Below are 56,284 nucleotides of genomic sequence, written 5' to 3' on the forward strand. Positions count from 1 at the left end.
CCGTAACACCATCCATGTGAGGGACGACCGCCCGCCTTCCAAGCAAGCCGCGCGAAGCGCGCATTCAACAGCGCCGTAGCAAGCGCGGCTTGCTTGGAGGGCAGACCGGGCCCGTTACCCCATCTACACATGGAGCCAATGGTGCCATCACTGCCGACACTCACGGACTACGAGGCATTCCGCCCCTGGCGCGCCGATCCGGCGCAATGGCTGCCGATCGCGCGCGATATTGCCCGCGGCCACGGCCTGACATGCCCGGCGCCGCACATTTTCTCCACCGGCACCAATCTCGTCCTTGCCCTTGACAAAAAGCTCATCCTGAAGATCTTCCCGCCATTTCTTCGCGGCCAATTCGTCTCAGAACGAAGCGCACTCGCGCAGCTCCACGGAAGGCTTCGTGTCGCGATCCCCGAAATCGTCGTCGAAGGCGAGCGCGACGGATGGCCCTATCTCGTCATCACGCGGCTGCCGGGTGTGCTCGGCGCGGACGCATGGCCATCCTTGCCGGAACAGGACAAGGAGCGCGTCCTCGCAGAAATAGGCGAGACCATTGCGCAGGTGCAGCGCTTCCCCGTCGGCGCGCTGGCGCAGATCGAGCCGGGCTGGGACGTCTTCATGCGCGGACAGATCGAGGGATGCCGCGCCCGGCACGAGCGTCTCGGTTTGCCGCAGAAATTTCTGGATGGCATGGACGAACTCCTTCGCGATACGGCTGACACGCTGATCGCTGTAGAGGGGCCGCCGGTGATCCTGACCGGCGAATACATTCCGGAGAATTTTCCGCTGAGCCGCGGCCGTTCGGGTTGGCGGCTCGCCGGATTGATCGATTTCGGTGACGTGATGACGGGCAGGGGCGAGTACGACCTGCTGGGCCCGAGCGCCTTCATGACCGGCGGAATGCTGCGCCGCGTGCGGAGCCTGTTCGAGGGCTTCGGATATTCAAGCGCCGATATCAATCGCGACCTCAAACGGCGGCTAATGGCGTTGATGCTGCTTCATCGGGCGAGCGATCCAGTCAGGCATATCTGCATCGAGCGTTGGCAGGCGCGGGCCGGCGACCTGTTCGAGCTGCAGGATTTGCTTTGGCCGGTTTGAAGGAAGTCCGGAGGCCGCACAGCAAAGGAGCGAGCCAAATATCTGCATTAAAAATAGGCAAGTATGCATCTTTGTATGCAATGCTGATTTGCCGCTGCTGTCGATAATTCGCCGTCGGATTCCTATCGCCCCGATAGATCAGCGCCTTAGCGCCGCAGTAGCTTTCCCTTAAGGGTTGGCACGAACCTTGCGATTCCCGTTCCAAAGCCGTTTCCCCTCAAGGCGTTTGGAGCATCACCCATGAAGCGTCGCGATTTCCTCAAATCCGTGTCGGGGCTGGCGGCTGCCGGCGCGGTTACGCCGGCGCCGGCGATCTGGTCCGCCGCCAAGGCTGATGCGCGGTCGGAAACGCTGCTGATCGTTTCCGAAAGCGGCCCCAACAATCTCGACATTCACGGCGTCGGCACCAACGTGCCCGGCTACGAGGTGTCGTGGAATTGCTACGACCGGCTGATCAGCCACGAGATGAAGAGCGGTCCCGGCGGCGTGCCGTATTACGACCGCGACAAGTTCAAGCCCGAACTCGCCGAAGACATGAATGTCGGCGAGATGTCGGTCACCTTCAAACTGAAGAAGAACGCAAAATTCCACGACGGCGCGCCGGTCACGGCCAGGGACGTCAAGTGGTCGCTCGATCGCGCCGTCAGCGTCGGCGGTTTTCCGACGTTCCAGATGGGCGCGGGCTCCTTGACCAAGACCGAGCAGTTCGTCGTCGTCGACGACAACACGGTGCGGATCGATTTCGCCAAGAAGGACCGCCTCACCATTCCGGATCTCGCGGTCATCGTGCCCTGCATCGTCAATTCGGAGCTGGTGAAGAAGAGCGCCACCGAGAAGGATCCGTGGGGCCTCGAATACACCAAGCAGCAGACCGCGGGCTCCGGCGCCTACAAGGTCACAAAGTGGACGGCCGGCACCGAAGTCGTCATGGAGCGCAACGACGCGTGGGTCGGCGGTCCCTTGCCGAAGGTCAAGCGCATAGTCTGGCGCATGGTGCCGCAGGCCGGCAACCGGCGCGCATTGCTGGAACGCGGCGATGCCGACATCTCCTACGATCTGCCGAACAAGGATTTCGTCGAGCTGAAGGACAACGGCAAGCTCAACATCGTCTCGGTGCCGTATTCCAACGGCGTCCAGTATATCGGCATGAACGTCAAGATCGCGCCGTTCGACAACCCCAAGGTTCGCGAGGCCGTCGCTTGCGCGATCCCCTACCAGAAGATCATGGACGCGGTGCTGTTCGGCCTGGCCAAGCCGATGTTCGGCGCCGCTGCCGACAAGGCGACCGAAGTGGCGTGGCCGCAGCCGACCAAATACGTCACCGACATCGCGAAGGCCAAGGCATTGCTGGCGGAAGCCGGGCATCCCAACGGTTTCGAGACCACGCTGTCGTTCGACCTCGGCTTTGCCGGCGTCAACGAACCGCTCTGCGTGCTGGTGCAGGAGTCGCTCGCGCAAATCGGCATCAAGACCACCATCGACAAGATTCCCGGCGCCAACTGGCGCACCGAACTCAACAAGAAGGTGCTGCCGCTCTACACCAACGTGTTCTCCGGCTGGCTCGACTATCCCGAATACTTTTTCATCTGGTGCTACGACGGCAAGAATTCGATCTTCAACACCATGAGCTACCAGTCGAAGGCGATGGACGAGTTCATCCACGGCGCCGTCGACGCCGCAGCGGTCGGCAACGCTGCCAAGTACGATACCGACGTAAAGGGCTTCGTCGATCTCGCCTTCAAGGACATCCCGCGCATTCCGCTGTATCAGCCCTACGTCAACGTCGCGATGCAGAAGAACGTGTCGGGCTATCAGTACTGGTTCCACCGCCGGCTCGATTACCGCACGCTGGTGAAGGCGTGATGTGATGATCGCTGAGTGCGGCGCATCGGCGTGTATTGGTTTGCTCCGCATTGGTGGGGCGGGCGCCGCTCTCTCTTCGCTCAGTGAGGGGCGCGCTGCTCTGTCACTCCCTCCCCCCTTGCGGGGGAGGGGCGGGGAGAGGGGTAGCGACAACGGCGGTGCGCGTGGCTTACCCCTCTCCCCAGCCCTCCCCCGCAAGGGGGGAGGGAGCCGAGCTGCGCATGTGGCAGCAGCTTCTTTCATCACGGGGAGAGCGCCATGCTGACCATGATCAGCAAGCGGCTGATGTTTGCGATCCCGTCGCTGATCGGGGTCGTCATCGTCACATTCCTGCTGACGCGCGCGCTGCCCGGTGACCCCGCCGCCTATTTCGCCGGGCCCGCGGCGAGCAAGGAAGCCATCGAGCAGATCCGCAAGAAGCTCGGCCTCGACAAGCCGCTGATCGAGCAGTTCTTCCGCTACACCAGCGATCTCGCACATGGCGATTTCGGCAACTCGCTGACGACAGGCCAGCCGGTCGCCACCGAAATCCGCAACCGCCTGCCGGCGTCCGCCGAACTAACGCTGCTTGGCCTCGTCGTTTCGGTCATGATCGCGATCCCGCTCGGTGTGCTGGCGGCAACGCGCCCGGGCTCGTGGATCGACCATCTCTGCCGCGTCACCACGACGGCCGGCGTATCGCTGCCGGTGTTCTTTACTGGCCTGGTGCTGGTTTACGTCTTCTATTTCAGGCTCGGCTGGTCGCCGGCGCCGCTCGGGCGGCTCGACGTGTTCTACAGCGCGCCGCCGCACGTGACCGGCTTTTACCTGATCGACGCCCTGATCGCGCGTGACTTCGAGACGTTTCGTTCCGCGCTGAGCCAGTTGATCCTGCCGGCGTCGACGCTGGCGGTATTCTCGCTCGCGCCGATCGCGCGCATGACGCGGGCCTCGATGCTGGCGGTGTTGGCTTCCGACTTCGTGCGCACTGCGCGCGCCAGCGGCCTTTCACCTTCGACCGTGATCGTGACCTACGCGTTTCGCAATGCGATGCTGCCGGTCATCACGACACTCAGCATGGTGTTCTCGTTCCTGCTGGGCGCCAATGTACTGGTCGAAAAAGTGTTCGCCTGGCCCGGCATCGGTTCCTACGCGGTGGAAGCGCTGATCTCGTCGGACTTCGCGCCGGTGCAAGGCTTCGTGCTGACCATGGCGGTCATGTACGTGCTGCTCAATCTGATCATCGATATTCTCTACGGCGTGATCGATCCGCGAGTCCGGCTGGAAGGGTGAGGTTGGAAAATGAGTAGCGTTGCGCCTGCCGTTGAACCCACTGCGCCCGCGCGGACCTCGGGACTGGCTGCGATCCTTGAACATATCAGCTACGTGCTCGGCGAGAACAGAGTCACGGCCTTCGCCTTCGGGCTTTTGGTCGTCATCCTGTTCGCCGCGATCTTCGGCCCCTATATCGTGCCCTACGATCCGCTTGCCAGCGATACCGCCGCGGCGCTGAAGCCGCCATCGGCGGCGCACTGGTTCGGCACCGATCAGTTGGGCCGCGATATTTTCAGCCGCGTCATCGTCGCCACCCGGCTCGATACCTTCATCGCGGTCGCCTCGGTGGTGCTGGTATTCCTGATGGGCGGGCTCGCCGGCATCGCCGCCGGCTATTTCGGCGGCTGGACCGACCGCATCGTCGGGCGCATCGCCGACACCATCATGGCGTTTCCGCTGTTCGTGCTGGCAATGGGCATCGTCGCGGCGCTCGGCAATACCGTGCAGAACATCATCATCGCGACCGCGATCGTGAATTTTCCGCTCTATGCGCGCGTCGCCCGTGCCGAGGCCAATGTCCGCCGCAACGCCGGTTTCGTGCAGGCGGCGCGGCTGTCGGGCAACGGCGAAATGCGGATTCTGCTCGTGCATATCCTGCCCAACATCATGCCGATCATGATCGTGCAGATGTCGCTGACCATGGGTTACGCCATTCTCAACGCCGCCGGTCTCTCCTTCATCGGGCTCGGCGTGCGGCCGCCCACGGCGGAATGGGGCATCATGGTCGCGGAAGGCGCAGGCTTCATGGTGTCGGGCGAATGGTGGATCGCGCTGTTCCCGGGGCTCGCGCTGATGATCGCGGTGTTCTGCTTCAATCTGCTCGGCGACGGCCTGCGCGACATCGTCGATCCGCAGCGGAGGACGTGATGGCTGATTCAAGCTTTGCTCGGCTCGGTCCCCGCAGGGGGAATGCGACAGGGGGGTTGACCGTTCTACTTTGCATGGGGTTGTTTTCGAGATTTTTGCGGAGGTCGTCATGACGGCCCAGCCTCTTCTCGACGTCCACGACCTCACCGTCGAATTCACCACCCGGCGCGGCATCGTCAAGGCGGTACAGCACGTCAATATCTCCGTCGCCAAGGGCGAGACGCTCGGCATCGTCGGCGAATCCGGCTCCGGCAAGTCGGTGACATCCTATGCCGTGATGCGGATCCTCGACCGCGCCGGCAGGATCGCCGAGGGCTCGGTGATGTTTTCCGGCATCGACGTCAAGGCCGCGACCGAAAACGAGATGCGCGATTTGCGCGGCCGGGAAATCTCGATGGTCTTCCAGAACCCGCGCGCCGCGCTCAATCCGATCCGCAAGGTCGGCGACCAGATCGAGGACGTGCTGCGCCAGCACGTCCAGAGCGCAGCCAGCGACCGCGGCGAGAAGGCGATCGAGGCGCTGGAGCAGGTCAAGATCGCGCGTCCCCGCGAGCGCTATCACGCCTATCCGTTCGAACTGTCCGGCGGCATGTGCCAGCGTGTCGTGATCGCGCTGGCGCTGGCCTGCAATCCGCAGCTCCTGATCGCGGACGAGCCGACCACCGGCCTCGACGTCACCACGCAGAAGGCGGTGATGGATTTGATCGTGGAGCTGACGAAGCGCCGGCACATGTCGACGATCCTGATCACGCACGATCTAGGCCTCGCCGCCGCCTATTGTGATCGCGTGGTGGTGATGGAGAAGGGCCGAGTGGTGGAGACCGCGAAGTCGGCGGATATTTTTGCGAAGCCCGAACACGCCTATACCAAGAGGCTGATGCGTGCCACGCCGCGGCTTGGTGTTTCGTTGCGGGATTTGCTGCCGGAGGAGGAGGCGGTCTTCGCCTCTCCCCGCACGCGGGGAGAGGCCGACGCGCGCAGCGCGGCGGGTGAGGGGCTGTCTCCGCAGACCGCGCTCGCGGAGAGAGCCCCTCACCCCGACCCTCTCCCCGTGAAGGACGGGGAGAGGGAGCAGAGGCCCCTCCTCCTCGTCGAGAAGCTCGTCAAGGAATATCCGCGCCAGGGCGCGAGCGCGGTGCTGTCAAAACTGTTCTCCCGCAAGCCGCCGGTCGAAGCGGAAGTGTTCCGCGCGGTGGACGGCATCAGCTTCACGGTCGGCCATGGCGAGAGCGTTGGCCTGGTCGGTGAATCCGGCTGCGGCAAGTCCACGACGTCGATGATGGTGATGCGGCTATTGGATCAGACCTCCGGGCGCATCCTGTTCGACGGCGAGGAGATCGGCGCCATCATGCCGCAGGCGTTTGCGCGACTACCCCTGCGCAAGAGCATCCAGATGGTATTCCAGGACCCGACCGACAGCCTAAACCCGCGCTTCACCGCCGCACGCGCCATTGCCGATCCGCTTATGCAGCTCGGCGACATCAAGGGGCGCGACGCGCTGCGCGCCCGATGCGAGAAACTCGCTGGCCTGGTTGGCCTTCCCGTCGACCTGCTCGATCGTTTCCCGCACCAATTATCCGGCGGCCAGAAGGCCCGCGTCGGCATCGCGCGCGCGATTGCGCTGCATCCGAAGCTTGTGATTCTTGACGAGCCGACCGCGGCGCTCGACGTCTCCGTGCAGGCTGTCGTGCTCAATCTCTTGGAGGATCTCAAGCAATCGATGGGCATGAGCTATTTGTTCGTGTCGCATGATCTGAATGTGGTGCGTTTGCTGTGCGATCGTGTCATCGTGATGCGCAGTGGGCGAATCGTCGAGCAAGGCTCCTCCGAACGCGTGCTCGGCGATCCGCAGGATGCCTACACAAAGGAATTGCTGACGGCGATCCCGCATCCGCCGTTGCCGATCTAGCTGTCATGCCCCGCGAAGGCGGGGCATCCAGTACCCACTGATGCTGGTGTTTACTGGATCGCCCGCCTGCGCGGGCGACGACAAGAAGGGAGAGTACAGTGACTGTTGAAAAATCACTGGATAGTTACATCGACGCCGTCGCCACGGCATTGTCGCTGCCGGTCGAGGAAGCCTGGCGCCCTGCGGTGCGCGCGAACCTCGAAGTATCGCTAAGGCTGGCGCGGCTGATCGATGAATTCCCGCTGCCGGATGAAACCGAGCCTGCCAGCATCTACACCGCCTGATAGCGCCATGACCGTGAACACTGACGGACTGTCTGCCCAACAGATCGCGCAAGCGGTAATCGACCGCAAGCTTTCCGCCCTCGATGCAACCGAGGCCGCGCTGGCGCGGATCGTTGCGCGCGATAGCGTGCTGAATTCCTTTACCGACATCACCGCGGATCGTGCTCGTGCCACGGCCAAAGCGATCGATGCCAAGATCGACGCCGGCCAGAACGCCGGCCCGCTCGCCGGCGTTCCGTTCGCGGTGAAGAACCTGTTCGACGTGAAAGGCCTCGCCACCCGCGCCGGATCTAAGATCAACCGCGACCTCGCGCTGTCGTCGCGCGACGCCACGCTGATCGAGCGGATGGAGGCGGCCGGCGCCGTGCTGATCGGCGCGCTCAACATGGGCGAATACGCCTATGATTTCACCGGCGAGAATGTCCATGACGGCCCGTCGCGTAATCCGCACGATCCGACACGGATGAGCGGCGGCTCCTCCGGCGGCTCGGGCAGCGCGGTCGGCGGTGCGCTGGTTCCGATCGCGCTCGGATCCGACACCAACGGATCGATCCGGGTGCCGTCGTCGTTCTGCGGCGTCTTTGGCCTCAAGCCGACCTATGGGCGGCTGTCGCGGGCTCGCTCGTTTCCCTTTGTCGCAAGCCTCGATCATCTCGGTCCGTTCGCGCGCCATGTCAGCGATCTCGCGCTGGCCTATGACGCCATGCAGGGGGCTGACGCCGATGACGCGGCCTGCTCAACACGCCCGGTCGAACCGGTCACGTCGGTGCTGGCCGAGGGCATCGACGGCCTGCGGGTCGCGGTCGCCGGTGGATACTTCCAGCAGAACGTCTTCCCGGAAGCGGTCGAAGCCGTTTCGCGCGTCGCCAAGGCGCTTGATGCGAAGACGACGGTCGAGATTCCCGAGGCCGCGCGCGCCCGCGCCGCGGCTTACGTGATCACGACGACCGAGGGCGCTTCGCTGCATCTCGATCGCCTGCGCAAGCGCCCGAACGATTTCGATCCGGCGGTGCGTGACCGCCTGATTGCCGGCGCCATGGTCCCGGCGCCCTTGGTCGACCGCGCGCAAAAATTCCGCCGCTGGTATCGGGCGAAAGTGCTGGAACTGTTCAAGTCGGTGGACGTCATCATCGCGCCTGCCACGCCCTGCGTCGCGCCGAAACTGGGGCAGGTAAACTTTGTGCTCGACGGCGTCGAACTGCCGGTGCGCGCCAATATCGGCATCCACACCCAGCCGATTTCGTTCATCGGCCTGCCGGTGGTTGCAGTGCCGGTGCCGCTGGAGCCGATGCCGATCGGCGTGCAGATCATTGCTGCACCGTGGCGGGAGGATATTGCGCTGCGCGTCGCGCACGCGCTGGAGCAGATGGGCGTTGCTGCAGCGCCGCCGCCAAGGGGCCTATCAAGGGGACTATGACGATGCAGATAGATCTTCCCGATGTACTGGCCGAAGTGACTGCGCAGTTCGCGCGGTACGAAAAGGCGCTGGTGTCGAACGACGTGGCGGTGCTCGATGAATTGTTCCGCAACGATCCCCGAACGCTGCGCTACGGTATCGCTGAAAATCTCTACGGCTATGACGCAATCATGGCGTTCCGCGCCGCGCGCTCGCCGGCCGGGCTGATGCGGCGGACCGACAAGACCGTGATCACGACCTATGGCCGGGATACCGCAGTCGCCTCGACGCTGTTCTATCGTGAGGGCGCACCGGGCAGGGTGGGGCGGCAGATGCAGACCTGGATCCGATTCCCCGAAGGTTGGCGGATTGTCGCCGCGCATGTCAGCATCATCGACGAGCCCAAATCTTCCCAGCACATGGATCAAACGACATGAGCCTGGATGATCCTGCCGCCCGCGCACCGCAGCCCGGCGCCGAATCCGGGACGGTGGTTCGCCGTGTCGATCGCCCGTCGACATCGCGCGACAAGGTCACGCGCGCGGAGGAACTGCGGCTGCAGCTTGCCGACGAGATCGTGCGCGGCGTACTGCCGCCCGGCTCGGCGCTCGATGAGACCGACATCGCGCGGCGCTTTTCCGTCTCGCGCACGCCAGTCCGTGAGGCGTTGCGTCAGCTCGTGGCGAGCGGCCTGGTCGAGGCCCGCGCCCATCGCGGCGCCGTGGTGGCGCAGCCTTCGCTGGACCGTTTGACTGAAATGTTCGAGGCGATGGCCGAGCTGGAAGCGTTGTGCGCGGGGCTCGCCGCCGAGCGGATGCCGCCAGCGGACCGCCAGAAGCTCGAAGCAATCCACGAGGAATTGCGGGTGCTCAGCCATGCCGGCAATCCCGAGCGCTTTCACGAGGTCAACGAACGTTTCCACAACGCGATCTATGCCGGCTCGCAGAATGGCTACATCGCCGAAATGACGCTGGCGACGCGGGTCCGGGTGCAGCCGTTCCGCCGCGCCCAGTTCCGCAATTTGGGACGTCTCGCAAAATCGCATGCCGAGCATGACCGCGTCGTGGTCGCGATCATGCGCGGCGACAAGGCCGGCGCGGCCGCCGCCATGCGCGCCCATATCGAACTGGTGCGCGGGGAGTATGAAATTTACGCGGTGTCGGTGTAGGCCTCCGTCATTGCGAGGAGCGAAGCGACGAAGCAATCCATCTTTCCGCGCGTGCGGAGAGATGGATTGCTTCGCTTCGCTCGCAATGACGGCTTACACCCCCACCTTCTCCGCCATGAACGCGCGCCAGCCGCCGTAAACCGAAATATCGCGCGCGCCGTTGATCGCAGCGGGTTCGACGACAAAGCCCTTCACGCCTCTGCCGTCGGCGAGCCGGATCGTGCCGATGCCGAGCGGCGGCGGGATTGCGGCGACGAACTTGCCGAAGGCTGCCGCCGACAGCGTCCATAGCTCCAGCTTGATCGCGCTTCCCGCGCCGGCGTCCACGCGCAGCATGCCGGGCTTCGGCGGCGTGGTGTCGAGCGCGTAGAGCTTGTAATCAGGCGCGGTCGTCGTCGCCTCGAGCAGGCGTGCGCCGAGCGCCTGCAGTTCGCCGTTGAGCGCCATGCCGGAGAGATGCGCGCCGACCACGGCGACGGTGATTTCGTCGGCGCCGGCTGCCGCCGGCAGCGAAGCGAGCGGTGGCTGCGTCAGGCCCTTGGCTCCCATTTTCAGTTTGGTGTCGGCATGAAACACCCGTCCGATACTGGCAAGCTGCGCGTCGCGTCCGGCGGGCGCCAGCAGCGTGATGCCGAACGGGATGCCGTCGGCGCGCATGGCGGCCGGCAGCGCGAGGCCGCAGAGGTCGAGCAGGTTGACGAAATTGGTGTAGGTGCCGAGCCGGCTGTTGAGCTCGATCGGATTGGCCAGCACCTGCGCGGTCGAATAGGCGGTCGGCGCCGTCGGCAGCACCATCGCATCGAAATTGGCAAAGCTGCGCTCGGCGACGCGCCGCAGCGCCTGCAGCCGATAAAGCGAGGCAAAGGTGTCGGCGGCGGTCAGCCGCGCGCCGGCAGCTGTAATCTCGCGTGTCACCGGATGAATCGAATCCGGCGAGGACGCCAGCAGATCGCGGATGACAAGATATCGCTCTGCGACCCACGGGCCCTCGTAGAGCAGCCGCGCGGTCTCATAAAACGGTTCGAGATCGAATTCGATCAGCGTGGCGCCGAGCTGTGTCCAGCGCTCAAGCGCCTCGCCATAGGCGTTCTCCGAGGCGCGGTCGCCGAAGAAGATCAATTGGCCGTTGCGCGGCACACCCAGCCGGAGCTTTTCGGGAAACGCGGACACTGCTCCTAGCGGCCGGTCGCGCGAATACGGATCGGCGCCGTCGGGGCCGGCCATCGCCGTCAGCGCGGTCATCGCATCGTCGACGGTGAATGAGAACACCGAAATGCAGTCCAGCGTCCGGCAGGCCGGGACGAGCCCGGCATTGGAGATCAGCCCGAGGCTCGGCTTCAGCCCGACGATGTTGTTGAGCATCGCCGGCACGCGGCCGCTTCCTGCGGTGTCCGTGCCGAGTGCGAGCGGCACCAGGCCCGCGGAAACCGCGACCGCCGAGCCCGAACTCGATCCGCCCGGAACGAGATCGCTGCGGACCGGATTGACGGGAATGCCATAGGGCGAGCGGACGCCAACCAGGCCGGTCGCGAACTGGTCGAGATTGGTCTTGCCGATGATGATGGCGCCGGCCGCGCGCAGTTTTGCTGCCGCCGTCGAATCCTGAGCCGGGTCGTAGGAAAAGGCCGGACAGGCCGCCGTGGTCGCCATGCCCTTCACGTCGATGTTGTCCTTGACGGCAACGGGGACGCCGAGAAGCGGAAGCGCGTTCGCATCCTTCGCGGCCAGCGCTTCGGCCTCAGCCAGCGCATCGTTTTCATCGCGCAGGCTGATGAACACGGCGGGATCGTTATGGGCGCGGATGCGCTGATAGCAGCGGGCTACGGTTTGCGCCGGGGTCATGGTCGCGGCGCGGTGCGCGGCGACAATGGCGGCAACGGTTTCAGGCGCGTCAGACCCCATGGCGGACAAAACTCCAGCGAGCGTAGGTTAGCCGGACTAAAGCAAGCGATGTGCCATTGTGTACAATGGCTCGGTCGGGTCGACCCTTGAGGATAGATACTTACTTTCAGATGCTTATGACGAAAGTGCGGATGCTTTGCGAGCCCGTCACGGCTGAGTTATGCACAAAATTTAGGCGACGAGACCTCGGGCGAGGCGGGACCTCAATCACGTGAACGCAGACAGGATCTGCAGCAGCTTCTCCCGGTTCTCCTTGCCGATCTTCTCTGCCACATGGCGCTCATGTTCGGCGGCGAGCCGCCTGAACTGCGCCAGTGCTGTCCTGCCGCGCGCGGTCAGATGCAACGCGTGCGAACGCCGGTCGGTGGCCGATCTGACGCGGCTGACGAGATCGCGCTGTTCGAGACTGTCCAACAGATGCACCAGCCGGGCGCGCTCGATCCCGAGCCGTTTGGCCACCGCCATCTGGCTCAGCCCCGGGTTCGCGCCGATCACCGTCATGACGGAGTACTGCGTCGGGCGGATATCGACGGCGCCGAGCGTGCGAATAAAATCTTGAAAAATCCAGATCTGGAAGCGCCGCACCGCATACCCGGCGTGGCCGGCCAGCGCGTCGAGGCCGATGTCGAGATCGCCGGCATCGGGGCGTGAACCGCCATTGCCGGCCCGCTTCCGGCCACGAGGCGCCGGCGTCTCTGCTCGCGATTTGGCCGCCCGGTTCGACACGTGGATACTCTCCGTCATCATGTTCCTTCTAACGCGTCGCGGCTCTAAGGGGAAGATTGTTGTTGACGACAACAATTGTTGTGCTCAACATTAGCGCAAGCAGCCCTTTGAACTGCAGGCCGGCATGACGCACGGCGATCCCGAACGGTTCGGGTGAGGAGGAAACCCATGACCATCGCCGCCACCAGCGGTGACCTGTTCGCGACACCCGCGATCGTCGCCGACCGCCGCGCCGACGGCAGCATCCTTGTGAAATCGACCGTGCCGCTGCAGCAGAGCGCGCGTTGCATCGGCGACTGGCTGGAGCATTGGGCGCGGCAGGCGCCGGACCGGATCTTTCTCGCCGACCGCGCCAGCACCGATTCGCCATGGACAACCGTCACCTACAGGGACGCCCTGCAGCAGGTGCGCTCGGCAGCCACCTGGATACTCGCGCAAGGGTTAAGCGCCGAGCGTCCGTTGGTGATCCTGTCCGACAACAGCGTCGAGCATGCGTTGTTCGCGCTCGCCGCCCAGCATGTCGGCGTGCCGTCGGCCGCGATCTCGCCGGCCTATTCGCTGATGTCGAAGGACTTCGACAAGCTCAAGAGCATGGTTGAGCTGCTCGGGCCCGGTGCGATCTATGTGTCCGCCGCCAAGCCGTTTGCCGCGGCACTGGCTGCGATCAAGCCGCTGCATTCGGCTACGATCGTCAGCGGCAGCGCGGACGACAGTGAGGCGATCTCTTTCCGCGCCATCGCGGCAACGCCCGAAACGCCCGACGTCGAAAAGGCATTTGCCGCGATCACACCTGACACGATCGCAAAATTTCTCTTCACCTCGGGCTCGACAGGCACGCCGAAGGCCGTCATCAACACCCAGCGCATGCTGACCTCGAGCCAGCAGGCCAAGGCGCAGACCTGGACGTTCCTCGAGAATATCGGCGGGGGCCTTGTGATCCTCGACTGGCTGCCGTGGAGCCATACCTTCGGCGCCAACCACAATTTCAATCTGGTGCTGCGCAACGGCGGCACGCTCTATGTCGACGGCGGCAAGCCGGCGCCCGGGCTGTTCGCGACTTCGCTGGCGAATCTCCGCAGCGTGATGCCGACGGTCTATTTCAACGTGCCGCGCGGCTTCGACATGTTGATTGCGGCGCTACGTGGCGACGAAGAGTTGCGGCGCAAATTCTTCAGCGAAGTCAAATTCGCCTTCTATGCCGGCGCTGCGCTACCGCAAAATCTCTGGGATGCTCTGGAAGAGCTCTCGGTCAAGACCGTCGGCCGCGCGATGCCGATGGTGTCGGCCTGGGGCTCGACCGAGACATCGCCGCTCGCGACCGACTGCCATTTCCAGGCCAGACGCTCCGGCAATATCGGCGTGCCGATTCCGGGGACCGAATTGAAGCTGGTGCCCTCGGGCGACAAGCTGGAGGTCCGCGTGCGCGGTCCGAACGTCACGCCCGGCTACTGGAAGGCGCCCGAATTGACCGCGCAGGCGTTCGATGCCGAAGGGTTCTATCTGATCGGCGATGCCGTGACCTTTGCCGATCCGGCGCGCCCCGAACTTGGATTGTTCTTCGACGGACGTGTCGCCGAAGACTTCAAGCTCAATTCCGGCACCTGGGTCAGCGTCGGAACCTTGCGCGTCGCCGGCATCGCCGCGCTGGCGCCGCTGGCACAGGATATCGTGGTCACCGGCCACGGCAGCGACGAGGTTCGCTTCCTGGTATTTCCGAATATTGCGGCCTGCCGTGCACATGCCGGCTTGCCCGACAGCGCCGACGTGAAAGATGTGATTGGCCACGACAAGGTTCGCACAGCGATCGCGCAGGGGCTTGCGAACCTAAAGGCGCAAAGCGGCAACTCGTCCGGTCACGCAACGCGCGCGCTGCTGCTGGCCGAACCCGCGTCCGTCGACGGCGGCGAGATCACCGACAAGGGCTATATCAACCAGCGTGCGGTGCTGACGCAGCGCGCGAGCGCAGTGGCAACGCTGGATGACGACGCCTCGGCCAAATGGATCGGCTGCGCCGGCTGAAATACTAGGCGCGTCGGGATGCCGTGTGCTTGTGCGCCTCGACCAGCCGCACCAGCATCTGGAGAAATGCCGTCTGCTCGCTCTTGCTGAGCACGGAAAGCGTCTGGGCATTAAAGCTCTCACCAAGCCGGCTGGCCTCGTCAGCGCGCCTCTCGCCCGCCACGCTGAGGCTGAGCTCGACCGCGCGCTTGTCCCGCGCGGATCGCTTCCGCTTCAAGACGCCGGTCTCCTCCATCCGTGACAGGATTTTCACGAGGTTGGGGAGCTGCATCTTCAACACACCGGCGAGTTCGCTCTGCGTCACCGTCTTGTTGTCCCGCACCGTAACCAGGATGGCGTATTCGAGCGGCGAGAGCTTCAGCGATTCGAAATACGGATAGAACGCCTCGAAATTCTGCAACTGCAGGATCCGGATCATGAATCCCGGGGTCTGCTGTAGCGCGGTGAGATCGAGTTTTCGCGCCGAGTCCGGCTCGGCCGGTCTGGCCGCTCCGTTGCCGTTGCTCGTCGAAATTTTTCCGATTCTTTCCATGGGCAAAAGCTCGCACGGCATCACCTGAATTGACAATCCTCAAAATGCTTATAAATTATAAGCAATTTAGAATGGTCACTAAGACCGCCTTTTCCACACAGGAGGGAACGCATGCGACAGATTTTTCGTACAGCAATGCTTGTTGCTGCGCTCGGCGGCATGTTTATCGGCGCCGCCCGAGGCCAAGCCCAAGCCCAGGACCGCGTCCGGATCGGCGTGCTTAACGACCAATCGGGCGTATTTTCGACCTATCAGGGCATAGGCTCGGTCATTTCAGCACAAATGGCCGTGGAGGATTATGGCGGCAAGGCAGCCGGCAAGCCCGTGGACGTCATCACCGCCGATCACCAGAACAAGACCGACGTTGGGGTGGGCATCGCGCGCCGCTGGTACGACACCGAAAGCATCGACGCCATCTTCGATCTGCCGAATTCCGCGATCGCGCTCGCGGTCGCCAATATGAGCGAGCAGAAGAACAAGGTCTTCATCGGCTCGGGCGCTGGCACGGCGCTTCTCACCGGCGAGAAATGCACGCCGAATACCGTGCACTGGACCTACGACACCTATGCCTATGGCCGCGGCCTCGGCAAGGCCGTGGTCGCCCAGGGCGGCAAGAAATGGTTCTTCCTGACCGCTGACTATGCCTTCGGCCATGATCTGGAGAAGCAGGCGGCCGAAGGCGTCAAGGCATCCGGCGGCGAAGTGCTCGGCGCCGTGCGCCACCCGCTCGGCACCGCCGACTACGCCTCGTTCCTGCTGCAAGCGCAGGCCTCGGGCGCCGATATCGTCGGCGTGGCGAATGCCGGCGATGACACCATCACCTCGATCAAGCAGGCGGCGGAATTTGGCTTGACCCGGAAGCAGAAGCTGGTCGGTTTGATCCTCGGCATGAACGGTATTCCCGCGCTCGGCCTGAAGGCCGCGCAGGGCGCGCAGATCATGAATCCGTTCTACTGGGATTTGAACGATGGCACGCGCGCCTTCGCCAAGCGGTTCGCCCAACGTCATCCGCAGAACAATTATCCCAATGACATGCAGGCCGGCGTCTATGCGTCGGTGCTGCATTATCTGAAAGCCGTCGACAAAGCCGGCGGCGCCGCCGACGGCAAGGCCGTGGTGTCAGCGATGAAGGCGATGCCGACCGACGATCCGCTGTTCGGCAAGGGGATTATCCGCAGCGACGGACGCAAGATTCACCCGTTCTACCTGCTCGAGGTCAAGAAGCCCGACGAATCCACGTCGAAATGGGATCTGCTGAAGGTCGTTGCTACGATTCCGGGAGATCAGGCGTTTCGTCCCGAGAGCGAAGGCAACTGCCCGCTGGTCAAGAAATGACCTGACTAGCGGCGGTCGGTGGGAACCGGCCGCCGTCGAAAATCAGTCTTCGATCCTTGCCGTATATGTTGCCAAGGCAACTAATTTATGCGAGCTTGTTTTCATAACGCGGCCGATCCCAGAGCACAGAGATTGCCGGGCCGCGAGGGAGAAACGGATGTTCGGGCGTGTCGGATCGTCGCGACACAGCGCGGTGCCGCGTATGCAGCGCCATGGCGGAAGCGTCGTTTGGCACGGCGCCGCCAGTGCGGCTCGTTCAAGCCCGATCGTCGACTTCGCCCGCGCCTTTCACGGCGTCGAGATTGCCGTGTACCCGCAGCAGCAGCCCAATCAGGGTCTCGCGTTCCGGCTTGCTCAGGCAGGAAAGCAGGCGGCGTTCGCGTTCGAGCGCGACCGCGATGACCTGGTCGTGGGTGGAATATCCTTTCGCGGTCAGCGAGATCGAATGGGTGCGTCCATCCTGCCGGTCGGCCCTGATGCTGACCAGTCCGCGCTCCTCCATTGCTGCCAAGGTCCGGCTGACCGGCCCCTTGTCGAAACCGATCACATGGCAGATGCGGGCCGCCGAAATTTCCGGCTCGATCGCGAGCAGCGACAGGATCCGCCATTCCGTGACGTTGACCCCGAAACGCTTCTGATAGACCACCGTCGCGCTGCGCGACAATTTGTTGGCGATGAAGGTGATGAGCGCCGGAACGTAACGGTCGAGGTCGAGCACCTGTTCGGCCCGTCCGCTTCTGCCTGCCGCGCCCGCGCGGGGGGCGCGCGCCTGTCTGTTCCTGCTCATGCTCTTCCGAAGCTGCTCCAGCGGACCAGACATAGAGACAGCGTGCACCGCTCTGCAAGAACATTATGCAGGAGACTCACATGAGCGCGACCTCCCGGACAGACCACGTAGCCTCGGCGCAGGGCGCGCCGGCCGGCGTCCCGAGCCTGGACGTGGATCCGTTCTCGGCCGAGTTTTTCGAGGATCCGCACCCGATCCACCAAGTCCTCCGCGAGGCCGGGCCGCTGGTCTGGCTCGACAAATGGGGCGTCTATGGCGTAGCCCGTTATGCAGAGGTGCATGCCGTTCTCAACGATCCCCTGACCTTCTGTTCGAGCCGCGGCGTGGGCTTGAGCGATTTTGCCAAGGAAAAGCCGTGGCGCCCGCAAAGCATCATCCTCGAGGCGGACCCGCCGGCGCATACCAGGACGCGCGCGGTGCTCGCCCAAGTGCTGTCGCCGACGGCGATGAAAGGGGTCCGCGAACATTTCACGGCGATGGCCGCCGCCAAGGTCGACGAGCTACTGGCGCGCCGGAGTTTTGACGCGGTCGCCGATCTTGCGGAGGCCTATCCGCTTTCGGTCTTTCCCGATGCGATGGGCCTGAAGCAGGAGGGGCGGGAGAACCTGCTGCCTTACGCGAGCCTGGTGTTCAACGCGTTCGGACCGCCGAACCAGTTGCGCCAGGAGGCGATCGAGCGCTCCGCGCCCCATCAGGCCTATGTCGCCGCGCAGTGCCAGCGCGAAAATCTTGCGCCCGGCGGCTTCGGCGCCTGCATCCATGCGCGCGCCGACGCCGGCGACATCACGGCGGACGAGGCGCCGCTGCTGGTGCGCTCGCTGCTTTCGGCAGGCCTGGATACCACCGTCAACGGCATCGGCGCCGCAATCTATTGCCTGGCGCGCTTTCCCGATCAGCTCGCGCGGCTGCGCGGCGATCCGACGCTGGCGCGCAATGCCTTCGAAGAGGCGATCCGCTACGAAAGCCCGGTGCAGACCTTCTTCCGCACCACGACGCGAGAGGTCGAACTCGCGGGACATCGCATCGGTGAAGGCGAGAAGGTTCTGATGTTCCTCGGCGCGGCCAACCGCGATCCGCGGCGCTGGGAGAATCCCGACAGCTATGACGTCACCCGCCGCACCTCCGGCCATGTCGGGTTTGGCTCGGGCATCCACATGTGCGTCGGCCAGCTTCTGGCGCGTGTGGAAGGCGAGGTGATGCTGGCGGCGATCGCACGCAAGGTTGCGGCCATCGAGATCACCGGCCCGGTCAAGCGCCGCTACAACAACACGCTGCGCGGCCTCGAAAGCCTCCCCATCACCATTTCTCCGGCCTGACGGACCGCAAATGCCAAGCATCATCTTCATCCATCCAGACGGCCGCCGGCAGCAGATCGAGGCGAGCGTTGACGAAAGCGCGATGCAGGCCGCGACGCGCCACGATCTCAGCGGAATCCTGGCGGAGTGCGGCGGCAACGCCATGTGCGCCACCTGCCATGTCTATGTCGATGAGGGCTGGCTCGCCCGTCTGCCGACGATGGGCGGCGATGAGGATGCGCTGCTGGACGGCGCCGCTGCCGAACGGCAGGCCAACAGCCGCCTGTCCTGCCAGATCAGGCTCGCCGCCGATCTCGACGGTTTGGTCCTTAGCCTGCCGGACCGGCAGACGTGACGGCATCATCGGCGGTCATCGCCTGCAACTGAAGTCAAACCTGGCGAAGTCCGGGAATCTCAAGATCAAATTCCAAAGGGAGAAAACAATGAAGGGTTACAGGTTAGGTCTGGCGCTTGCCTTGTCTTGCGCTGCGTGGGGCGCGGCGCGCGCGGAGATTTCCGACAACGTTGTACGCGTCGGCGTGCTCAACGATATCTCCGGCATCTTCCAGGACACCAACGGCATGGGTTCGGTGGAAGCCGCGCGGATGGCGGCGGAAGATTTCAACGGCGGCGGCAAGGGCATCAAGGTCGAAATCGTCTACGCCGATCATCAAAACAAAGCCGACGTCGGTTCCGCCATCGTGCGCAAATGGCTCGATGTTGATGGGGTCGATGCGGTGGTCGACGTGCCGAATTCGGCCGTGGGCCTCACCATCAATTCGCTGCTGCGCGACAGCCGCATGACGTTCCTCGCGTCATCGACCGCGAGCTCCGACCTGACCGGCAAGGCCTGTTCGCCCAACACCATCCAGTGGGTCAACGACGCCTGGGCGACCGGCAATTCCACGGCGGCGGCGATGATGTCGCGCGGCGGCAAGGAATGGTACTTCATCACGGTGAATTTTGCGCTCGGCCAGGGCATTGAGTCTGAAGCCACCAATTACATCGAAAAGCACGGCGGCAAGGTGCTGGGCTCCGCCAAGCATCCGCTCAACACGGCGGATTTTGCTTCGCTTCTGCTGCAGGCGCAGAATTCCAAGGCCAAGGTGATCGGGCTCGCCAATGCCGGCGGCGACACCGTCAATGCGGTGAAGCAGGCGGCCGAGTTCGGTCTTCAGCAAAGCGGCCAGACGATGGTGGCGTTCCTGCTGTTCATCAACGACGTCCACGGCATGGGGCTGAAGGTCGGCCAGGGCCTGCAATTGTTCGAGGCGTTTTACTGGGACATGGACGACGATACCCGCGCCTTTGCCAAACGGTTTGCAGCGCGGCCGGGCGTGAACGGCAAGATGCCGAGCGGCAACCAGGCCGGCGTCTATGCTTCGACGCTCGCCTATCTCAACGCGGTGGCGGCCACCGGCAGCGACCATGCGAAAGATGCCGTGCCACAGATGAAGAAGTTCAAGGGCAAGGACAAGCTGTTCGGCGACGTCACCATCCGCCAGGACGGCCGCGTCATTCACCCGATGTATCTGTTCGAAGTAAAGAAGCCGGAAGAGTCGAAATACCCTTACGACTATTACAGACTGGTTTCGACCATTCCGGCCGATCAAGCTTTCCGGCCGCTTGCCGACGGTGGCTGCTCGCTAGTGAAGTGAGGCTTATTTCGATTGACGTCCGCGCGGCGCAAACCATTGTAGGCCTGACGGCCGGCGCAAAATGCGGCTGCAAGACGGTAGCCAGGGGAGAAACAATGCAACGCCTCAAGTTCGACACGCGCGCGTGGGTTCAGTTCGCTTCGCTGATTGCGGCTGCTTCGCTCTGCAGTCCGGACGCGATGGCCGCGAAAATGGCCGGCGATCCGGCTGCGACCTGCAGCGACCTTATCCGACCGACCGATAATGCCGTGCGGATCGACTCCGCCTCCATGATCGCGCCTACACCACTCGCAGTCTCCGAGAGAGGACCGACGCCGGCGGCACGCGTCACCCCGGCCAATCCGGAATTCTGCAAGGTCCTCGGCCAGATCGCGCCATCGGATCCGAAAGCGCCGCCGATCAAATTCCAGGTGAATCTCCCGGTCGAGTGGAATGGCCGCTCGCTGCAATATGGTGGCGGCGGCTTCAACGGCGTGCTGATCAGCGGGCTTGCTTTGCCGCCGGCCTATCCGTTCGGCGCGCCTTCGCCGCTGGCGCGGGGATTTGTCACCTATGGTACGGATTCCGGCCATGAGACCAAGCCGGGCGAGCCGCCGCAGGTGTTTGCGCTCAACGACGAGGCTTTCGAGAATTTTGCGCATCGATCCTACAAGCGCGTGCGCGATGCCGCCGTGGCCCTGATGGTGCGCGCCTATGGCAACCCGCCCGCCAAACTGTATTTTATGGGATCGTCGGAAGGTGGCCGCGAGGCGCTGACGATGGCGCAGCGCTATCCCGACGATTTTGACGGCATCTTTGCCCGCGTGCCCGTCATCAACTGGGTTGGATTGCAGCATGCCGGGACGCGGTCGGGGCTCGCAACAATGGGCGAGGGCTGGATACGCCCCGCGCAGGTCGAATTCGTTGCCAAGGCGGTGCTGCAGGCTTGCGACAAGGCCGACGGCGCGGAGGATCAGCTCGTTCTGGATTCGGTCGGCTGCAAGGCGAAATTCCAGCCGGAGTCACTGCGTTGCGCGGCGGGCCAAAGCGGCGACCAGTGCCTGACCGAGGCGCAGATCGCGGCGATCAGGACGCTTCATTCGACTTACAAGTTCTCCTTTCCGCTTGAGAACGGCCTTGATGATTATCCGGGCTGGGGCGTCTCGGGCGAAAACACGCCTGCCTTCGGTCCGACCGGCGGCTGGATCGCCTGGTGGCTCGGCAAGGCGGCGCCATCGCAGCCGCCGGTGCCGGCCAACGGCATCGCCTGGATCTATGGTGCAGGCGGCATCCAGTATGTCTTTGCGCGCGACCCGAAGCTCGATGTCAGGACATACAAGCCCGAGGATCACAAGGAGCGCCTGCTTCAGGTCTCGCGGTTGATGGATTCGACCAATCCGGACCTGGGCCGCTTCAGCGCGCGCGGCGGCAAGCTCGTGATTCTCGAGAACATGGCCGACTACGCCCAGAGCCCCTACGCAGGGATACGCTACTTCGAAAACGTGCAGCGCACGCTGGGCAAGGAAAAGACGGCGCAGTTCGCCCGCCTCTATACGGCGCCCGGCGTCGACCATGTCGGCTCGGGCGCGCCCGCCAATGTCGACATGCTGGGCGTGCTGGTCGACTGGGTCGAGAATGGCAAGGCGCCCGGCGATCTCGAGGTGATCGAGCAGAAGGTCGAAGCGCCGGCATTTGAAACGACGCGCTCGCTGCCATTGTGCCAATGGCCGGCTTGGCCGCACTACAAATCGGGGCCGGTCGATCGCGCCGCCAGTTTTGCCTGCGCGCCGTGAGGAAACCTAGTCGGACTGCGTCACAAGCTCCTCATGGTGAGGAGCGCGAAGCGCGTCTCGAACCATGAGGCCCCAGTCGGGCCTTCATCCTTCGAGACGCCGCTAACGCGGCTCCTCAGGATGAGGGTTTGAGCGGATCATGACGCAGTACGACTATCCCGTGACCTTGCTCGAGCCCTGCGTGATCAGCCGCGCGGCGCGCTGGTCGCGGGCATGAATCCATAGCCAGCTCAAGGCGACGCTGAGCCGGTGGCGCAGGCCGATCAGGAAGTAGATGTGGGCGATGCCCCAGATCCACCAGGCGAGGTTGCCGCGCAGTTTAATCCGGCCGAAATCGATCACAGCCTTTTTCTTGCCGATCTGCGCGAGGCTGCCGGCATGCTTGTAGCGGAACGGCGGCAGCGTGCCGCCGCCGAGGCGGGCCTTGATCAGCGCAGCCACATAGCGTCCCTGCTGCTTGGCCGCCGGCGCGATGCCCGGCACGGGATTGCCGTCAGGGCCGGCGATCGTCACGGTATCGCCAACGGCAAAGATGTCGGGATGGCCGGGCACGGTAAGGTCGGGCTCGACCTTCAAACGGTAGGCGCGGTCGGCGGGCGCGTTCAGCCATTCCGCCGCGCGCGAGGCACGCACGCCGGCGGCCCAGACGATGGTTCTGGCCTCCAGCTTGTTGCCGCCATAGACGACGCCATCGATGGCGCATTCGGTGACGGGCTGCCCAAGCACCACCTCGACGCCGATCTCCTCCAGCGAGCGCTGCGCATAGGCGGAGAGGTCCTCGGGAAAGCCTGCCAGCACGCGCGGGCCGGCCTCGACCAGGACAACGCGGGTCTTGTGGGTGTCGATGTTGCGGAAGTCCGGCGGTAGCGTGTCTCTGGCGAGGTCGGCGATGGTTCCGGCCATTTCGACGCCGGTCGGGCCCGCGCCGATGATGACGAAGGTGAGCAGCGCCGCGCGCCTGACAGGATCGGTCTCGCGCTCAGCGCGCTCGAAGGCAACGAGGATGCGCCGCCGCAGCGTGGTGGCGTCCTCCAGCGTTTTCAGGCCCGGCGCGAACGGCTCCCATTCGTCGTGGCCGAAATAAGCGTGGCGGGCGCCGGTGGCGAGCACCAGCGTGTTGTAGGCGATCGTCTCGCCGTCTTCGAGCCGCACGCACTTCGCCGCGGCGTCGACGCCGCTGACATTGGCGAACAGCGTCGTCACCTCCTTGCGTCCGCGCAGGAGGTAGCGGATCGGCCAGGCAATTTCTGACGTCGCCAGCGAAGCGGTCGCGACCTGGTAGAGCAGCGGCTGGAACAGATGATGGTTGCGGCGGTCGATCAGCGTGATCCTGACCGGCGCACCGGCGAGGCCGAAGGCTGCTTCCAGTCCGCCGAAACCGGCGCCGACGATGACGACGTGGTGGGGCTGTTTCGGCGCTGTCGTCATGGCATGCGGCCTTTGGGTTCGGATGTCTCAACACATTGGATTATGTAGCCATTTGCGCGTCCGGTCCAAGGCGCGTTTGCTAATCGGTCGATAGCGAAAGCGTATGACGGTGTCGTCCCGGCCTTGAGCCGGGACCCATAACCACAGGATCTTGTTGTTGCGACGGTTGGAGCCGCAGCACAGCGCAGCAACCACGTCTTGGGGTTATGGGTCCCTGCTTTCGCAGGGACGACGAGAGAAGTATTTGTTTCCGGGACCGCATCCTTTGGCGGATTCCAAACGTCCTTGGGATCGAAGCGCTGCCTTTGCAGCCGCCAACAAGGAGAAGCCCATGCGACGGACCGTGGTAAGATACAAGACCAAGCCCGAAATGTCCGACAGGAATGCCGAACTGGTTGCAACGGTGTTTGCCGAGCTGAAAGCAGCGCAGCCGGAAGGCTTCCGCTACATGTCGCTGCGGCTGGAGGACGACACCTTCATCCATTTCGTCGAGAGCGCGGCCGATGACGGCTCGAGCCCCTTGCCGAAGCTGGCGGCGTTCGCCGCGTTCCAGAGCGGCATTCGCGAGCGCTGCGCCGAACCGCCGCTGCCTAAAGGCGCCACCATCGTCGGCAATTATCGCATGCTGGGCGAGGATTGAATCCGCTTGCCGGAGGCAGAATGAGCGTGGTCACCGAGACGTCCGCCGCCTTTGAACGCTTGCTGGTCGCGATGCGGCCAAGGCTGCACCGCTATTGCGCGCGCATGGTCGGCTCGGTCATCGACGGCGAGGATGTGCTGCAGGACGCGCTGATCAAGGCGGTGGAGGCGCAGGCGTCCGCAGGCGATATCGGCAATCCCGAAGGCTGGCTGTTCCGGATTGCGCACAACACCGCGCTGGATTTCCTGCGCTGGCGTGGCCGCCAGGAGGCGCTCCGAGGAATAGGGGAGGTGGACATGATCGTGGACCAGCTCGACGCCGTGGAGAGCCGCCAGATCGCCGCGACCTCCTTGCGCACCTTCATGCGCCTGCCGGTGGCGCAGCGCGGAAGCGTGATCCTGATGGACGTGCTCGGCTGCTCGCTCAGGGAAATCTGCGAAATCATGGATTGCAGCCTGCCCGCGGCCAAGGCCGCGCTGCATCGCGGGCGCGCGCAGTTGCGGGAAATCGCCGACGAGCCTGAAGATACGCCGCGACCGGGATTATCGGATGCCGACCGCGCGCGCCTCGGCGCCTATGTCGCCCATTTCAACGCGCGCGACTTCGACGCGATCCGCGCCATGATCTCGGATGACGTCAGGCTCGACCTCGTCAACAAGACCCATATGCGCGGCAAAGCCGAGGTATCCCGCTATTTCGGCAATTACGCGAAAGCCAGCGATTGGCATCTGGTCCCGGGCCTGGTGGAGGGACTTCCCGCCATCCTGGTGTTCGATCCGAACGTATCCGGTGCGGGGCCGAAATACTTCATGCTGCTGGGCTGGGCCGCCGGCAAGGTGGCGGCCATCCGGGATTTTCGCCATGCGTCCTATGCGATCGACGGCGCGGAATATTCGGTCTGAACCGCTCGCCCTGGTGCGACAATTGTTGCCCCGGCAACCGGAACTATAGTTCTTGCCATTCCCACCGTCTGCGAATTATGGTGCAGGCTGCTAGGGCATGGGCCGAAGGTTCTAAGAGGGGCCATTGGTTCATGCTTGCCGCAGACCGGCCATTTCGCGCACAAAATACCTCACCTGATAATGAGGCGCGCGAGACAGGCGCGGTCGCCCGGTTGACCCGGGTCTGGTTCGATAACGAGGAGGGGAGTGATTATGAAAAAGGCATTCTGGCTGGCGGGCGCAACGGTTCTGGCGCTGGCGCAGCCCGCGTCCGCTGGCGACAGCATCAAAATCGGCTTTGTTTCGACCTTCAGCGGCCCGACCGCTGTGATCGGCAACGATATGCGCAACTCGTTCGAGCTGGCGCTCGACCATCTCGGCCGCAAGATGGGCGGCAAGCCGGTCGAGGTGCTCTACGAGGACGACGGCCAGAAGCCCGACGTCGGCAAGCAGAAGACCGAGAAGCTGATCCAGTCCGACAAGGTCGACTTCATTGTCGGCTACATCTGGTCGAACGTGCTGCTGGCGTCGCTGAAGACCGCGGTCGATTCCAAAACCTTCCTGATCACGTCCAATGCCGGCCCCTCGCAGCTCGCCGGCGAACTCTGCTCGCCTTACGTGTTCTCGACCTCGTGGCAGAACGACCAGACCCCGCAGGCGGTCGGCACTTACATGAACCAGAAGGGCGTCAAGTCGGTGTTCCTGATCGGCCCGAACTATGCCGCCGGCAAGGACATGCTGGCCGGCGTCAAGAGCACGTTCAAGGGCCAGGTCGTCGGCGAGGAATATACGGTGTGGCCGAGCCAGCTCGACTTCTCCGCCGAGCTCACCAAGGCGAAGAATTCCAAGGCCGAGTCGATCTTCGTGTTCTATCCCGGCGCGGCCGGCGTCCAGTTCCTCAATCAATACGCCCAGGCTGGCCTCAAGGGGCAGATCCCGCTCTATACGGCGTTTACCATCGACGAATTGTCGCTGCCGCTGCAGAAGGACAATGCAATCGGGGTGCCCGGCGCGCAGCAATGGGTCAACGATTTGCCGTTCCCCGAGAACAAGAAGTTCGTCGAGGACTACCGCAAGAAGTACACCGGCCTGCGCCCGACGTTCTACGGCGCGCAGTCCTATGACGCCGCGAACCTGATCAACAGTGCTGTTGTCGCCGTGAAGGGCGACACCTCGAAGAAGGACGAGATGAAGGCCGAGATGGAGAAGGCCAACTTCAAGTCGGTGCGCGGCCCGTTCAAATACGGCAACAACCACATTCCGATCCAGAATTTCTACCTGCAGGACGTGGTCAAGGACGCCGATGGCCAGCTCTCGCTCAAGACGGTGGCGACCATCGTCAAGGACGACCAGGACCGCTTCCACGACAAATGCCCGATGAAGAAGTGATTGTTGGCATGGCCGGTGCATGATCTCTTGAATGCGCCCTCGGGCTTGACCCGGGGGCGGTTTGCGACAGATCATCCGCCCAACAAGAAAAATGGCGGCGGCGCAGATGTGCTGCCGCTGTTTTGTTAGGCCCAGAGTTTTAAGGTTCATGCTCGTCCTCGTAGAACAATCGCTGAACGGCCTGCAGTTCGGCCTGCTGCTGTTCCTGCTGGCAGCCGGCTTGACGCTGGTGTTCGGCATCATGGATTTCGTCAATCTGGCGCACGGCTCGCTCTATATGATGGGCGCCTATTTCGCCGCGACGTTCGTGGCCTGGACCAATAGTTTCGTGCTGGGCATATTGATGGCGCTCGGCGCCACCCTGCTATTGGGTATCGCGCTCGAATTCATTGCGCTCCGGCATCTCTACGGCCGCGACCATCTCGATCAGGTGCTGGCGACCTTCGGCCTGATCCTGTTTTTCAACGACGCGGTGCGGCTGATCTGGGGGCCGGCCGGCCTGTCGCTACCGCTGCCGGCTTGGCTGACCGTGCCGGTCCAGATCGTCCCCGGCGTGTTCTATCCGGCTTACCGGCTGTCGATCATCGTGGTCGCGCTGGCGGTCGCAGCGTTACTCTATGTCGTCGTCATGCGCACCCGCATCGGCATGCTGATCCGCGCCGGCGCCTCGAACCGTGAAATGATCGGCGCGCTCGGCATCAACATTAAGCTGTTGTTCACGCTGGTGTTCGGGCTTGGCGCCGCGCTCGCCGGCCTCGCCGGGCTGATGCAGGCGCCGATCCTCACCGTGCAGATCGGCATGGGCGAGAACATTCTGATTCTCGCCTTCGTCATTATCGTGATCGGCGGCATCGGCTCGATCCGCGGAGCGTTCATGGCCGCGATCTTCGTCGGCATGATCGATACGCTCGGCCGCGCCTTCCTGCCCGATCTCCTGCGCACCGTGCTGAGTTCCGCCGCCGCCTCCACCGCCGCGCCCGCACTGTCGTCGATGCTGATCTATCTCCTGATGGCCATCGTCCTCGTGGTGCGGCCTGAGGGGCTGTTTCCGGCTGCCAAGCGATGAAATCTCAAATCAACGCCCGCAACGTCGTCGTGGCGCTCGTCGCGCTTGGCTTGCTGCTGCTCCCGCTTTACTCGGCGCTGACCGGCAACATCTTCATCCTGACGCTGTTTACCCGCATCGTCATCTTCGCGCTCGCCGCCGCCAGCCTCAACCTCATTATGGGCTATGGTGGCATGATGAGCTTTGGCCACGCCGCCTATCTCGGCATTGGCGGTTATGCGGTGGGCATCCTCGCCCATGAAGGCATCGGCTCCGGCTTCATCCAGTGGCCGGTCGCGCTGGCGCTGTCGGCGCTTTATGCGCTCGTGATCGGTGCGCTCAGCCTCCGCACACGCGGCGTCTATTTCATCATGATCACGCTCGCCTTCGCGCAGATGGCCTATTACATCGCCTCGGGTCTTTCTCGCTATGGCGGCGACGACGGCCTCACCATCTACAAGCGCAGCACTTTCGGCGGCCTGATCGACCTGTCGAACCGCGTGCAGTTCTACTACCTCTGCCTCGCCTGCCTGTTCGGCGGCGTCTATTTGATCTGGCGTATCATCAATTCCCGGTTCGGCATGGTGGTGCAGGGCGTACGTTCCAACGAGCAGCGCATGCAGGCGATCGGCTTTCATGCCAATCGTTATAGACTCGTCTGCTTCGTCATCTCCGGCACGATCTGCGGCCTCGCCGGCGCACTGCTCGCCAACAACACCGACTTCATCAGCCCGGCCGGGATGTACTGGACCCGCTCCGGCGAACTCATGGTGATGGTGGTCTTCGGTGGCATGGGTTCGCTGTTCGGTCCCGTCCTCGGCACCATCGTGTTCCTCCTGCTGGAAGAAGTCCTGTCGCAATTCACCGAATACTGGGCGCTGATCATGGGCCCGCTGTTGCTGCTGATCGTGCTGTTTGCGCGCGGCGGCATCATGGGTTTGCTGGGGAGGTTGAGCCGTGCCTGATTCCTTGGCTGAACCCTTGCTCCGCGTCGAAAACCTGGTGCGCAGCTTTGGTGGCATCAAGGCCACCGACAATCTGTCGCTCGACGTCCTGCCGGGCGAGCTGCACGCCATCATCGGCCCCAACGGCGCCGGCAAGACCACGCTGATCAGCCAGTTGACCGGACAGTTGACGCCGAATTCCGGCACTATTCACTTCGCCGGCCGTGACGTCACGTGGCTGCCGTCCTACCGGCGCAGCCGGCTCGGACTGGCGCGCTCGTTCCAGATTACCTGCCTGCTGCCGGATTTCACGGCGGCCGACAACGTCGCGCTCGCGGCGCAAGCGCATGACGGCCACTCGTTCCGCTTTTGGGGCGCGGCGCGCAAGGAGAGGCATCTGCGCGAAGCGGCACAGGCGGCATTGACGCGGGTCGGGCTCGCAAGACGCGCAGATGTGCCGGTGTCCGAGCTGAGCCATGGCGAGCAGCGCGAGCTGGAGCTTGCGGTGGCGCTCGCGACCAAGCCGCAATTGCTGCTGCTGGACGAACCGATGGCCGGCCTCGGCGTCACCGAATCCGCGCGCATGGTGGCGCTGCTGAAGGAACTGCGAAAGGAAGTCACCATCGTGCTGGTCGAGCACGACATGGAGGCGGTGTTCGCGCTCGCCGACCGCATCACGGTGCTGGTCTATGGCCGCGTCATTGCCTCAGGCGATCCCGACGCCATCAGGAACAACGAGGAAGTCAAGCGCGCCTATCTGGGCGACCAGCATGTGGTGGTCAGCCATGGCTGAAACCTTGCTCGAAATCGACGGCATCGAAACCTGCTACGGCCTCAGCCAGGTGCTGTTCGGCCTGTCGCTGAAGGTTCAGTCCGGCGAAATGGTTGCCCTGATGGGTCGCAACGGCATGGGCAAGACCACGACCATCCGCTCCATCATGGGCATGACGCCGGCCCGATCAGGCAAGATCCGCTTCGCGGGCGAGGAAGTGCGCAGTCTGCCGTCGTACAGAATCGCCAAGCTCGGCGTCGGCCTGGTGCCGGAAGGCCGCCAGATTTTTCCAAACCTGACGGTGTACGAGAATCTCGTCGCCGCCTCGGGCAATCGCGCCGGCAATGCCGATCCCTGGACCATCGAAAAAATCCACGCGCTGTTTCCGCGGCTCGCCGAGCGCGGCAGCAACATGGGCGTGACGCTGTCCGGCGGCGAGCAGCAGATGCTGGCGATCGGCCGGGCGCTGATGACCAATCCGAAACTGTTGATCCTCGACGAGGCCACGGAAGGCCTCGCGCCCTTGATCCGCGAGGAAATCTGGAACTGCCTGTCGATGCTGAAGGGCCGCGGTCAGTCGGTGCTCGTCATCGACAAGAACGTCGCCAACCTCTCCCGCATCGCCGACCGCCACTACATGATCGAGCGCGGACGGACGGTGTGGACGGGGACGAGCGAGCAGTTGATTGCGGAGCCGGACCTGCAGCACCGGTATTTGGGGATTTGAGGGAATCCGTAGGGTGGGCAAAGGCGCGCTTCGCGCCGTGCCCACCATCCATCCAGTTGCGCGCTTGATGGTGGGCACGCTTCGCTTTGCCCACCCTACAATTCCGTGCTCGTCGCCGTCATTGCGAGCGCAGCGAAGCAATCCATCCATCCGATTGCTGAGGCATGGATTGCTTCGTCGCTTCGCTCCTCGCAATGACGGGTTGGGAGAGCGTCGTGTTCCCTCAAAACATCTCGAAATATTCGCGGTGCTCCCAGTCCGAGACCTCGGCCTGAAACCGCTCGATCTCCGCGTTCTTGATGTGGACGTAGTAATCAACGAACTCTTTGCCGAACGCGCCGCGGAAAAACGGATCGTCCTGCAACGCGAACACCGCTTCGCGCAGGCTCTTCGGCAACAGCGCAGCCTTGGTCTCGTACGGCGCATCCGCCGACGGGCCGGGATCGAGCTTGCGGTCGACGCCGTCGAGTCCGGAGAGAATTTGCGAGGCCATGTAAAGATAGGGATTGGCGGCGGGCTCGCCGATGCGGTTCTCCAGCCGCGTGGCAGCGTCGCCGGCCCCGCCGAGAACGCGGATCATGACGCCGCGGTTGTCGCGGCCCCAGATCGCGCGGTCCGGCGCCAGCGTGTAGGAGCGATAGCGCTTGTAGCCGTTGATGGTCGGCGTTGTGAATACGGTCGACGCGCGCGCGTGCTCCAGAAGTCCCGCAAGATAGTGTCTTGCGAACGGACTCAGCACCTCGTCCTTGTCGCTGGCCATGAATGCATTCTCGCCGCTGGCGCGCGACACCAGCGATTGATGCAGGTGCCAGCCGGAAGCGAACACGTTCGGCAATTTCGGCCGGCACATGAAGGTGGCGTGATAGCCGTGGCGGCGCGCGATCTGTTTTACGGCCGAGCGGAACAGCACCATGTTGTCGGCGGGAGTCAGTCCGGTGGTCGGCTGGAAGGTGAATTCGCACTGGCTCGGGCCGAACTCGACCTCGACCGACCGTAAGGGAAGGCCGAGCGCCAGGACGTCGCGCCGGATGATTTCGAGCGCCGGCTCCATCTGGTCGTAGCGCTGCTCGGTCAGGTATTGATAGCCGTGCGACAGCAGGCTCACTGAAGGAGGACGCCCCGGCTGGCCGGCATCCTCCGGCGCCATATGCGCATCGTCGAGCTTGAAGAGATGGAATTCGACCTCAAGGCCCGCGACGAAATCGTAGCCGCGCTGGCCGAGCTGATCGAGGACCTTGCGATAGAGGTGCCGCGTCGCAAACTGCACCGGGCGGCCGTCCGCGAAATAAAGGTCGCACAGCAGCCAGCCCGTGGTCGGCGCCCATGGCAGCACGCGAAAGGTGGTGGGGTCAGCCACCATCAACACGTCGGCGGCGCCCTCCATCTCCTTCATGCCGAAGCCGCCGCCTGCGGTGAACACCGGAAACACCGTCTTGTGCGAGGTGTCCTTGGCGAGCATCGTGGTGGTGATGGAGCAGCCGCTTTCGAGCGAGGCAAGCGCTTCGTCCGCAACCAGCGTCTTGCCGCGGAGGATGCCGTGCTGGTCGGGGAATGACAGCCTGACGACTTCGAGATTTTTCTCTTCGACGATCTTGCGCAGGCGGCTGGCGGCCTCCTGCTGCTCCTTCGACCACAGCCCGTGACGTTTCACAAAACTCAACGCCAATCCCCCACCTTCCGTCATTCCGGGACGATGCGAAGCATCGAACCCGGAATCTCGAGATTCCCCGGTGTGCAATTGCACACCTGAGGTCTGGTCCTTCGGACCATCCCGGAATGACGGTGCCACAAATCTCACTCCGCCGCCGACAAATGCCGGATCTTGCCGGCGATCTCTGTCGGCACCGGCGCGGCCCACGGCGCGCCGCGGCGGCGCTTGACGTCGACTTCCATCCAGTAGATTTCCCAGCCGCGTGTCGGCCCGATGCCGTCCATGGTCGCCGGGCCCTGGATGCTGCGCGCATGCGCAGCGTCCAGGAACATGAACGGCTTCTCGCCGCCTACGACCTTTTCGATCTCCTGCCGCAGGAGGCGCCGATACTGCACGATCGCCTTGTCCGATGTGCCGAGGTGCTCGTTGGTACGGTCCTGGATCGCGCCCATCGATTCCACCGCCCACTGGTCGTGGACGTTGATGTCGTTGCCCATGCCGGTATAGGTTTCGGTCGCCTGTTCGTGCGGATCGAAGCCGTAATCGTTGCTCTTGTTCTTGCGCGACTTGTAATCCGGCAGCTCGTACAATTCGAGGCGCTGGTCGCGCATCTTCTTCTTGTCGACCGGCGCCGTGTAACTGGTGAAGATCGCATACCAGTAGCAGTTCTCGTCGTCGATGGGCACGTGCCACTGCGTGATCGTCATCTCCTGGCTCATCGGGATGACGAAGCCGTGCGGGAAGAGCTGATTGGTGACGCGCACATGGGTGCGCTCCTCATCGATCTCGCGCAATGCGATCAGGCGCAGCCCGTATTCGGTATGCTCGACATTGATGATCGGGTTGTCGTATTCGCGCAGAATCTTCGTCATCGGCATGTCGCTTCCAGCGGAAGCGCCGCGGAACTGCTTGCCGTAGGCGGTCGAGGTGTCCTCGTCCTCGAAGAAGCGATGCAGGAACGAGGCGTGTGCCGGATCGATGCCGACTTCAAGCGCCTGCAGCCAGTTGCAATTGATGTGGCCCTTGAATGCAAAGGTATGGCTATCGGGCGCGACGAAGCAGTCGATTTCCGGAAACGCCGGCGGTTCGCCCTCGCCCAAATATGCCCAGAGGATGCCGCTCTTCTCGACCACGGGATAGGAGCGCTGCCTGATGCCCTGGCACAGCTTTGAATCTTTCGGCTCGGCCGGCGTTTCCAGGCACTGGCCGGAGACATTGAACAGCCAGCCATGGAAGGCGCAGCGCAAGCCGCCATTCTCGAGCCGCCCGAAGGCGAGGTCGGCGCCGCGATGCGCGCAGTGGCGGTCGATCAGGCCGTAGCGGCCTTCTTCGTCGCGAAACAGCACCAGGTTTTCGCCGAGCAGTTTGACAGGGCGAACCGGCCGCGGTCCCTGCAGCTCGTCGATCAGCGCCGCCGGCTGCCAATACATCCGCATCAGCTTGCCGCACGGGTCCTTGCGGCCGGTGCGGGTGATCAGGTCGTTCGCTTCCTGGCTCATCATGGCGAGGGCTCCGAGTAGTAGATTTGTTCGCCTATTGAACTTTTGGGCGATTTTAACGTAGGCTGGGCGTTCGGCAAGCGGATTTTGGAGGCGGCGATGCCCAAGCTTAAGCGCCCGAGCGACGGCGACAACCGCGGGGCGACCGATTTCATCGAAAGCCTCGACCGCGGCCTGCGCCTGCTGGAGATGTTCGGCAGCAGCCAACAGGCGATGACGCTGAGCGACCTCGCCAAGGAGGCCGGCCTGCCGCGCGCGACCGCACGGCGAATTCTGTTCACGCTGGAGCGCGCCGGTTTTGTCGCAACCGACGGCAAGCTGTTTCGCCTCACGCCGCGCGTGCTGGTGCTGGCGTCAAGCTTTCTGGTTTCCAACCATGTCGTCTCGGTGCTGCAGCCGGCGCTCGATAAATTGTCGAGCGAGGCGCAGGAAATCTCTTCGATGGCGATCCTCGATGGCAACGACGTCGTCTTCATCGCGCGCGCCAGCCCGACGCGGATTTTTTCCGCAGGCATCGACATTGGCTATCGGCTGCCGGCCTTCTGTACCTCGGTCGGTCGTGTCCTGCTGTCGCGGCTGCCCGACGACGAATTGGCCGCGGCGCTCGACCGGATGGATCTCGCAGCCCTGACACCCTTCACCGTGACCGACAGAAAACTGTTGTTGAAGACGATCATCGCCGATCGTGCGAAAGGCTATTCGCTGGTCGATCGCGAAGCCGAGCCCGGCTTTCGCTCGGTCTCGGTGCCGGTCCGCCGCTACGACGGCGCGATCGTCGCCGCCATCAACATGGGCGCGCATGTCGACCGCGTATCCGCGGCCGAGATGATCGAACGCTTCCTGCCGCGTTTGCGCGAGGCAGCGGCCTCGGTGAAGTCGTTGCTGGTGTGACGGAAGCGTCCGCCGTCATTGCCTGCGACAAACGCGGAGCGTTTGCGCAAGGGAGCGAAGCGACGAAGCAATCCATTCTATCCGGCGTCGCGCGATGGATTGCTTCGCGGAGCCTGTCATCGGGCGCGCATTCGCGCGACCCGTTGGCTCGCAATGACGGGGTGGACGCCTCGATATGAAGAAGAGAGTCCGAGCACGTTGCTCGACCTGCTTTCTAGGCGTTGAGCCCGAAGCGGCGTACGATTTCCTGCGCGGTCACTTCTGCCGGGTTCATCCCGGTATCCAGCTTGAGACAATGTGGCCGCGGCACGGCGGTGAGGTCGTAGCGGTCGAACTCCCGGATCAAATGTTCTCCTGAAGTTATCTTGCCCCGCGCCACCCGGTCGGGATTGCCGACCCTGCGCAATGCTTCTTCGCGCGAGCAGTGCAGGAAGACCGGAAGCAATTCGCCGCTGCGACGTTGCACGATCTCCTCGATCTGCCTGAAATGCTCTCGGTCGTCAGGCTCGGCATAGCAGAAGGTCGTGACCAGCAGCGGCACGCGATGTTCGGCGGCAGCATCAATGGCCGAACGTCTGACGTCATGGACAAGCTCCCAGAATCCGGGCGCGCCGAAATCGAAGATCGTGAGCGCCAGATCGATGGCGGCGTGATTGTCCATCAGCCGCCCCGGCACGATCCGGAGCAGCGCCTTTGCAACCGTCAGCTTGCCGGCCGCGGGCGCTCCATGGAGGAAAAGCAGCTTCATGCGCTTCAGACGCGTTATGGAGGGGGCAATCGCTTCAGCGCCGCCGCTATCGCTTCGAACTTGGCGACGATCTGTGGTGTCACCAGATAACGCAGCGTGCCCGCGACCGTGAGGCCGACGACGATCGCGATGATCGTGTACTGCGTCGTCAACACGGCCAGCAGTATCGTGCGCAACCTGCGCCGCCGGACTTTCGGCGGTTTGGCGGCAGCAGGGAGGAGGGCGTCTTCGCCTTCAACCGTACTCATGCGGTCCGACCTGACAAGACCGCATTCAGTATTCGGAAAGGAACTGATCGAGGCGGGACTGCAGCCGCCTGTTGGCCCGTTCGCTGGCGCGCAGCTTGCGCACCCAGTGCAGCGGGACGACGCCGCTGTCCTCGTGCACATTGGCGAACACCAGGCCCGCCGCATCGCGGCTGCGCCAGACGAGGCGCGCCGTACACGAGATTGCCTTGCGCTCGATTTCGAAGTCCACCTCGTCGGGGACAAGGGCCGCGCCTTCAAATTCGATCTTCGCGCCAAACATGCTGAAGTTGCGCACGGCGCAGGCGATCGTTGAGCTGCGGCCGTTGAACGCGACGAGGCCGCCGTAATAGACGCGGCTTCTGGGCAGGTGACGACGCTCGAGCATGGTTCCTCTCCATTCGATTAACGAATTGGTAACACAATTCAAGGGTGTGCCGCTGCATAGAACTCGTGCCGTGGTTAACCGCGGCCATGCGGTTGTACGAGCGGAGCCCGCCCCGATAGGTTGTAGTGCTATGGCGGGGAGATCAGGAGGCCGCGCTGCGCAGGCCGAAGGCGTGCTTGTCGTGCAGCACCGGCGCGACCGCATCGACCAGCCGCGTCGCTGCGGCGTCGACCGAAAGCCCAGCGGTATCGACCACGGCGGAGGCGCGGGCGTAGAGCGGCTCGCGGCTGACCAGGATGTTGCGCAGCTCCGCCATCGCGGAACGATCGTCCGCCATCGGGCGCAGATCGCCCTGGCCGCGGACGCGGGCCATGTGCTCTTCCGGCTCGGCCTTGAGCCAGATGGTGTAGAACGACGACAGGATGAGGTCGAAGGTCAGCGGCTCGGAGACGATGCCGCCGCCGGTCGCCAGCACCATTAACTCTTTCCGCGCCAGCAATTGCGAAAGCGCCGCCTGCTCCATGCGGCGAAAGCCTTCCTGGCCGTAGAGCGCGATGATCTCGGCGACGGATAATCCGTTCTGCGCCTCGACCTCCTTGTTCAGCTCGACGAACTTCCAGCCGATCTTCTTCGCCAGCATCTTGCCGAGCGTGGATTTGCCGGCGCCGCGCAGGCCGATCAGGGCGATGCCGGCGAAGGAGATCCGCCGCTGCGCCGACAGGCCGCCGCCGGCGAGCGCGTCCTTCGCCTGCGCAATCTGGGCGGGCGTTGCCTTGCGCAGGAGGTCGCGGATGACGGCCCAGTCCGGCGCCGGCTCGGTAGCGGGAATGAGGTCTTCGAGATGCGCGCCCATCGCGTTCGACACGCGCCGCAGCAGCACGATCGATACGTTGCCCTTGCCGCTTTCGAGCTGCGCGATGTAGCGCTCGGAAATCCCTGATACCTTGGCGAGTACCTTGCGCGACATGCCGCGAAGGGCGCGCATGGTGCGCACACGCTGGCCAAGCTGCTCGAGAAAGCCGGTTTCGGGGTCGCTGGCCTCGGTCATTTCCCTCGTTCGGCTTTACCTGCTGGTGAACGGATTTCGGAAACATAATGCCGATGAGGATTGACAGCAAGCGCCGCTGGTGTCTTTGTATGAATTATAATTCTTAAAACCCAGGGGAGAAGCGTCGTGAGCGGCATGTCCGGTTCGTACAATGCGGTGACCTGGCTGCTCGACCGCAACGTCGACGAGGGCCGGGGGAAGAAGCTCGCCTTCACCGATACCGTCTCCGAGCTCACCTACGGCGATCTGCAGAAGCAAAGCTGCCGCGTCGCCAACATGCTGCGCCGGCTCGGCGTCCGCCGCGAAGAGCGCGTCGCGATGATCATGCTGGATACCGTCGATTTTCCTTCCGTGTTTCTGGGCGCGATCCGCGCCGGTATCGTGCCGGTGCCGCTCAACACACTGCTGACGTCGGATCAATATGCCTATGTGCTGGCGGACTGCCGCGCGCGCGTGCTGTTCGTTTCCGAAGCGCTGCTGCCGGTGGTCAAGGACATCGTCGGGCGGATGCCGGATCTCGAGCACGTCGTCGTCTCCGGCAAGGACGCGCACGGCCACAAGAAGCTCTCCGACGGGCTCGCGCGCGAAAGCGATTCCTTCGCGACCGCGCCGACCCATGCCGAGGAGCCGGCATTCTGGCTCTATTCGTCCGGCTCGACCGGAATGCCCAAGGGCGTGCGGCATCTGCATTCCAATCTGCAGGCCACGGCAGAAACCTACGCCAAGCAGGTGCTCGGCATTCGCGAGCACGACGTTTGTCTGTCGGCGGCCAAGCTGTTCTTCGCCTATGGCCTCGGCAATGCGCTCACGTTTCCGATGTCGGTCGGCGCGTCGACGGTCTTGAACACCGACCGGCCGACGCCGGCCGCGATGTTCGCGCTGATGAACAAGTATAACCCGACCATCTTCTACGGCGTACCGACCCTGTTCGCCGCGATGCTCAACGACGAGACGCTGAAGGACGCGCGGGCCGGCAATCGTCTGCGCATATGCACTTCGGCCGGTGAGGCGCTGCCGGAGTCCGTCGGCAATGCCTGGAAGGCGCGCTTCGGCGTCGACATTCTCGACGGTGTCGGCTCGACCGAGCTGTTGCACATCTTCCTCTCCAACGCGCCCGGCGACATCAGGTACGGCTCCTCTGGCCGCCCCGTGCCCGGCTACAAGGTGCGGCTCGTCAATGAAGCAGGCGCCGAAGTGCCCGATGGCGAGGTCGGCGAATTGCTGGTCGATGCGCCCTCGGCAGGAGAAGGCTACTGGAACCAGCGAGCCAAGAGCCGGCAGACCTTTGAGGGCCACTGGACCCGCACCGGCGACAAATACATCCGCGACGCCGACGGCCGTTACACCTTCTGCGGCAGAAGCGACGACATGTTCAAGGTCTCCGGCATCTGGGTTTCGCCGTTCGAGGTCGAGAGCGCGCTGATCACCCATCCGGCCGTGTTAGAGGCCGCCGTCGTGCCCGAGGCCGATCCGGAAGGATTGCTGAAACCAAAAGCCTTCGTCGTGCTGCGCGCCGGCACCAGGACCGATGATCTGCATGAGGCGCTGAAGGAGCACGTCAAGCAGAAGATCGGCCCGTGGAAATATCCGCGCTGGATCGACGTGGTGGACAGTCTGCCGAAGACGGCGACGGGGAAGATTCAGAGATTCAAGTTGCGGGATGGCGTATCGTAACCTTTCTCACGTCGTCCCTGCGAACGCAGGGACCCATAGCCACCGGCCTTCGTTGTGACCAAAGGTCTCACACATCACGCGTCAATGGATAAGCCGCGGCGTATGGGTCCCTGCGTTCGCAGGGACGACGTGAGAGAGGAGTGCGACGTCTGGATCACTTTCGGAAAACTTACAGCATGACAACCCTTACCCCCTCCGGCTTTCTCACCGTCGGCGCTTCGCATCTCGAATACCGCATGATCGGCCCGTCGCCCGAGGCCGCGCCGACCATCGTGGTGCTGCATGAGGGGCTCGGATCGGCCGGGCTGTGGGGCGACTTTCCCGAAAAACTTCAGGCCGCGACCGGCGCCGGCGTGTTCGTCTATTCGCGCGCCGGTTATGGCCATTCGACGCCGGTGAAACTGCCGCGGCCGCTCGACTACATGCATGTCGAGGCGCTCGACGTGCTGCCGAAACTGCTCGACAAAATCGGCTTTCGCCGCGGCCTGTTGCTCGGACATTCCGACGGCGCCTCGATCGCGGCGATCTATGCGGGCTCGCATCAGGATCACCGCGTCCAGGGTCTCGCGTTGATCGCCCCGCATTTCATCGTCGAGGATATTTCGGTGGCCTCGATTGCGCAGATCCGGAACGCCTATGAGACCACGAACCTGAAAGAGAAGCTGGCGCGCTGGCACAAGGATGTCGACAACGCCTTCTATGGCTGGAACGGCGCCTGGCTCGATCCGGAATTCCGCAACTGGGATATTTCCGAGTACCTCGCCTATATCCGCGTACCGGTGGCGATCCTGCAGGGTGTGGACGACCAGTATGGAACAATGCGCCAGGTCGAGATCGCGCGGGAAGAGTGCTACTGTCCGGTCGATGTGATTGTCATCCCGGGAGCGGGACATCAGCCGCATCGCGAAGCGCCGGGGGCGACGCTCGATGCGATCTTGGAATTCGCAAACGCGGTGTTGCACGTCGATGACGGCTCGCAGGGACGGGCCGCGTAACGCGTTTCGCTATGCGCCTTCCCTGACGCTTTCCGGGACGGTGTCCCTATGACCGCGCCCTCAGGCACCGGCAATCTGCCGCTGCCGCGATGGGCTTATGTGCCTGGCCAGTCCGAGCAAGCCGGCGCCGATTACGAAACGCTGTCGCAGATCGCAGCTCAGGTGCCGCCGCGCTTCCGCGGTTACGTGCCGGCGCGCCATCCGGCGCTGCGCTACGGCATGATGCTCAACGACCACGGCTACTTCTGGGAGTCCCAGGAGATCCTGGAAGCGGTATGGGCGGCGGCGCCGCAGGGCGGCCGCGAACGGATTCTGTTGCGCGCCTGTATCCTGATCGCGACCGCGAATTTGCGGCTGCGTATGCAGAGACCGCATGTCGCCTCGCGCCTGTTTGGCGAAGCGCTCGGCCAGCTCGAGGCGCTGGGTGCGCGCAATGCCGGTGGCGACGGGTTTGCCGACGGCTTCCCGGTCGCGGCGCTGGCGGCGCTCATCAAGGCCAAACCGGCCCGGCCGCTGCTCTCCACCGCCGATTGGGTGGCATTCGCCGCTTGCCGAACATGAAGCAAAATGCATGTTCCGACGTTTTAGACTAGACTCGATCAAAAACATGCACTATTGTGCATCTAACGAACCAAGCAAACCTTAAGAAAACGACAGAGGGTGGCCCATGGCCGGTGAAGATCGCGTCCTCGCAGGCGGCGCGAAATACATCGATTTTCAAACGGATCCGTCGCGCTACCGGCACTGGAAGCTCGCCGTCGAGGGCGAGGTCGCGACCCTCACCATGGATGTCGATGAGAACGCCGGCCTGTTCGAAGGCTATCAGCTCAAGCTGAATTCCTACGATCTCGGCGTCGACATCGAACTCGCGGACGCCGTGCAGCGGCTGCGTTTCGAGCATCCGGAAGTGAAGGTGGTGGTGATGCGCTCGGGCAAGAACCGCGTGTTCTGCGCCGGCGCCAATATCCGCATGCTGGCGGGCGCCACCCACGCCCACAAAGTCAACTTCTGCAAATTCACCAACGAGACCCGTAACGGCCTGGAAGATTCGTCGGAAAATTCCGGGCAGCGCTTCATCACCGTCGTCAACGGCACCGCGGCCGGCGGCGGCTACGAGCTGGCGCTCGCGACCGATCACATCATCATGGCCGATGACGGCGCCGCCGCCGTGGCGCTGCCGGAAGTGCCGCTGCTCGCGGTGCTGCCGGGCACCGGCGGGCTGACGCGCGTGGTCGACAAGCGCAAGGTGCGCCGCGACCATGCCGATTTCTTCTGCACCATCGAGGAAGGTATCAAGGGCAAGCGCGCCGTTGCATGGCGGCTGGTCGACGAGATCGCGCCCAACAGCAAGCTCGAAGGCAAGGTCGCCGAGCGCGCCAAGGAATTCGCTGCCGCCTCGAAGCGCAACGGCAGCGGCAAGGGCATCGCGCTTGCGCCGCTCAACCGCACCATCGACGACAGCGGCATCCGCTACGGTTTCGTCAGCGTCGACATCGACCGCGCGGCGCGGATTGCGACCATTTCGATCAAGGCGCCGGAAGCGGCCCCGCCTGATGACATCGACGGCCTGATCGCGCAGGGCGCGTCGTTCTGGCCGCTGCAGGTGGCCCGCGAGCTTGATGATGCGATCCTGCACTTGCGCATCAACGAACTCGAAATCGCGATGCTGGTGTTCAAGTCGCATGGCGATGCCGCCAATGTAGTGGCCTGCGACACGTTCCTCGAAGCCAACAAGGCGCACTGGCTGGTCAACGAGATCAGGCACTACTGGAAGCGCGTCTTGAAGCGCATCGACGTCACCTCGCGCACGCTGGTGACGCTGGTCGAGCCCGGCTCCTGCTTCGCCGGCACGCTGGCCGAACTCGTGTTCGCCGCCGACCGCTCCTACATGCTGATCGGCTCGCGGCAGGGCGACAACCGCCAGCCTCCGGCGATCCAGCTCACCGCGCTGAATTTCGGCCCCTATCCGATGAGCCACGGCCTGACCCGGCTGCAGTCGCGCTTCCAGGCCGATCCGTCCGATCTGGAGCGCGCGGAAGCCACCATCGGCACCACGCTCGATGCTGAGGAAGCCGAGGAGCTCGGCCTCGTCACCTTCGCGCTCGACGATATCGATTGGGACGACGAGGTGCGGGTGTTCCTGGAAGAGCGCACCAGCTTCTCGCCCGACGGTCTCACCGGCATGGAAGCGAACCTGCGCTTCGCCGGACCGGAGACCATGGAATCGAAGATCTTCTCGCGTCTCACGGCGTGGCAGAACTGGATCTTCCAGCGCCCCAATGCGGTCGGCGAAGAGGGCGCGCTGCGCCGCTACGGCACCGGTCAGAAGGCGCAGTTCGATATGACGCGGGTTTAGACAGGTATTGCTGCGTCATGGCCGGGCTCGTCCCGGCCATCCACGTCTTCTTTTCATCAGCAAGAAAAGACGTGGATGCCCGGCACAAGGCCGGGCATGACGGCAAATGTGCACAAAGGAGCACGGCCATGAACTTCATGAACGTCGACTACTCGACCAAAATCCCCAACAACGTGAATCTCAGTGAAGACCGCCAGGTGCTGAAAGCCCTGGAGGGCTGGCATCCCGGTTACATGGACTGGTGGGGCGACATGGGCCCCGAAGGCTTCCAGCAGTCGCTGGTGTATTTGCGCACCGCCTATTCGGTCGATCCGCGCGGCTGGGCCAAGTTCGATTACGTCAAGATGCCGGAATATCGCTGGGGCATTCTGCTGGCGCCGCAGGAAGAAAACCGCGTCATTCCCTTCGGCGAGAATTACGGCAAGCCGGCCTGGCAGGAAGTCCCGGGCGAACACCGCGCCACGCTGCGCCGCCTGATCGTGATCCAGGGCGACACCGAGCCGGCTTCCGTCGAGCAGCAGCGCCATCTCGGCAAGACCGCGCCCTCGCTCTACGACCTGCGCAATCTGTTTCAGGTCAATGTCGAGGAAGGCCGTCATCTCTGGGCGATGGTCTATCTCTTGCAGAAATATTTCGGCCGCGACGGCCGCGAGGAGGCGGACGATTTGTTGCGCCGCCGTTCCGGCGATGCGGATAGCCCACGCATGCTCGGCGCCTTCAATGAGGCGACGCCGGACTGGCTATCGTTCTTCATGTTCACCTACTTCACCGACCGCGACGGCAAGATGCAGTTGCACTCGCTCGCGCAATCCGGTTTCGATCCGCTGTCGCGCACCTGCCGCTTCATGCTGACCGAAGAAGCGCATCACATGTTCGTCGGCGAGACCGGCATCAGCCGTGTCGTGCAGCGCACCTGCGAGGCGATGAAGGAAGCCGGCATCTCAGATCCCACCGACGTCGCCAAGGTGCGTGCGTTAGGGGTGATCGACCTGCCGACCATCCAGAAGAAGCTGAACCTGCATTATTCGCTGTCGCTCGATCTCTTTGGCTCGGAAGTCTCGACCAACGCCGCCAACGCCTTCAATGCCGGCATCAAGGGCCGCTACAAGGAGACCCAGATCGACGACGACCACCAGCTCAAGAACGCCACCTATCCGGTGCTCAAGCTGATCGACGGCGTGATCAAGCGCGTCGATGAGCCGGCGCTGACCGCGCTCAACATGCGGCTGCGCGACGACTACACGCAGGATTGCGTCAAGGGCATGCTGCGCTGGAACAAGATCATTTCGCTCGCCGGCTATCAGTACAAGCTGACGCTGCCAGACGTTGCGTTCCACCGCCACATCGGCGAGTTCAAGGATATCCACGCTACGCCCGACGGCGTCCTGATCGACGACGCCACCTGGAACCAAAAGAGCGAATGGTTGCCTTCGACGCAGGACGGCGACTTCATCGCTTCCCTGATGAAGCCGGTGACCGAAGTCGGCGTCTATGCCAACTGGATCTCGCCGCCGAAGGTCGGCATCGACAACAAGCCCGGCGATTTCGAGTACGTGAAGATCGAGACCTGAACCACCCCGTCATCGGGGAGCAGTAAGATGGACCCCGACCAAGATCTCGAAGCAATGGGCCGCGACCAACTGGTCGCGGAGGTGAAACGTCTAAGGGCCGGTATCCGCACGCATCGTGACAGCACTGGTCACGACCTGTGCTGGCATCATCCCGATCTCTGGGGCCTGTTGCCCGAGCGCGTCACGCCAGAGGTGGCCGTCCCGCCCTGGCCGAAATTTTTGCGCGGATGCCTGCGCTATCGCGAGGCGCTGGATCGCGAGTTGCCGAACGCGCCGAAGGCAGATTACGAATACGATAAGGACGAGCCGTGATCTCTCCGTTGCCCCGGCCTTGAGCCGGGGCCCATAACCACCGGACGTCGTTGTTTTAGCACGGCGTCAGCCATCATGCGCCATTGATGGATCACGCGGTATGGGTCCCTGCGTTCGCAGGGACGACGTTGGTTTCGCGGAGATGACGGCCGCGCGTTACCCCGCGATCTCAAGCCCCGCATTTGCGTAGACCACGCCGCCATCGACGGCGATCGTATTGCCGACCACGTAATCGCCCGCGCGCGAGGCGAGATAGATCGCTACCCCCGCCATGTCCTCGTCGGTGCCGATACGCCGCGCCGGAATACGCTTTGCGACTTCGTCCGAATGGTCGCGCGCGGCCCGGTTCATGTCCGACTTGAACGCGCCCGGCGCAATCGCGGTGACATTGATATTGTCCTTGATCAGTTTCGTTGCCATGCGCCGCGTCAGATGGATCACGGCGGCCTTGCTCGCCGCGTAGGAATAGGTCTCGCTGGGGTTGACGAAAATGCCGTCGACGGATGCGATGTTGATGACCTTGGCCGGCCGTTCGGGCGAGGCCGCGGCGCGCAGCGGTTTCGCCAGCGCCTTGGTCAGAAAGAACAGCGACTTGACGTTGAGGTCCATGACCTTGTCCCAGCCGCTTTCGGGGAATTCGTCGAATTCCGCGCCCCATGCAGCGCCGGCATTGTTGACGAGGATGTCGAGCTTCGGCTCCAGCTTGATGATTTCGCCAGCGAGCTTGTCGCAGCCTGCGACGGTTGAGATGTCGATCGGCAGCGCGATGCATTCGCCGTCATAGGCGGCGGAGAGTTCCTGCGCAGTCGCTTCGCAGGGACCGGCCTTGCGCGCGGTGATGTAAACCTTTGCCGCGCCCTGCGCGAGAAAGCCGGCCGCGATCATCTTGCCGATGCCGCGTGACCCGCCCGTCACCAGCGCGACCCGGCCATTGAGCGAAAACAGATCCTTGAACATGCGTGCCTCCATTGCTTTGCCGCCGGTTTTGGGCGGGGGAGTGCGGCGAGTCAAGGAAGCTCATCGCGGTCGTCCCTGCGAACGCAGGGACCCATACGCCGCGGCCCATCCGTTGAGCGATGGAGTAGCTACCTTCTGCAACAATCGAAGCCGGTGGATATGGGTCCCTGCTTTCGCAGGGACGACGGATAGACCTTACGCCGCGTCGATGCGGCGAAAGCCGTTCCACATCGCGGTGGCGGCGCCGGAGGTCAGGACGGGGAGGATACGCGCGTCCTGGTAGTTGCCGTTCAGCGAAACCCGCTGCAGCGCGGTCATGTGGTCGGCGCTTTCCGGGAAGATCATGCCCGGCCGCGTCGTGACCGCTGTCTTGAACCCTGCCGCTTTCGCCAGCCTGAATTCACGTTGTCCCGCCGCGATCCGGTCGCCATAGGGATAGGCGAGATGAAGCACCGGCCGCTGCAACTTAGCTTCGATCCGTGCACGGCCGGTGGCCAGTTCGAACGAAGCGGTCTCTTCGCTCTGTCGCGCCAGATTGCAATGCGTGATCGTATGCGCGCCGACCGTCACCAGCGGATCGTCCGCGAACGCCTTCAATTCTTCCCAGGACATGCAGAGGTTGCGGGCGATTGGAGTCTCGTCCACGTCATATCGCGTGCATAGCGCGGAGATTTCGCGCTGCATGTCGTGTTCGGTCGGCAGTGCGCGCAGCCAGTTGTGCATGCGGTCGAACGCCGCCTGCTTGGCTGCCGGCGTCGATGCGTCGAAGCGGATCTTGACGCCGCCGATCGGAGCTTCGATCGAGGATGCCTTTGCGATCGCCTTCTCGAGCGCGACCCACCACAACCGGCCGGTGCCCTCGGCGAAATCACTCGTTACGTAGACCGTAAGGGGCGCGCCAAACTCACGCATCACGGGCAGGGCGTAGTCGCGATTGTCGCGATAGCCGTCATCGAAGGTGAAGCAGGCGAAGCGCCGCGCGAAATTGCGCTCCTGGAGTCGCTGATGCACCTCGTCCATGGTGACGATGTCGACGTCGAGCGCGCGAAGATGCGCCAGCATGGCGCGCAAGAACTCCGGCTCGACCTCGAGATGATGATTGGGCTGAAACTCGACGTCGCGTCGCGGTCGGACGTGGTGCAGCATGAAAATAGCGCCGACGCCTGCGAAGATTGGTCGCAGCAGGAAATGCGCGCCGGAGAAGTAAAGCGCCTCCAGCCCGACGCGGATGACGGTGTTGCGAAGCAGTTTCATCGAGATGCAGGGATGCCCGGTTATTTACGGGGAGAAACTAGCGAAAGACCGCTGAAGAAACAGTTAGCCGGACCAATTTCAGAGCTCTTCGGCTCCTGCGACATTTCGGGTTTGACAGCCCGGCAAGGGTTTGTTTTCTCTCCGATCCGGACCCCGCGGGAACTCGAATGCACGGACTTTTCAGGTGGAGTAGCAAATGGTGGCCGGGCGTCATTCCTTTGGTCATCTTTTGGGCTATCGCGGCCTGGACGAGCACTGAGCCGCTGGAGATCGATCTGGCGCAGCGGTCGGCCGCCGCCCTCAAGGATACCATCCTCGACAAAAGGCGAATCTCGGTCGCAGGCCGCGACGTGACCCTTGCGGCGGATGCATTCTCGGAAGACGGCAGGCAGAGTGCCGTGGCGTCGGTTGCGGCGGTACCGGGCGTGCGGCTGGTTGATGATCAAACCCGGCTCGTTCCGGAAGCCAAGCCGTTTGTCTGGTCGGCCGAGCGTGACGTGCTTCGGGTGACGCTATCGGGCAGTTCGCCCCTGCCGGCGACCAGGGGCCGGTTGATGGACGCGGCCCGCGCCAATCTCGGCGGCGTCGAAGTGGTCGACCGGATGAATCTGTCGCGCGGCGCACCGCCGCGCTTCGACAACGCCGTGCTGTTGCTGCTCGACCTGGTCGGCAAGCTGAAGGACGGCAAGATCACGCTGTCGGACACCAAGGTCAGCCTGTCCGGCATGGCGCGCGACCTCGGCGGCCGGGAAGCCATCGCCGCCGCGCTGAAAAAACTGCCCGAGGGCTTTTCGGTCGCGGCCAACGAGGTCAAAGCGCCGCCTTACATCTTCCAGGCCTACAAGGATCCGGTCGCGCTGACGCTGACGCTGACCGGCAACGTGCCCGACAGCAACGTCCACGCCGCGCTGGTGGCTGCGGCGGGACGCAAGTTCTTCAGTGAAAAGGTCGTCGACAACCTCAAGGCGAGCGTCGGCGCGCCCGCGAGCTTCGCCAACGCGGCGGTATCAGCGCTCGGCGCGCTGTCGCGCCTGTCGACCGGTACGCTCGTCGTCTCCGACCGGGAGGTGAAGCTGTCCGGCGATGCGCTCTATGAAGCCGCCGCCAGTGAGATCCGCGCCGGCCTCGGCAAGGACTTTCCGCAGGGCTGGCAGTTCAAGCCGGAAATCTCGGTCAAGCCGGCCGCGGCGCCGGTGGATGCGACCGTCTGCCAGCAATTATTCGCGGAGTTGCTCGGCAAGGCCCGGATCCGCTTCGAAACCGGCAAGGCCAATATTGTTGCGGATTCCGCCGGCCTCCTCGACCGTTTGATCGAAACCGCGTTGCGCTGTCCGACCGCCAATATCGAGATATCAGGACATACCGATACTGATGGCGACGAGGCGGCCAACCAGGGGTTGTCCGAGCAGCGTGCGCAGGCGGTCGCCGATTATCTGGTCAAGGCAGGATTGCCGGCCAACCGGTTCAGCGCGGTCGGCTATGGCTCGACGCAGCCGATTGCGGGGAATGAGACCGACCAGGGCAAGGCGCAGAACCGCCGCATCGATTTCGTGGTGAAGTGAGCATGGCCTATCTGACCACATTCTACTGGGGTTGGCTCCTGGCATCGGGGCTGCTCGGCTTCGCCATGGGCTGGATATCCGTTGTTCAGCACGGCAACGGCGTCTCGCGGAAACTGCGATGGTGGCTTTCGGCCTTGGTTGCGGCGCTGGTTGGCGTCGCGCTTGCACGTGTCGTGCCCGGCCGTTTCGGCTACTGGCTCGATCTCGGCCTGATCATGTTCGCGCTCTATCTCTGCTTCTGTGCGGTCGGATCATGGTTGCGCGGCTGGGTGGTCTCGCGCAGCGCGCCGCCGGCCTGACCGCGCCATGAGCCGGTCAGCTTTACCGCCGTCATTGTCACGCGTTCTTGACCGGCCCCGGCTATGGTCGCGAATCGCCGTCGGGCGGCGGATTGCTGCAAAACCGTACTTCTACCGTCCCCAACTGGCGCCTAATATGTTGAAGAAGCGCGTTTTATCGTCGTCAGGCGAATTCCACTCCGGCTCAAAACGCGCTACCAGAGGAGCAACGGAGCAGCGTAGCATCGGCGGGGTTCGCGCCATTGCCATCGTCGCAGCAGCGCAATTCGAGGTGTAGATGCTGGAAGCAATACGCAGGGCGATCTCGTTTCTGCGCCAGAAGCAGGTCCTGCACAAGCTCGGCGTTTTGATCAGCATCACGGTCATCGCCGTTGCGTGCTACGTGCTCTATCACATGCTCCGCGGCATCGACGCCAATGAGGTGATCGACGCCATCAAGCGCACCGAGCCGCGCCAGATCGCGCTGGCGGCATTGTTCGTGGCGGCGGGCTATTTCACGCTGACCTTCTATGACTGGTTCGCAGTCCGCGCGATCGGCCGCGGCCACATCCCCTACCGCGTCAACGCGCTTGCCGCTTTTACCTCCTACTCGATCGGGCACAATGTCGGCGCCAGCGTGTTCACCGGCGGCGCGGTGCGCTACCGGATCTATTCGGCCTGGGGGCTAAACGCGATCGACGTCGCCAAGATCTGCTTCCTGGCCGGGCTGACCTTCTGGCTCGGCAATGCCGCGGTGCTGGGACTGGGCATCGCTTATCACCCGGAAGCCGCCGCCTCGATCGATCAGTTGCCGGTCTGGCTCAACCGCCTCGCGGCGTTCGGCATCATCATGGCGCTGATCGGCTATGTGTTCTGGGTTTGGGTCCAGCCGCGCAGCGTCGGCCGCGGGCCGTGGACGGTTACACTGCCGGGCGGGCCGCTGACGCTGCTGCAGATCGCGATCGGCATCGTCGATCTCGGCTTCTGTGCGCTGGCGATGTATGTGCTGGTGCCGGACGAGCCCAATCTGGGCTTTGTCGTCGTCGCGGTGATCTTCGTCTCGGCCACGCTGCTGGGGTTTGCCAGCCACTCGCCGGGCGGGCTCGGCGTGTTCGATGCCGCCATGCTGGTCGGCCTCTGGCAGATGGACCGGGAGGAACTGCTCGCCGGCATGCTGCTGTTCCGCGTCCTCTATTATATTGGTCCTTTTGTCATATCTGTAATCTTGCTGACGCTTCGGGAGATTATCCTCGGCGCGCGATCGAAGCGCCTGCGCCAGTTGGCGTCCGGCGCCGGCGCCGAGCCGACGAGGCATGAAGCCGCCGTCTATGTGCGCGAACGTGGAGACACGGGCGCCTGATGGTGCGGCGGATGCCTCATCAATAGAGGAAGAAGGCCCGCGCAATGGCAATAGACGATTCCAGCACTTCCTCCATCTTTGCACCGTGGCCGGACCGGCTGCGGCATTCGGCCATCATCCTGCTGGCCGCCGGCCTCGCGCTGTGTGCGCTCGTGCTGCTGGCCGATCTCTCGCCGGCGCGCGCTGTGGCGGTTTTCATCTGTATCGCAGCCGCTGCACTGGTGCCCTGGCGGCTGCATGATGCCGGCAGTTCCCGCGAGGATGTCCGTGCGGTCAGTCCGGTCGAGGCGGCAGCCGTCAGCGCGGTCGTTGCCGGCATGCCGGATCCGGCGGTGCTGCTCGACCGCGCCGGGCGTGTCATTCATCTCAATGCGGCGGCTGCCCAGCTCGCGCCGGCGCTGCGCAAGAACGAACTCGCACAGTTCGCGCTGCGCTCGCCGGAGATCATCACCGCACTTCGCGAGGCGATCGCGACCAGTGAACCGCGCCGGGCGCTCTATCTCGACCAGGTGCCGGTCGACCGCTGGATGGAACTGATCATCACGCCGGTGCCGGTGCCGACGCTGTTCGGCGGCACCGAAAAATGCATGCTGATGACTTTCCACGACCAGACGCCGCTGCGGCGGGTCGAGGAAATGCGCGCCGATTTCGTCGCCAATGCCAGCCACGAGCTGCGGACGCCGCTGGCGGCGTTGTCGGGCTTCATCGACACGCTGCAGGGCCCTGCCAAGGACGACGCCAAGGCGCGCGAACGCTTTCTGTCGATCATGCATACGCAGGCGACGCGAATGGCGCGGCTGATCGACGATCTGTTGTCGCTGTCGCGGGTCGAGTTGTCGGCCCATGTCCGCCCCGACGCCTGCGTCGATATCGTGCCGATCATTCGCCAGGTCGCCGACGGGCTGGAGCCGCTCGCCCGGGAACGCCAGGTCGAAATCGAGATCGACCTGCCCACCGCGCCGGTGACGATCGCGGGCGATCGCGAGGAGTTGCTGCGGCTGTTCGAAAACCTGATCGAGAACGCGCTCAAATACGGCGCGTCCGGCGGGCGGGTCATCGTCACCCTGACCCAGGCCACATCTGGCGAGGGCGCGCCGGAAGTCCGTATCATGGTCCGGGATTTCGGCCCCGGCATCGCGCCGGAACATCTGCCGCGGCTGACCGAACGCTTCTACCGGGTCGATGTCGGCGACAGCCGCGCGCAAGGTGGAACCGGCCTCGGTTTATCCCTAGTGAAACATATTCTTAACCGTCATCGCGGCCGGCTTTTGATCGAAAGCGTGCCCAAAAACGGCGCCGTCTTTACTGCCTGTTTTCCCCAGGCCAAGGCCCCGTCAGCGCATTAAGTCAAGCGATTTCAATTGCTTGTTACTGTCATCCAACTGTCATCTAACCTTCGTAAAAGCTCTATCGACCGCGCCTAAACGGGCGGGCGTGAGCGCGATCGGGCGTAACAGACGCTTCGCTCACACAGATGGAGACGACCATGAATTTCATGAAAGCTATCGTCGCTGCAGGCCTCGTTGCCGCATCGACGTCGGCCTTCGCTGCCGACATTACCGGCGCAGGCGCGACCTTCCCCTTCCCGATCTATTCGAAGTGGGCCGATGCCTACAAGAAGGAGACCGGTAACGGCCTGAACTACCAGTCGATCGGCTCTGGCGCCGGTATCAAGCAGATCCAGGCCAAGACCGTGACCTTCGGCGCCACCGACGCGCCGCTCAAGGCCGAGCAGCTCGAGAAGGACGGCCTGGTGCAGTGGCCGATGGTGATGGGCGCGATCGTGCCGGTCGTGAACCTCGAAGGCATCAAGCCGGGCGAACTGGTGCTGTCGGGCGAAGTGCTCGGCGACATCTATCTCGGCAAGATCAAGAAGTGGGACGATGCCGCAATCGCCAAGCTCAATCCGAAGCTGAAGCTACCCTCGGATGCCATCACCGTGGTCCGCCGCTCCGACGGTTCGGGCACCACCTTCAACTTCACCGACTACCTCTCGAAGTCGAGCGCCGACTGGAAAGCCAAGGTCGGCACCGGCACCGCGGTCGAGTGGCCGGTGGGCGTTGGCGCCAAGGGTAACGAAGGCGTCGCCGGCAATATCGGCCAGACCAAGAATGCGATCGGTTACGTCGAATACGCCTACGCCAAGCAGAACAAGCTGACCCATACCGCGATGATCAACAAGGCTGGCAAGACCGTGCAGCCGACCATGGAAGCCTTCCAGGCGGCCGCGTCGAACGCCGACTGGGCCAAGGCGCCCGGCTACTACGTGATCCTCACCGATCAGCCCGGCGACGCCTCCTGGCCGATCACGGCGGCGACCTTCATCCTGATGCACAAGGCTGCAACCGACAAGGCGGCGTCCCAGGAAGCGATCAAGTTCTTCAAATGGTCGTTCGAGAAGGGCGACAAGATGGCTGAAGAGCTCGACTACATTCCGATGCCGGACTCGGTCGTCAAGCTGATCGAGAAGACCTGGTCCTCGGAGATCAAGAGCTGACGGAGCCAGCGCTTCGCAACGCGACCGCTCAACCCGGGATGCCCGGGTTGAGCACCCCTCTCGGGACAAGAGAGGCAAGAACAATGTGCGAGCCGAAAAAGCCGTGCACCGAAGTCCGGGTCGCTGGGCTATAAGTACAGGGGATTGGCGTGGCAGAAATGACGGTCGAAAGCGACGTAATGGACGCTGCCGGACCTTATGATCGCGCAAAGGCTCTCAGCGCGTTCAAGCTCGGCGACGTCACCTTCTATTGGATCACGCGCGCCTGCGCGATCTCGGTTCTGCTCATCCTCGGCGGCATCATCATTTCGCTTATTATCGGCGCCTGGCCGGCGATCCGGGAATATGGCGCGGCCTTCCTGTGGACGCAGCGCTGGGCGCCGTCTGCCGACCCGCCAGTGCTCGGCGCGCTCGGCCCGGTCTACGGCACGCTGGTCACTTCCGTGATCGCGATGATGATCGCCATTCCGGTCGGCCTCGGCATCGCCGTGTTCCTGACGGAGATCTGCCCGATCTGGCTGCGCCGTCCGATCGGCCTTGCCATCGAACTGCTCGCCGGCATTCCCTCCATCATCTACGGCATGTGGGGCTTCTTCGTGCTGGGGCCGTTTCTGGCCAACACCTTCCAGCCGTTCATGATCAGCGTGTTCGACGGCGTTCCCGTGCTGGGGACGATCTTCGCCGGTCCGCCGTCCTATCTCAGCCTGTTCAACGCGTCATTGATTCTGGCGATCATGGTATTGCCGTTCATCACCGCGATCTCGGTCGACGTCTTCAAGACGGTCCCGCCGGTGCTCAAAGAGGCCGCCTATGGGGTGGGATGTACCAACTGGGAAGTCGTCCGTAACGTCGTCATCCCCTACACCCGCGTCGGCGTGATCGGCGGCATCATGCTGGCGCTCGGCCGTGCGCTGGGCGAGACCATGGCGGTCACCTTCATCATCGGCAATTCGTTCAAGATCCAGTCCTCGATCTTCGCGCCGGGCACCACGATCTCGGCGGCGATCGCATCCGAATTCGCCGAGAGCGACGGGCTGCACCAGTCGGGCCTGATCCTGCTCGGCCTGCTCCTGTTCATTCTGACGTTCTTCGTTCTTGCTGCCGCGCGGCTGATGCTGATGCGTCTGGAAAAGAAGGCGGGGAACTGACATGAACCCGATTTACGTCTCCCGCCGCCGCAAGAACATCATCGTCAAGTTCCTGTGCCTGGGCGCCGCAGCGTTCGGCGTAACCTGGCTCGCGCTGATCCTGTTCACGCTGTTCTATAACGGTCTCGCCGGACTCAACCTCGCCGTCTTCACCCAGGATACGCCGCCGCCCGGTTCGACCGATGGCGGCCTGCGCAACGCCATCATCGGCTCGATCATGATGACCGTGATCGGGGTCGGCATCGGTGCGCCGCTCGGCCTGTTCGCCGGAACCTATCTCGCCGAATACGGCAAGCACGACAAGCTCACCTCGGTGATCCGCTTCATCAACGACATTCTGCTCTCCGCGCCTTCGATCATCATCGGCCTGTTCATCTACGGCGCGATCGTGGTGCCGATGGGCGGCTTCTCTGCCTTCGCCGGCTGCCTGGCGCTCGCCGTGATCGTGATCCCCGTGGTGGTCCGCACCACCGAGGACATGCTGGGGCTGGTGCCCAATCCGCTGCGCGAGGCGGCGTCCGCGCTCGGCCTGCCGCGCTCGCTTGTCATCAAGCGGATCGCCTACCGCGCCGCGCGCGCCGGCCTTATCACCGGCGTCCTGCTGGCCACTGCCCGCGTCGCCGGCGAAACCGCGCCGCTGCTGTTCACCGCGCTGTCCAACCAGTTCTTCAGCCTGGACCTGACCAAGACGATGGCGAACCTGCCGGTCACCATCAACAACTTCGTGCAGAGCCCCTATGTCTACTGGAAGCAGCTCGCCTGGAGCGGGGCCCTGCTGATCACGCTTACCGTACTTGCCCTGAATATTGGCGCGCGCATTCTTGGCGCCGAGAGGACATCCAAATGACCGAACTCTCCGTATCCGTGAGTAACGCGAACGGTCCCGTTCCGCAGGTGGCGCTGCCCGAGGCTGCGCCGAAGGTGACTGCCCGCGGCCTGAACTTTTACTATGGCGAACACCACGCGCTGAAGAACATCAACCTGACGCTCGGCACCCACCGCGTCACCGCCTTCATCGGCCCGTCCGGCTGCGGCAAGTCCACGCTGCTGCGGATCTTCAACCGGATGTACGACCTCTATCCCGGCCAGAAGGCGACGGGGCAGTTGATGCTCGACCAGACCAACATTCTCGACCCCAAGCTCGACCTCAATCTGCTACGGGCCCGCGTCGGCATGGTGTTCCAGAAGCCGACGCCGTTCCCGATGACGATCTACGAGAACATCGCTTTCGGCATCCGCCTCTATGAGAAGATCTCCAAGTCGGAGATGGACGGCCGGGTGGAGAAGGCGCTGCGCGGCGGCGCGCTTTGGAACGAGGTCAAGGACAAGCTGAACGCCTCCGGCCTTTCGCTGTCCGGCGGCCAGCAGCAGCGGCTCTGCATCGCGCGCACGGTAGCGGTGCGGCCCGAAGTGATCCTGTTCGACGAGCCTTGTTCCGCGCTGGACCCGATCTCGACCGCCAAGATCGAGGAGCTGATCCAGGAGCTGGCGGAGGATTACACCATTGCCATCGTCACCCATAACATGCAGCAGGCGGCGCGCGTCTCGGACAAGACCGCCTTCATGTATCTCGGTGAGCTGATCGAATTCGACGACACCAACAAGATTTTCACCTCGCCCGGCGATCGACGCACCCAGGACTACATCACCGGCCGATTCGGTTGAGGAGATAACAGATGGCATCCGAGCACACCGCCAAGGCGTTCGACAGCGACCTTCAGGAACTGACCCGTCTGGTCGCCGAGATGGGCGGCATGGTCGAGCGCATGATTACCGAATCCGTCGACGCGCTGGTCCGCCGCGACGTCCCGCTCGGCAAGCGGGTCGTTGCGACCGACGTCGAGATCGACCGCCTGCAGCATCTGATCGAGGAGCGCGCGGTGCTAACCATCGCACGGCGCCAGCCGATGGCGATCGATTTGCGCGAGATTGTCGGCGCTATGCGCGTTGCCACCGATCTGGAGCGGATCGGCGACCTCGCCAAGAACATGGGCAAGCGGGTCTCGGCGCTGGAGAACGATTTCCAGCCGCTGAAGCTGATGCGCGGCCTCGAGCACATGACCGATCTGGTGCAGTCGCAGGTCAAGTCTGTGCTGGACGCCTATGCGGCGCACGATCTGCCGGCGGCGATGGCGGTGTGGAAGGGCGACGAGGAAGTCGACGCCATCTGCACCTCGCTGTTCCGCGAGCTCCTGACCTATATGATGGAAGATCCGCGCAACATCTCGTTCTGCATCCACCTGATGTTCTGCGCCAAGAATATCGAGCGGATCGGCGACCATGCCACCAACATCGCCGAAACCGTGTTCTACATGATCGAAGGCCAGCAAATTCTCGACCAGCGCCCGAAGGGCGACATGACGACGTTTGCTACCACCGTACCTAATACTTGATAAAGCGTTCTCGAGCGGAGTGGAGACCGGTTCGCATAGCAATCAAGTTTACGCAGACTGCATAGACATATCTGCGTAGAAAACACGTCAAACAGAAGAGGCAAAAGCAGAATGAGCGCGCGCATTATGGTGGTCGAGGACGAGGAAGCGCTGACCACGCTGTTGCGCTACAACCTCGACGCCGAAGGTTATGATGTCGAAACCGTCGCCCGCGGCGACGACGCGGATACGCGGCTGAAGGAGCGGGTGCCCGATCTTGTGGTGCTCGATTGGATGCTGCCAGGCCTGTCAGGCATCGAACTGTGCCGCCGGCTCCGCGCCCGACCTGAGACCAAGCAATTGCCGATCATCATGCTGACGGCGCGCGGCGAGGAGAGCGAGCGCGTGCGCGGGCTTGCGACCGGCGCCGACGACTACATCGTCAAGCCGTTCTCGGTGCCGGAACTGCTGGCGCGGGTGAAGGGCCTGTTGCGGCGGGCGAGCCCCGAGCGGCTCGCCACCGTGCTCACCTATGGCGACATCGAGCTCGATCGTGAGAAGCGCCGCGTCGCGCGGTCGGGCCGCCAGATCGATCTCGGCCCGACCGAATACCGGCTGTTGGAATTTTTTCTGGAGCATCCCGGCCGCGTCTTCAGTCGCGAGCAGTTGCTCGACAGCGTCTGGGGCCGCGACATCTATATCGACGAACGCACCGTCGACGTTCACATCGGCCGCCTGCGCAAACTGCTCAACCCCGGTCGCGAGCAGGATCCGATCCGCACCGTCCGCGGCGCGGGATATGCGCTGGATGATCGCTTTGCGAAGGTGGAGCCGTAAGGCTCTGCTGTTGTCTCAGCAGACTCAGCCGTCGTCCCCGCGAACGCGGGGACCCATAACCACAAATCTTGATTGTTGAAAAAAGCTGGAGCTCCAGCTCAGCATAACCACAGACACCTGTGGTTATGGGTCCCTGCGTTCGCAGGGACGACAACTACTACCGCGCCCCTTACCTGGTCTGCTTCGGCTGCTGCCTCCGCCGGTCGGCGGCGGGCTGGTAGGCGATGCGCGAGTGGTGCGCGCAGTAGGGCAGTCCGGTGAGCGCCTTGCCGCCGCAGAAGAAGAATTCCGGGCTCGAGGGATCGCCGACCGGCCAGTGACAAGTGGCTTCGTTCAGCTCCAGCAGCGACAGTCGCTGGCTCATCGGCACCACATTGTCGACGGCGATCGGATCAGGCTCCATCTCGAGCTCGAAGGCGTGCGCGAGCGCGGTGTTGCCGCGCGACACCGGCCGCGACACCCGCATCATCTGCTGGGCGGCGGGACGCGCCTTGCGCTGCCGCGGGGCTGCCGAGGAGGGGCTCTTGGCACGGCCGGACAGGCCCAGCCGGTGCACTTTGCCGATCACGGCATTTCGCGTCACATTTCCGAGTTCCGCAGCGATCTGGCTTGCCGATAATCCGGCTTCCCAGAGCTTCTTAAGCTGCTCGACGCGATCGTCTGACCAGGTCAATACCGTCATCGTATTCTTCCCTTCGCATCGCGCCGGCCGATCAGGGGCAGCGCTGGCGACGTCATTCGTCTCAAAAATCCCTGCGGTCAGAATCCCTTAGCCCTCGCCGGACGCGAAAACCGCGCCCGAACGTTTACGCCGTACAAAATGGACTCCAGGG

Annotated in this window: 53 protein-coding genes; 39 read left to right on the top strand and 14 right to left on the bottom strand. The window is 63.6% G+C overall.

The window, feature by feature from the left end; all coding sequences use genetic code 11:
* Positions 1-138 precede the first annotated feature (138 nt).
* The 9 genes from GWE18_RS32305 (at position 139) to GWE18_RS32345 (ending at position 9,896) form a co-directional block, all read left to right on the top strand.
* Positions 139-1,095, top strand: a complete 957-nt coding sequence (locus GWE18_RS32305) for an aminoglycoside 3'-phosphotransferase/choline kinase family protein (protein WP_275189747.1) — start codon at positions 139-141, stop codon at positions 1,093-1,095.
* Between the two features lie 240 nt (positions 1,096-1,335).
* Positions 1,336-2,958, top strand: a complete 1,623-nt coding sequence (locus GWE18_RS32310; RefSeq protein WP_275189748.1) for an ABC transporter substrate-binding protein — start codon at positions 1,336-1,338, stop codon at positions 2,956-2,958.
* A 258-nt stretch (positions 2,959-3,216) separates the two neighbouring features.
* Positions 3,217-4,230, top strand: a complete 1,014-nt coding sequence (locus GWE18_RS32315) for an ABC transporter permease (protein ID WP_275189749.1) — start codon at positions 3,217-3,219, stop codon at positions 4,228-4,230.
* A 9-nt stretch (positions 4,231-4,239) separates the two neighbouring features.
* Positions 4,240-5,139, top strand: a complete 900-nt coding sequence (locus tag GWE18_RS32320; RefSeq protein WP_275189750.1) for an ABC transporter permease — start codon at positions 4,240-4,242, stop codon at positions 5,137-5,139.
* Between the two features lie 109 nt (positions 5,140-5,248).
* A complete protein-coding gene (locus GWE18_RS32325; protein ID WP_275189751.1) occupies positions 5,249-7,048 on the top strand; it encodes an ABC transporter ATP-binding protein in 1,800 nt (599 codons plus the stop codon).
* A 98-nt stretch (positions 7,049-7,146) separates the two neighbouring features.
* Positions 7,147-7,332, top strand: a complete 186-nt coding sequence (locus tag GWE18_RS32330; protein WP_275189752.1) for a DUF4089 domain-containing protein — start codon at positions 7,147-7,149, stop codon at positions 7,330-7,332.
* Between the two features lie 7 nt (positions 7,333-7,339).
* The gene (locus GWE18_RS32335; RefSeq protein ID WP_275189753.1) at positions 7,340-8,749 is read left to right on the top strand and encodes an AtzE family amidohydrolase; all 1,410 of its coding nucleotides are present in this window, start codon (positions 7,340-7,342) and stop codon (positions 8,747-8,749) included.
* Positions 8,750-8,751: 2 nt separating this feature from the next.
* Positions 8,752-9,165 carry an oxalurate catabolism protein HpxZ gene (gene hpxZ / locus GWE18_RS32340; RefSeq protein ID WP_275189754.1) on the top strand — a complete coding sequence of 138 codons (414 nt, stop codon included), beginning with the start codon at positions 8,752-8,754 and terminating at the stop codon, positions 9,163-9,165.
* Positions 9,162-9,896 (top strand): GntR family transcriptional regulator, encoded by a 735-nt coding sequence (locus GWE18_RS32345; RefSeq protein ID WP_275189755.1) that lies wholly within the window; start codon positions 9,162-9,164, stop codon positions 9,894-9,896. Before hpxZ ends, GWE18_RS32345 begins: the two co-directional genes overlap by 4 nt.
* Before the next feature lie 93 nt (positions 9,897-9,989).
* Here GWE18_RS32345 and atzF read toward each other — a convergent pair whose 3' ends face one another.
* Both atzF and GWE18_RS32355 read right to left on the bottom strand, forming a co-directional pair.
* On the bottom strand, positions 9,990-11,798 hold the full coding sequence (gene atzF, locus GWE18_RS32350; RefSeq protein WP_275189756.1) for an allophanate hydrolase: 1,809 nt from the start codon (positions 11,796-11,798) through the stop codon (positions 9,990-9,992).
* Positions 11,799-12,005: 207 nt separating this feature from the next.
* Complete coding sequence (locus GWE18_RS32355) at positions 12,006-12,524, bottom strand: MarR family winged helix-turn-helix transcriptional regulator (RefSeq protein WP_275189757.1); 519 nt, start codon at positions 12,522-12,524, stop codon at positions 12,006-12,008.
* Positions 12,525-12,692: 168 nt separating this feature from the next.
* Here GWE18_RS32355 and GWE18_RS32360 point away from each other — a divergent pair, with 168 nt between their 5' ends.
* Positions 12,693-14,543: a feruloyl-CoA synthase gene (locus GWE18_RS32360; RefSeq protein ID WP_275189758.1), complete on the top strand. Its 1,851-nt coding sequence runs from the start codon at positions 12,693-12,695 to the stop codon at positions 14,541-14,543.
* 4 nt (positions 14,544-14,547) lie between these two features.
* Here GWE18_RS32360 and GWE18_RS32365 read toward each other — a convergent pair whose 3' ends face one another.
* The gene (locus GWE18_RS32365) at positions 14,548-15,075 is read right to left on the bottom strand and encodes a MarR family winged helix-turn-helix transcriptional regulator (protein ID WP_275189759.1); all 528 of its coding nucleotides are present in this window, start codon (positions 15,073-15,075) and stop codon (positions 14,548-14,550) included.
* Positions 15,076-15,210: 135 nt separating this feature from the next.
* Between GWE18_RS32365 and GWE18_RS32370 the strand changes: the two genes are divergently transcribed.
* Positions 15,211-16,410 carry an ABC transporter substrate-binding protein gene (locus GWE18_RS32370; protein WP_275189827.1) on the top strand — a complete coding sequence of 400 codons (1,200 nt, stop codon included), beginning with the start codon at positions 15,211-15,213 and terminating at the stop codon, positions 16,408-16,410.
* A gap of 256 nt (positions 16,411-16,666) precedes the next feature.
* Here GWE18_RS32370 and GWE18_RS32375 read toward each other — a convergent pair whose 3' ends face one another.
* Positions 16,667-17,197, bottom strand: coding sequence for a MarR family transcriptional regulator (locus tag GWE18_RS32375; RefSeq protein WP_275189760.1), 531 nt, complete (start codon positions 17,195-17,197; stop codon positions 16,667-16,669).
* Positions 17,198-17,277: 80 nt separating this feature from the next.
* Here GWE18_RS32375 and GWE18_RS32380 point away from each other — a divergent pair, with 80 nt between their 5' ends.
* From GWE18_RS32380 to GWE18_RS32395, 4 genes are all read left to right on the top strand, one after another.
* On the top strand, positions 17,278-18,513 hold the full coding sequence (locus GWE18_RS32380) for a cytochrome P450 (RefSeq protein ID WP_275189761.1): 1,236 nt from the start codon (positions 17,278-17,280) through the stop codon (positions 18,511-18,513).
* A gap of 10 nt (positions 18,514-18,523) precedes the next feature.
* Positions 18,524-18,847: a 2Fe-2S iron-sulfur cluster-binding protein gene (locus tag GWE18_RS32385; RefSeq protein WP_275189762.1), complete on the top strand. Its 324-nt coding sequence runs from the start codon at positions 18,524-18,526 to the stop codon at positions 18,845-18,847.
* A gap of 88 nt (positions 18,848-18,935) precedes the next feature.
* Entirely contained in the window at positions 18,936-20,150 is a 1,215-nt protein-coding gene (locus GWE18_RS32390) for an ABC transporter substrate-binding protein (RefSeq protein WP_275189763.1), read from the top strand.
* A 179-nt stretch (positions 20,151-20,329) separates the two neighbouring features.
* Positions 20,330-21,922, top strand: coding sequence for a tannase/feruloyl esterase family alpha/beta hydrolase (locus GWE18_RS32395; RefSeq protein WP_275189828.1), 1,593 nt, complete (start codon positions 20,330-20,332; stop codon positions 21,920-21,922).
* A 153-nt stretch (positions 21,923-22,075) separates the two neighbouring features.
* Here the strand turns inward: GWE18_RS32395 and GWE18_RS32400 are convergent, their stop codons facing one another.
* Entirely contained in the window at positions 22,076-23,350 is a 1,275-nt protein-coding gene (locus tag GWE18_RS32400; protein ID WP_275189764.1) for an NAD(P)/FAD-dependent oxidoreductase, read from the bottom strand.
* A gap of 331 nt (positions 23,351-23,681) precedes the next feature.
* Here GWE18_RS32400 and GWE18_RS32405 point away from each other — a divergent pair, with 331 nt between their 5' ends.
* From GWE18_RS32405 to GWE18_RS32435, 7 genes are all read left to right on the top strand, one after another.
* Positions 23,682-23,990 (top strand): hypothetical protein, encoded by a 309-nt coding sequence (locus tag GWE18_RS32405; RefSeq protein WP_275189765.1) that lies wholly within the window; start codon positions 23,682-23,684, stop codon positions 23,988-23,990.
* Positions 23,991-24,010: 20 nt separating this feature from the next.
* Positions 24,011-24,892 carry a sigma-70 family RNA polymerase sigma factor gene (locus GWE18_RS32410; RefSeq protein WP_275189766.1) on the top strand — a complete coding sequence of 294 codons (882 nt, stop codon included), beginning with the start codon at positions 24,011-24,013 and terminating at the stop codon, positions 24,890-24,892.
* A gap of 252 nt (positions 24,893-25,144) precedes the next feature.
* Entirely contained in the window at positions 25,145-26,320 is a 1,176-nt protein-coding gene (locus GWE18_RS32415; RefSeq protein ID WP_275189767.1) for an ABC transporter substrate-binding protein, read from the top strand.
* A 148-nt stretch (positions 26,321-26,468) separates the two neighbouring features.
* Positions 26,469-27,386 (top strand): branched-chain amino acid ABC transporter permease, encoded by a 918-nt coding sequence (locus GWE18_RS32420; protein WP_275189768.1) that lies wholly within the window; start codon positions 26,469-26,471, stop codon positions 27,384-27,386.
* Positions 27,383-28,330, top strand: coding sequence for a branched-chain amino acid ABC transporter permease (locus tag GWE18_RS32425; protein ID WP_275189769.1), 948 nt, complete (start codon positions 27,383-27,385; stop codon positions 28,328-28,330). Before GWE18_RS32420 ends, GWE18_RS32425 begins: the two co-directional genes overlap by 4 nt.
* A 4-nt stretch (positions 28,331-28,334) precedes the next feature.
* Positions 28,335-29,102: an ABC transporter ATP-binding protein gene (locus GWE18_RS32430; RefSeq protein WP_275189829.1), complete on the top strand. Its 768-nt coding sequence runs from the start codon at positions 28,335-28,337 to the stop codon at positions 29,100-29,102.
* Positions 29,095-29,808 (top strand): ABC transporter ATP-binding protein, encoded by a 714-nt coding sequence (locus tag GWE18_RS32435; protein ID WP_275189770.1) that lies wholly within the window; start codon positions 29,095-29,097, stop codon positions 29,806-29,808. Before GWE18_RS32430 ends, GWE18_RS32435 begins: the two co-directional genes overlap by 8 nt.
* Before the next feature lie 223 nt (positions 29,809-30,031).
* Here the strand turns inward: GWE18_RS32435 and GWE18_RS32440 are convergent, their stop codons facing one another.
* Together GWE18_RS32440 and GWE18_RS32445 are read right to left on the bottom strand one after the other, a co-directional pair.
* Entirely contained in the window at positions 30,032-31,468 is a 1,437-nt protein-coding gene (locus GWE18_RS32440; RefSeq protein ID WP_275189771.1) for a glutamine synthetase family protein, read from the bottom strand.
* A 134-nt stretch (positions 31,469-31,602) separates the two neighbouring features.
* Positions 31,603-32,961, bottom strand: coding sequence for an aromatic ring-hydroxylating dioxygenase subunit alpha (locus GWE18_RS32445; RefSeq protein ID WP_275189772.1), 1,359 nt, complete (start codon positions 32,959-32,961; stop codon positions 31,603-31,605).
* A gap of 96 nt (positions 32,962-33,057) precedes the next feature.
* Here GWE18_RS32445 and GWE18_RS32450 point away from each other — a divergent pair, with 96 nt between their 5' ends.
* On the top strand, positions 33,058-33,849 hold the full coding sequence (locus GWE18_RS32450) for an IclR family transcriptional regulator C-terminal domain-containing protein (protein WP_275189773.1): 792 nt from the start codon (positions 33,058-33,060) through the stop codon (positions 33,847-33,849).
* A 214-nt stretch (positions 33,850-34,063) separates the two neighbouring features.
* Here GWE18_RS32450 and GWE18_RS32455 read toward each other — a convergent pair whose 3' ends face one another.
* The 4 genes from GWE18_RS32455 to GWE18_RS32470 all read right to left on the bottom strand — a co-directional run bounded on the left by GWE18_RS32455 (position 34,064) and on the right by GWE18_RS32470 (position 36,278).
* A complete protein-coding gene (locus GWE18_RS32455) occupies positions 34,064-34,597 on the bottom strand; it encodes a hypothetical protein (RefSeq protein WP_275189774.1) in 534 nt (177 codons plus the stop codon).
* A gap of 14 nt (positions 34,598-34,611) precedes the next feature.
* A complete protein-coding gene (locus tag GWE18_RS32460) occupies positions 34,612-34,845 on the bottom strand; it encodes a hypothetical protein (RefSeq protein ID WP_275189775.1) in 234 nt (77 codons plus the stop codon).
* Positions 34,846-34,870: 25 nt separating this feature from the next.
* Complete coding sequence (locus GWE18_RS32465) at positions 34,871-35,230, bottom strand: PilZ domain-containing protein (protein ID WP_275189776.1); 360 nt, start codon at positions 35,228-35,230, stop codon at positions 34,871-34,873.
* Between the two features lie 142 nt (positions 35,231-35,372).
* Entirely contained in the window at positions 35,373-36,278 is a 906-nt protein-coding gene (locus GWE18_RS32470; RefSeq protein WP_275189777.1) for a helix-turn-helix transcriptional regulator, read from the bottom strand.
* A gap of 135 nt (positions 36,279-36,413) precedes the next feature.
* Between GWE18_RS32470 and GWE18_RS32475 the strand changes: the two genes are divergently transcribed.
* The 6 genes from GWE18_RS32475 to GWE18_RS32500 all read left to right on the top strand — a co-directional run bounded on the left by GWE18_RS32475 (position 36,414) and on the right by GWE18_RS32500 (position 43,186).
* On the top strand, positions 36,414-37,952 hold the full coding sequence (locus tag GWE18_RS32475) for a benzoate-CoA ligase family protein (RefSeq protein ID WP_275189830.1): 1,539 nt from the start codon (positions 36,414-36,416) through the stop codon (positions 37,950-37,952).
* 176 nt (positions 37,953-38,128) lie between these two features.
* On the top strand, positions 38,129-38,947 hold the full coding sequence (locus GWE18_RS32480; protein WP_275189778.1) for an alpha/beta hydrolase: 819 nt from the start codon (positions 38,129-38,131) through the stop codon (positions 38,945-38,947).
* A gap of 48 nt (positions 38,948-38,995) precedes the next feature.
* On the top strand, positions 38,996-39,508 hold the full coding sequence (locus tag GWE18_RS32485) for a DUF309 domain-containing protein (protein ID WP_275189779.1): 513 nt from the start codon (positions 38,996-38,998) through the stop codon (positions 39,506-39,508).
* A gap of 106 nt (positions 39,509-39,614) precedes the next feature.
* Complete coding sequence (gene boxC, locus GWE18_RS32490; RefSeq protein WP_275189780.1) at positions 39,615-41,303, top strand: 2,3-epoxybenzoyl-CoA dihydrolase; 1,689 nt, start codon at positions 39,615-39,617, stop codon at positions 41,301-41,303.
* A gap of 137 nt (positions 41,304-41,440) precedes the next feature.
* Complete coding sequence (boxB, locus tag GWE18_RS32495) at positions 41,441-42,874, top strand: benzoyl-CoA 2,3-epoxidase subunit BoxB (RefSeq protein ID WP_275189831.1); 1,434 nt, start codon at positions 41,441-41,443, stop codon at positions 42,872-42,874.
* A 27-nt stretch (positions 42,875-42,901) separates the two neighbouring features.
* Complete coding sequence (locus GWE18_RS32500; RefSeq protein ID WP_275189781.1) at positions 42,902-43,186, top strand: hypothetical protein; 285 nt, start codon at positions 42,902-42,904, stop codon at positions 43,184-43,186.
* A 156-nt stretch (positions 43,187-43,342) separates the two neighbouring features.
* Here the strand turns inward: GWE18_RS32500 and GWE18_RS32505 are convergent, their stop codons facing one another.
* Both GWE18_RS32505 and GWE18_RS32510 read right to left on the bottom strand, forming a co-directional pair.
* Positions 43,343-44,143 (bottom strand): SDR family oxidoreductase, encoded by an 801-nt coding sequence (locus GWE18_RS32505; protein WP_275189782.1) that lies wholly within the window; start codon positions 44,141-44,143, stop codon positions 43,343-43,345.
* A 195-nt stretch (positions 44,144-44,338) separates the two neighbouring features.
* Complete coding sequence (locus GWE18_RS32510) at positions 44,339-45,397, bottom strand: polysaccharide deacetylase family protein (protein ID WP_275189783.1); 1,059 nt, start codon at positions 45,395-45,397, stop codon at positions 44,339-44,341.
* Between the two features lie 167 nt (positions 45,398-45,564).
* Between GWE18_RS32510 and GWE18_RS32515 the strand changes: the two genes are divergently transcribed.
* The 10 genes from GWE18_RS32515 to phoB all read left to right on the top strand — a co-directional run bounded on the left by GWE18_RS32515 (position 45,565) and on the right by phoB (position 55,451).
* Positions 45,565-46,959, top strand: coding sequence for an OmpA family protein (locus tag GWE18_RS32515; protein WP_275189784.1), 1,395 nt, complete (start codon positions 45,565-45,567; stop codon positions 46,957-46,959).
* Between the two features lie 2 nt (positions 46,960-46,961).
* A complete protein-coding gene (locus GWE18_RS32520) occupies positions 46,962-47,258 on the top strand; it encodes a hypothetical protein (RefSeq protein WP_275189785.1) in 297 nt (98 codons plus the stop codon).
* Positions 47,259-47,535: 277 nt separating this feature from the next.
* Positions 47,536-48,597: a lysylphosphatidylglycerol synthase domain-containing protein gene (locus GWE18_RS32525; RefSeq protein WP_275189786.1), complete on the top strand. Its 1,062-nt coding sequence runs from the start codon at positions 47,536-47,538 to the stop codon at positions 48,595-48,597.
* Between the two features lie 44 nt (positions 48,598-48,641).
* Positions 48,642-49,943 (top strand): ATP-binding protein, encoded by a 1,302-nt coding sequence (locus GWE18_RS32530; protein ID WP_275189787.1) that lies wholly within the window; start codon positions 48,642-48,644, stop codon positions 49,941-49,943.
* A 140-nt stretch (positions 49,944-50,083) separates the two neighbouring features.
* Positions 50,084-51,094 (top strand): phosphate ABC transporter substrate-binding protein PstS, encoded by a 1,011-nt coding sequence (pstS, locus tag GWE18_RS32535; protein ID WP_275189788.1) that lies wholly within the window; start codon positions 50,084-50,086, stop codon positions 51,092-51,094.
* A gap of 158 nt (positions 51,095-51,252) precedes the next feature.
* Complete coding sequence (gene pstC, locus GWE18_RS32540; protein ID WP_275189832.1) at positions 51,253-52,242, top strand: phosphate ABC transporter permease subunit PstC; 990 nt, start codon at positions 51,253-51,255, stop codon at positions 52,240-52,242.
* 1 nt (position 52,243) lies between these two features.
* Positions 52,244-53,089 carry a phosphate ABC transporter permease PstA gene (gene pstA, locus GWE18_RS32545; RefSeq protein WP_275189789.1) on the top strand — a complete coding sequence of 282 codons (846 nt, stop codon included), beginning with the start codon at positions 52,244-52,246 and terminating at the stop codon, positions 53,087-53,089.
* On the top strand, positions 53,086-53,907 hold the full coding sequence (gene pstB / locus GWE18_RS32550) for a phosphate ABC transporter ATP-binding protein PstB (RefSeq protein ID WP_057853527.1): 822 nt from the start codon (positions 53,086-53,088) through the stop codon (positions 53,905-53,907). Before pstA ends, pstB begins: the two co-directional genes overlap by 4 nt.
* An 11-nt stretch (positions 53,908-53,918) precedes the next feature.
* Positions 53,919-54,635 (top strand): phosphate signaling complex protein PhoU, encoded by a 717-nt coding sequence (gene phoU, locus GWE18_RS32555; protein ID WP_275189790.1) that lies wholly within the window; start codon positions 53,919-53,921, stop codon positions 54,633-54,635.
* A gap of 111 nt (positions 54,636-54,746) precedes the next feature.
* Positions 54,747-55,451, top strand: coding sequence for a phosphate regulon transcriptional regulator PhoB (gene phoB, locus GWE18_RS32560; protein ID WP_057853529.1), 705 nt, complete (start codon positions 54,747-54,749; stop codon positions 55,449-55,451).
* A gap of 169 nt (positions 55,452-55,620) precedes the next feature.
* Here the strand turns inward: phoB and GWE18_RS32565 are convergent, their stop codons facing one another.
* Complete coding sequence (locus GWE18_RS32565; protein WP_275189791.1) at positions 55,621-56,133, bottom strand: GcrA family cell cycle regulator; 513 nt, start codon at positions 56,131-56,133, stop codon at positions 55,621-55,623.
* Positions 56,134-56,284 lie beyond the last annotated feature (151 nt).

The sequence above is a fragment of the Bradyrhizobium sp. CSA112 genome (genome assembly GCF_029051645.1).
Lineage (GTDB): Bacteria > Pseudomonadota > Alphaproteobacteria > Rhizobiales > Xanthobacteraceae > Bradyrhizobium.

Bases quoted from the DNA above. Each gene is read 5' to 3' on its own strand.
- GWE18_RS32305 (WP_275189747.1), top strand. From the start codon at position 139: ATGGTGCCATCACTGCCGACACTCACGGACTACGAGGCATTCCGCCCC.
- GWE18_RS32310 (WP_275189748.1), top strand. From the start codon at position 1,336: ATGAAGCGTCGCGATTTCCTCAAATCCGTGTCGGGGCTGGCGGCTGCC.
- GWE18_RS32315 (WP_275189749.1), top strand. From the start codon at position 3,217: ATGCTGACCATGATCAGCAAGCGGCTGATGTTTGCGATCCCGTCGCTG.
- GWE18_RS32320 (WP_275189750.1), top strand. From the start codon at position 4,240: ATGAGTAGCGTTGCGCCTGCCGTTGAACCCACTGCGCCCGCGCGGACC.
- GWE18_RS32325 (WP_275189751.1), top strand. From the start codon at position 5,249: ATGACGGCCCAGCCTCTTCTCGACGTCCACGACCTCACCGTCGAATTC.
- GWE18_RS32335 (WP_275189753.1), top strand. From the start codon at position 7,340: ATGACCGTGAACACTGACGGACTGTCTGCCCAACAGATCGCGCAAGCG.
- hpxZ (WP_275189754.1), top strand. From the start codon at position 8,752: ATGCAGATAGATCTTCCCGATGTACTGGCCGAAGTGACTGCGCAGTTC.
- GWE18_RS32345 (WP_275189755.1), top strand. From the start codon at position 9,162: ATGAGCCTGGATGATCCTGCCGCCCGCGCACCGCAGCCCGGCGCCGAA.
- atzF (WP_275189756.1), bottom strand. From the start codon at position 11,798: ATGGGGTCTGACGCGCCTGAAACCGTTGCCGCCATTGTCGCCGCGCAC.
- GWE18_RS32360 (WP_275189758.1), top strand. From the start codon at position 12,693: ATGACCATCGCCGCCACCAGCGGTGACCTGTTCGCGACACCCGCGATC.
- GWE18_RS32365 (WP_275189759.1), bottom strand. From the start codon at position 15,075: ATGGAAAGAATCGGAAAAATTTCGACGAGCAACGGCAACGGAGCGGCC.
- GWE18_RS32370 (WP_275189827.1), top strand. From the start codon at position 15,211: ATGCTTGTTGCTGCGCTCGGCGGCATGTTTATCGGCGCCGCCCGAGGC.
- GWE18_RS32375 (WP_275189760.1), bottom strand. From the start codon at position 17,197: ATGAGCAGGAACAGACAGGCGCGCGCCCCCCGCGCGGGCGCGGCAGGC.
- GWE18_RS32380 (WP_275189761.1), top strand. From the start codon at position 17,278: ATGAGCGCGACCTCCCGGACAGACCACGTAGCCTCGGCGCAGGGCGCG.
- GWE18_RS32385 (WP_275189762.1), top strand. From the start codon at position 18,524: ATGCCAAGCATCATCTTCATCCATCCAGACGGCCGCCGGCAGCAGATC.
- GWE18_RS32390 (WP_275189763.1), top strand. From the start codon at position 18,936: ATGAAGGGTTACAGGTTAGGTCTGGCGCTTGCCTTGTCTTGCGCTGCG.
- GWE18_RS32395 (WP_275189828.1), top strand. From the start codon at position 20,330: ATGGCCGCGAAAATGGCCGGCGATCCGGCTGCGACCTGCAGCGACCTT.
- GWE18_RS32400 (WP_275189764.1), bottom strand. From the start codon at position 23,350: ATGACGACAGCGCCGAAACAGCCCCACCACGTCGTCATCGTCGGCGCC.
- GWE18_RS32405 (WP_275189765.1), top strand. From the start codon at position 23,682: ATGCGACGGACCGTGGTAAGATACAAGACCAAGCCCGAAATGTCCGAC.
- GWE18_RS32410 (WP_275189766.1), top strand. From the start codon at position 24,011: ATGAGCGTGGTCACCGAGACGTCCGCCGCCTTTGAACGCTTGCTGGTC.
- GWE18_RS32415 (WP_275189767.1), top strand. From the start codon at position 25,145: ATGAAAAAGGCATTCTGGCTGGCGGGCGCAACGGTTCTGGCGCTGGCG.
- GWE18_RS32420 (WP_275189768.1), top strand. From the start codon at position 26,469: ATGCTCGTCCTCGTAGAACAATCGCTGAACGGCCTGCAGTTCGGCCTG.
- GWE18_RS32425 (WP_275189769.1), top strand. From the start codon at position 27,383: ATGAAATCTCAAATCAACGCCCGCAACGTCGTCGTGGCGCTCGTCGCG.
- GWE18_RS32435 (WP_275189770.1), top strand. From the start codon at position 29,095: ATGGCTGAAACCTTGCTCGAAATCGACGGCATCGAAACCTGCTACGGC.
- GWE18_RS32445 (WP_275189772.1), bottom strand. From the start codon at position 32,961: ATGATGAGCCAGGAAGCGAACGACCTGATCACCCGCACCGGCCGCAAG.
- GWE18_RS32450 (WP_275189773.1), top strand. From the start codon at position 33,058: ATGCCCAAGCTTAAGCGCCCGAGCGACGGCGACAACCGCGGGGCGACC.
- GWE18_RS32455 (WP_275189774.1), bottom strand. From the start codon at position 34,597: ATGAAGCTGCTTTTCCTCCATGGAGCGCCCGCGGCCGGCAAGCTGACG.
- GWE18_RS32460 (WP_275189775.1), bottom strand. From the start codon at position 34,845: ATGAGTACGGTTGAAGGCGAAGACGCCCTCCTCCCTGCTGCCGCCAAA.
- GWE18_RS32465 (WP_275189776.1), bottom strand. From the start codon at position 35,230: ATGCTCGAGCGTCGTCACCTGCCCAGAAGCCGCGTCTATTACGGCGGC.
- GWE18_RS32470 (WP_275189777.1), bottom strand. From the start codon at position 36,278: ATGACCGAGGCCAGCGACCCCGAAACCGGCTTTCTCGAGCAGCTTGGC.
- GWE18_RS32475 (WP_275189830.1), top strand. From the start codon at position 36,414: ATGTCCGGTTCGTACAATGCGGTGACCTGGCTGCTCGACCGCAACGTC.
- GWE18_RS32480 (WP_275189778.1), top strand. From the start codon at position 38,129: ATGACAACCCTTACCCCCTCCGGCTTTCTCACCGTCGGCGCTTCGCAT.
- GWE18_RS32485 (WP_275189779.1), top strand. From the start codon at position 38,996: ATGACCGCGCCCTCAGGCACCGGCAATCTGCCGCTGCCGCGATGGGCT.
- boxC (WP_275189780.1), top strand. From the start codon at position 39,615: ATGGCCGGTGAAGATCGCGTCCTCGCAGGCGGCGCGAAATACATCGAT.
- boxB (WP_275189831.1), top strand. From the start codon at position 41,441: ATGAACGTCGACTACTCGACCAAAATCCCCAACAACGTGAATCTCAGT.
- GWE18_RS32500 (WP_275189781.1), top strand. From the start codon at position 42,902: ATGGACCCCGACCAAGATCTCGAAGCAATGGGCCGCGACCAACTGGTC.
- GWE18_RS32505 (WP_275189782.1), bottom strand. From the start codon at position 44,143: ATGTTCAAGGATCTGTTTTCGCTCAATGGCCGGGTCGCGCTGGTGACG.
- GWE18_RS32510 (WP_275189783.1), bottom strand. From the start codon at position 45,397: ATGAAACTGCTTCGCAACACCGTCATCCGCGTCGGGCTGGAGGCGCTT.
- GWE18_RS32515 (WP_275189784.1), top strand. From the start codon at position 45,565: ATGCACGGACTTTTCAGGTGGAGTAGCAAATGGTGGCCGGGCGTCATT.
- GWE18_RS32520 (WP_275189785.1), top strand. From the start codon at position 46,962: ATGGCCTATCTGACCACATTCTACTGGGGTTGGCTCCTGGCATCGGGG.
- GWE18_RS32525 (WP_275189786.1), top strand. From the start codon at position 47,536: ATGCTGGAAGCAATACGCAGGGCGATCTCGTTTCTGCGCCAGAAGCAG.
- GWE18_RS32530 (WP_275189787.1), top strand. From the start codon at position 48,642: ATGGCAATAGACGATTCCAGCACTTCCTCCATCTTTGCACCGTGGCCG.
- pstS (WP_275189788.1), top strand. From the start codon at position 50,084: ATGAATTTCATGAAAGCTATCGTCGCTGCAGGCCTCGTTGCCGCATCG.
- pstC (WP_275189832.1), top strand. From the start codon at position 51,253: ATGACGGTCGAAAGCGACGTAATGGACGCTGCCGGACCTTATGATCGC.
- pstA (WP_275189789.1), top strand. From the start codon at position 52,244: ATGAACCCGATTTACGTCTCCCGCCGCCGCAAGAACATCATCGTCAAG.
- pstB (WP_057853527.1), top strand. From the start codon at position 53,086: ATGACCGAACTCTCCGTATCCGTGAGTAACGCGAACGGTCCCGTTCCG.
- phoU (WP_275189790.1), top strand. From the start codon at position 53,919: ATGGCATCCGAGCACACCGCCAAGGCGTTCGACAGCGACCTTCAGGAA.
- phoB (WP_057853529.1), top strand. From the start codon at position 54,747: ATGAGCGCGCGCATTATGGTGGTCGAGGACGAGGAAGCGCTGACCACG.
- GWE18_RS32565 (WP_275189791.1), bottom strand. From the start codon at position 56,133: ATGACGGTATTGACCTGGTCAGACGATCGCGTCGAGCAGCTTAAGAAG.